Source organism: Serratia sp. LACPHL-BACT-2024-00286 (assembly GCF_043109535.1).
GTDB lineage: Bacteria > Pseudomonadota > Gammaproteobacteria > Enterobacterales > Enterobacteriaceae > Serratia > Serratia sarumanii.
The window spans coordinates 227,551-283,107 of the sequence record NZ_JBICNA010000007.1 but is presented as its reverse complement, the minus strand read 5'-3'; the positions used below and the strand labels follow the sequence as shown (position 1 = coordinate 283,107).

At 59.8% G+C, this 55,557-nt stretch carries 57 protein-coding genes (1 of these 57 only partly in view); 31 read left to right on the top strand and 26 right to left on the bottom strand.

All coding sequences use genetic code 11. The features are described 5' to 3' along the window. Window positions 1-177 precede the first annotated feature (177 nt). From atpI to ACF8MC_RS20960, 19 genes are all read left to right on the top strand, one after another. Window positions 178-561 (top strand): F0F1 ATP synthase subunit I, encoded by a 384-nt coding sequence (gene atpI, locus ACF8MC_RS21050; RefSeq protein ID WP_004933796.1) that lies wholly within the window; start codon window positions 178-180, stop codon window positions 559-561. Window positions 562-583: 22 nt separating this feature from the next. Continuing rightward, window positions 584-1,363 (top strand): F0F1 ATP synthase subunit A, encoded by a 780-nt coding sequence (atpB, locus tag ACF8MC_RS21045; RefSeq protein ID WP_025160299.1) that lies wholly within the window; start codon window positions 584-586, stop codon window positions 1,361-1,363. A gap of 49 nt (window positions 1,364-1,412) precedes the next feature. Then, complete coding sequence (gene atpE / locus ACF8MC_RS21040) at window positions 1,413-1,652, top strand: F0F1 ATP synthase subunit C (protein WP_004093904.1); 240 nt, start codon at window positions 1,413-1,415, stop codon at window positions 1,650-1,652. Window positions 1,653-1,709: 57 nt separating this feature from the next. After that, on the top strand, window positions 1,710-2,180 hold the full coding sequence (atpF, locus tag ACF8MC_RS21035; RefSeq protein ID WP_004933804.1) for a F0F1 ATP synthase subunit B: 471 nt from the start codon (window positions 1,710-1,712) through the stop codon (window positions 2,178-2,180). A gap of 14 nt (window positions 2,181-2,194) precedes the next feature. After that, entirely contained in the window at window positions 2,195-2,728 is a 534-nt protein-coding gene (gene atpH / locus ACF8MC_RS21030; RefSeq protein ID WP_033649565.1) for a F0F1 ATP synthase subunit delta, read from the top strand. 12 nt (window positions 2,729-2,740) lie between these two features. After that, window positions 2,741-4,282, top strand: a complete 1,542-nt coding sequence (gene atpA, locus ACF8MC_RS21025; RefSeq protein ID WP_033636516.1) for a F0F1 ATP synthase subunit alpha — start codon at window positions 2,741-2,743, stop codon at window positions 4,280-4,282. A 59-nt stretch (window positions 4,283-4,341) separates the two neighbouring features. Continuing rightward, window positions 4,342-5,205, top strand: coding sequence for a F0F1 ATP synthase subunit gamma (gene atpG / locus ACF8MC_RS21020; RefSeq protein WP_004933811.1), 864 nt, complete (start codon window positions 4,342-4,344; stop codon window positions 5,203-5,205). Window positions 5,206-5,237: 32 nt separating this feature from the next. Next, window positions 5,238-6,620: a F0F1 ATP synthase subunit beta gene (gene atpD, locus ACF8MC_RS21015; RefSeq protein ID WP_033631385.1), complete on the top strand. Its 1,383-nt coding sequence runs from the start codon at window positions 5,238-5,240 to the stop codon at window positions 6,618-6,620. Between the two features lie 20 nt (window positions 6,621-6,640). Continuing rightward, window positions 6,641-7,060, top strand: a complete 420-nt coding sequence (locus tag ACF8MC_RS21010) for a F0F1 ATP synthase subunit epsilon (protein ID WP_004933814.1) — start codon at window positions 6,641-6,643, stop codon at window positions 7,058-7,060. 290 nt (window positions 7,061-7,350) lie between these two features. After that, window positions 7,351-8,724 carry a bifunctional UDP-N-acetylglucosamine diphosphorylase/glucosamine-1-phosphate N-acetyltransferase GlmU gene (gene glmU / locus ACF8MC_RS21005; RefSeq protein WP_033649564.1) on the top strand — a complete coding sequence of 458 codons (1,374 nt, stop codon included), beginning with the start codon at window positions 7,351-7,353 and terminating at the stop codon, window positions 8,722-8,724. 149 nt (window positions 8,725-8,873) lie between these two features. Then, window positions 8,874-10,703: a glutamine--fructose-6-phosphate transaminase (isomerizing) gene (glmS, locus tag ACF8MC_RS21000; protein WP_033649563.1), complete on the top strand. Its 1,830-nt coding sequence runs from the start codon at window positions 8,874-8,876 to the stop codon at window positions 10,701-10,703. A 335-nt stretch (window positions 10,704-11,038) separates the two neighbouring features. After that, window positions 11,039-12,079, top strand: a complete 1,041-nt coding sequence (gene pstS / locus ACF8MC_RS20995) for a phosphate ABC transporter substrate-binding protein PstS (protein WP_033636519.1) — start codon at window positions 11,039-11,041, stop codon at window positions 12,077-12,079. A 91-nt stretch (window positions 12,080-12,170) separates the two neighbouring features. Next, window positions 12,171-13,127, top strand: coding sequence for a phosphate ABC transporter permease PstC (pstC, locus tag ACF8MC_RS20990; protein ID WP_004933822.1), 957 nt, complete (start codon window positions 12,171-12,173; stop codon window positions 13,125-13,127). A gap of 1 nt (window position 13,128) precedes the next feature. After that, a complete protein-coding gene (gene pstA / locus ACF8MC_RS20985; RefSeq protein WP_033636520.1) occupies window positions 13,129-14,019 on the top strand; it encodes a phosphate ABC transporter permease PstA in 891 nt (296 codons plus the stop codon). Window positions 14,020-14,073: 54 nt separating this feature from the next. Next, window positions 14,074-14,844 (top strand): phosphate ABC transporter ATP-binding protein PstB, encoded by a 771-nt coding sequence (gene pstB, locus ACF8MC_RS20980; RefSeq protein ID WP_016929614.1) that lies wholly within the window; start codon window positions 14,074-14,076, stop codon window positions 14,842-14,844. Window positions 14,845-14,855: 11 nt separating this feature from the next. Then, window positions 14,856-15,590 carry a phosphate signaling complex protein PhoU gene (phoU, locus tag ACF8MC_RS20975; protein ID WP_033636521.1) on the top strand — a complete coding sequence of 245 codons (735 nt, stop codon included), beginning with the start codon at window positions 14,856-14,858 and terminating at the stop codon, window positions 15,588-15,590. A gap of 168 nt (window positions 15,591-15,758) precedes the next feature. After that, window positions 15,759-16,598, top strand: coding sequence for an ABC transporter substrate-binding protein (locus ACF8MC_RS20970; RefSeq protein ID WP_164105525.1), 840 nt, complete (start codon window positions 15,759-15,761; stop codon window positions 16,596-16,598). Window positions 16,599-16,679: 81 nt separating this feature from the next. Then, the gene (locus ACF8MC_RS20965) at window positions 16,680-17,393 is read left to right on the top strand and encodes an amino acid ABC transporter permease (protein ID WP_025304748.1); all 714 of its coding nucleotides are present in this window, start codon (window positions 16,680-16,682) and stop codon (window positions 17,391-17,393) included. 1 nt (window position 17,394) lies between these two features. After that, a complete protein-coding gene (locus ACF8MC_RS20960) occupies window positions 17,395-18,135 on the top strand; it encodes an amino acid ABC transporter permease (protein WP_004933841.1) in 741 nt (246 codons plus the stop codon). Here ACF8MC_RS20960 and yieH read toward each other — a convergent pair. Together yieH and ACF8MC_RS20950 are read right to left on the bottom strand one after the other, a co-directional pair. Continuing rightward, complete coding sequence (gene yieH / locus ACF8MC_RS20955; protein WP_041037333.1) at window positions 18,132-18,800, bottom strand: 6-phosphogluconate phosphatase; 669 nt, start codon at window positions 18,798-18,800, stop codon at window positions 18,132-18,134. The genes ACF8MC_RS20960 and yieH overlap by 4 nt on opposite strands. A gap of 46 nt (window positions 18,801-18,846) precedes the next feature. Further along, window positions 18,847-19,251, bottom strand: a complete 405-nt coding sequence (locus ACF8MC_RS20950) for an NUDIX domain-containing protein (RefSeq protein WP_033636523.1) — start codon at window positions 19,249-19,251, stop codon at window positions 18,847-18,849. A 233-nt stretch (window positions 19,252-19,484) separates the two neighbouring features. Here ACF8MC_RS20950 and ACF8MC_RS20945 point away from each other — a divergent pair, with 233 nt between their 5' ends. Further along, entirely contained in the window at window positions 19,485-20,822 is a 1,338-nt protein-coding gene (locus tag ACF8MC_RS20945; protein ID WP_033636524.1) for an NCS2 family permease, read from the top strand. 34 nt (window positions 20,823-20,856) lie between these two features. Here the strand turns inward: ACF8MC_RS20945 and ACF8MC_RS20940 are convergent, their stop codons facing one another. The 9 genes from ACF8MC_RS20940 to rpmH form a co-directional block, all read right to left on the bottom strand. Next, entirely contained in the window at window positions 20,857-21,909 is a 1,053-nt protein-coding gene (locus tag ACF8MC_RS20940; RefSeq protein ID WP_033649559.1) for a hypothetical protein, read from the bottom strand. 77 nt (window positions 21,910-21,986) lie between these two features. Then, entirely contained in the window at window positions 21,987-22,553 is a 567-nt protein-coding gene (locus tag ACF8MC_RS20935) for an NADPH-dependent FMN reductase (RefSeq protein WP_025304752.1), read from the bottom strand. 161 nt (window positions 22,554-22,714) lie between these two features. After that, window positions 22,715-23,440, bottom strand: a complete 726-nt coding sequence (locus ACF8MC_RS20930; RefSeq protein ID WP_164105523.1) for a 4'-phosphopantetheinyl transferase superfamily protein — start codon at window positions 23,438-23,440, stop codon at window positions 22,715-22,717. A gap of 95 nt (window positions 23,441-23,535) precedes the next feature. Then, a complete protein-coding gene (locus tag ACF8MC_RS20925) occupies window positions 23,536-24,849 on the bottom strand; it encodes a lysine N(6)-hydroxylase/L-ornithine N(5)-oxygenase family protein (protein ID WP_164105521.1) in 1,314 nt (437 codons plus the stop codon). 107 nt (window positions 24,850-24,956) lie between these two features. Continuing rightward, window positions 24,957-26,321, bottom strand: a complete 1,365-nt coding sequence (gene mnmE, locus ACF8MC_RS20920) for a tRNA uridine-5-carboxymethylaminomethyl(34) synthesis GTPase MnmE (RefSeq protein ID WP_016929602.1) — start codon at window positions 26,319-26,321, stop codon at window positions 24,957-24,959. A gap of 96 nt (window positions 26,322-26,417) precedes the next feature. Further along, entirely contained in the window at window positions 26,418-28,055 is a 1,638-nt protein-coding gene (gene yidC, locus ACF8MC_RS20915) for a membrane protein insertase YidC (protein ID WP_016929601.1), read from the bottom strand. A 2-nt stretch (window positions 28,056-28,057) separates the two neighbouring features. Continuing rightward, on the bottom strand, window positions 28,058-28,315 hold the full coding sequence (yidD, locus tag ACF8MC_RS20910) for a membrane protein insertion efficiency factor YidD (protein WP_004933881.1): 258 nt from the start codon (window positions 28,313-28,315) through the stop codon (window positions 28,058-28,060). Beyond that, the gene (gene rnpA, locus ACF8MC_RS20905) at window positions 28,279-28,638 is read right to left on the bottom strand and encodes a ribonuclease P protein component (protein WP_004933883.1); all 360 of its coding nucleotides are present in this window, start codon (window positions 28,636-28,638) and stop codon (window positions 28,279-28,281) included. Before rnpA ends, yidD begins: the two co-directional genes overlap by 37 nt. A 17-nt stretch (window positions 28,639-28,655) precedes the next feature. After that, window positions 28,656-28,796 carry a 50S ribosomal protein L34 gene (gene rpmH, locus ACF8MC_RS20900; RefSeq protein WP_000831330.1) on the bottom strand — a complete coding sequence of 47 codons (141 nt, stop codon included), beginning with the start codon at window positions 28,794-28,796 and terminating at the stop codon, window positions 28,656-28,658. A gap of 682 nt (window positions 28,797-29,478) precedes the next feature. Between rpmH and dnaA the strand changes: the two genes are divergently transcribed. The 5 genes from dnaA to yidA all read left to right on the top strand — a co-directional run bounded on the left by dnaA (window position 29,479) and on the right by yidA (window position 36,482). Continuing rightward, complete coding sequence (dnaA, locus tag ACF8MC_RS20895) at window positions 29,479-30,873, top strand: chromosomal replication initiator protein DnaA (RefSeq protein ID WP_049235245.1); 1,395 nt, start codon at window positions 29,479-29,481, stop codon at window positions 30,871-30,873. 4 nt (window positions 30,874-30,877) lie between these two features. Continuing rightward, a complete protein-coding gene (gene dnaN / locus ACF8MC_RS20890; protein ID WP_004933892.1) occupies window positions 30,878-31,978 on the top strand; it encodes a DNA polymerase III subunit beta in 1,101 nt (366 codons plus the stop codon). Window positions 31,979-32,023: 45 nt separating this feature from the next. After that, window positions 32,024-33,109, top strand: a complete 1,086-nt coding sequence (gene recF, locus ACF8MC_RS20885; protein ID WP_033653950.1) for a DNA replication/repair protein RecF — start codon at window positions 32,024-32,026, stop codon at window positions 33,107-33,109. Window positions 33,110-33,127: 18 nt separating this feature from the next. After that, window positions 33,128-35,542: a DNA topoisomerase (ATP-hydrolyzing) subunit B gene (gene gyrB, locus ACF8MC_RS20880; protein WP_033636532.1), complete on the top strand. Its 2,415-nt coding sequence runs from the start codon at window positions 33,128-33,130 to the stop codon at window positions 35,540-35,542. A gap of 124 nt (window positions 35,543-35,666) precedes the next feature. Next, the gene (gene yidA / locus ACF8MC_RS20875; RefSeq protein ID WP_033649554.1) at window positions 35,667-36,482 is read left to right on the top strand and encodes a sugar-phosphatase; all 816 of its coding nucleotides are present in this window, start codon (window positions 35,667-35,669) and stop codon (window positions 36,480-36,482) included. Window positions 36,483-36,507: 25 nt separating this feature from the next. Here yidA and ACF8MC_RS20870 read toward each other — a convergent pair whose 3' ends face one another. Beyond that, window positions 36,508-37,449: an ornithine cyclodeaminase family protein gene (locus ACF8MC_RS20870; protein WP_164105520.1), complete on the bottom strand. Its 942-nt coding sequence runs from the start codon at window positions 37,447-37,449 to the stop codon at window positions 36,508-36,510. After that, a complete protein-coding gene (locus ACF8MC_RS20865; protein ID WP_164105517.1) occupies window positions 37,436-38,404 on the bottom strand; it encodes a threonine/serine dehydratase in 969 nt (322 codons plus the stop codon). Before ACF8MC_RS20865 ends, ACF8MC_RS20870 begins: the two co-directional genes overlap by 14 nt. Window positions 38,405-38,622: 218 nt before the next feature. Between ACF8MC_RS20865 and ACF8MC_RS20860 the strand changes: the two genes are divergently transcribed. Both ACF8MC_RS20860 and ACF8MC_RS20855 read left to right on the top strand, forming a co-directional pair. Beyond that, the gene (locus ACF8MC_RS20860; protein WP_164105515.1) at window positions 38,623-39,357 is read left to right on the top strand and encodes a phosphatase PAP2 family protein; all 735 of its coding nucleotides are present in this window, start codon (window positions 38,623-38,625) and stop codon (window positions 39,355-39,357) included. A 90-nt stretch (window positions 39,358-39,447) separates the two neighbouring features. After that, window positions 39,448-40,728 carry a DUF3748 domain-containing protein gene (locus tag ACF8MC_RS20855; protein WP_164105514.1) on the top strand — a complete coding sequence of 427 codons (1,281 nt, stop codon included), beginning with the start codon at window positions 39,448-39,450 and terminating at the stop codon, window positions 40,726-40,728. A gap of 30 nt (window positions 40,729-40,758) precedes the next feature. On the opposite strand, the gene ACF8MC_RS20850 is transcribed toward ACF8MC_RS20855, so the two are convergent. Then, on the bottom strand, window positions 40,759-41,106 hold the full coding sequence (locus ACF8MC_RS20850; protein ID WP_033636538.1) for a YceK/YidQ family lipoprotein: 348 nt from the start codon (window positions 41,104-41,106) through the stop codon (window positions 40,759-40,761). Window positions 41,107-41,416: 310 nt separating this feature from the next. Here ACF8MC_RS20850 and ibpA point away from each other — a divergent pair, with 310 nt between their 5' ends. From ibpA to ACF8MC_RS20835, 3 genes are all read left to right on the top strand, one after another. Continuing rightward, a complete protein-coding gene (gene ibpA / locus ACF8MC_RS20845) occupies window positions 41,417-41,830 on the top strand; it encodes a small heat shock chaperone IbpA (protein ID WP_004933919.1) in 414 nt (137 codons plus the stop codon). A gap of 100 nt (window positions 41,831-41,930) precedes the next feature. Next, window positions 41,931-42,359: a small heat shock chaperone IbpB gene (gene ibpB, locus ACF8MC_RS20840; RefSeq protein ID WP_004933922.1), complete on the top strand. Its 429-nt coding sequence runs from the start codon at window positions 41,931-41,933 to the stop codon at window positions 42,357-42,359. A gap of 166 nt (window positions 42,360-42,525) precedes the next feature. Then, on the top strand, window positions 42,526-44,184 hold the full coding sequence (locus ACF8MC_RS20835; protein WP_033649549.1) for a putative transporter: 1,659 nt from the start codon (window positions 42,526-42,528) through the stop codon (window positions 44,182-44,184). A gap of 10 nt (window positions 44,185-44,194) precedes the next feature. Here ACF8MC_RS20835 and ACF8MC_RS20830 read toward each other — a convergent pair whose 3' ends face one another. From ACF8MC_RS20830 to ACF8MC_RS20815, 4 genes are all read right to left on the bottom strand, one after another. Continuing rightward, complete coding sequence (locus ACF8MC_RS20830) at window positions 44,195-44,575, bottom strand: type II toxin-antitoxin system VapC family toxin (RefSeq protein WP_033653957.1); 381 nt, start codon at window positions 44,573-44,575, stop codon at window positions 44,195-44,197. Continuing rightward, the gene (locus ACF8MC_RS20825) at window positions 44,575-44,796 is read right to left on the bottom strand and encodes a ribbon-helix-helix domain-containing protein (protein WP_004933932.1); all 222 of its coding nucleotides are present in this window, start codon (window positions 44,794-44,796) and stop codon (window positions 44,575-44,577) included. Before ACF8MC_RS20825 ends, ACF8MC_RS20830 begins: the two co-directional genes overlap by 1 nt. Before the next feature lie 75 nt (window positions 44,797-44,871). Next, complete coding sequence (locus ACF8MC_RS20820; RefSeq protein WP_164105512.1) at window positions 44,872-46,122, bottom strand: valine--pyruvate transaminase; 1,251 nt, start codon at window positions 46,120-46,122, stop codon at window positions 44,872-44,874. A 135-nt stretch (window positions 46,123-46,257) separates the two neighbouring features. Next, window positions 46,258-48,321 carry an alpha-amylase gene (locus ACF8MC_RS20815; RefSeq protein ID WP_164105510.1) on the bottom strand — a complete coding sequence of 688 codons (2,064 nt, stop codon included), beginning with the start codon at window positions 48,319-48,321 and terminating at the stop codon, window positions 46,258-46,260. A 196-nt stretch (window positions 48,322-48,517) separates the two neighbouring features. Here ACF8MC_RS20815 and ACF8MC_RS20810 point away from each other — a divergent pair, with 196 nt between their 5' ends. Further along, entirely contained in the window at window positions 48,518-48,670 is a 153-nt protein-coding gene (locus tag ACF8MC_RS20810; RefSeq protein WP_019455508.1) for a hypothetical protein, read from the top strand. A gap of 1 nt (window position 48,671) precedes the next feature. Here the strand turns inward: ACF8MC_RS20810 and ghrB are convergent, their stop codons facing one another. From ghrB to ACF8MC_RS20770, 8 genes are all read right to left on the bottom strand, one after another. Further along, complete coding sequence (gene ghrB / locus ACF8MC_RS20805) at window positions 48,672-49,649, bottom strand: glyoxylate/hydroxypyruvate reductase GhrB (RefSeq protein ID WP_016929588.1); 978 nt, start codon at window positions 49,647-49,649, stop codon at window positions 48,672-48,674. 72 nt (window positions 49,650-49,721) lie between these two features. Further along, the gene (locus ACF8MC_RS20800; protein ID WP_033636543.1) at window positions 49,722-50,990 is read right to left on the bottom strand and encodes an MFS transporter; all 1,269 of its coding nucleotides are present in this window, start codon (window positions 50,988-50,990) and stop codon (window positions 49,722-49,724) included. A gap of 139 nt (window positions 50,991-51,129) precedes the next feature. Then, window positions 51,130-52,095: a sugar kinase gene (locus tag ACF8MC_RS20795; RefSeq protein WP_041038167.1), complete on the bottom strand. Its 966-nt coding sequence runs from the start codon at window positions 52,093-52,095 to the stop codon at window positions 51,130-51,132. Window positions 52,096-52,102: 7 nt separating this feature from the next. Continuing rightward, window positions 52,103-52,855 carry a sugar phosphate isomerase/epimerase gene (locus ACF8MC_RS20790; RefSeq protein WP_164105508.1) on the bottom strand — a complete coding sequence of 251 codons (753 nt, stop codon included), beginning with the start codon at window positions 52,853-52,855 and terminating at the stop codon, window positions 52,103-52,105. Window positions 52,856-53,021: 166 nt separating this feature from the next. Then, window positions 53,022-54,056, bottom strand: a complete 1,035-nt coding sequence (locus ACF8MC_RS20785) for a LacI family DNA-binding transcriptional regulator (protein WP_033653960.1) — start codon at window positions 54,054-54,056, stop codon at window positions 53,022-53,024. Window positions 54,057-54,180: 124 nt separating this feature from the next. Then, window positions 54,181-54,843 carry an OmpA family lipoprotein gene (locus ACF8MC_RS20780; RefSeq protein ID WP_033631402.1) on the bottom strand — a complete coding sequence of 221 codons (663 nt, stop codon included), beginning with the start codon at window positions 54,841-54,843 and terminating at the stop codon, window positions 54,181-54,183. A gap of 249 nt (window positions 54,844-55,092) precedes the next feature. Further along, a complete protein-coding gene (locus ACF8MC_RS20775) occupies window positions 55,093-55,545 on the bottom strand; it encodes an N-acetyltransferase (protein WP_041037311.1) in 453 nt (150 codons plus the stop codon). After that, a protein-coding gene (locus tag ACF8MC_RS20770; protein WP_033636547.1) for a DNA-3-methyladenine glycosylase I crosses the window boundary here: on the bottom strand, window positions 55,542-55,557 show its 3' portion. It continues 551 nt past the right edge of the window; only the last 16 of its 567 coding nucleotides appear in the window; its start codon lies off the right edge, out of view — the gene reads right to left on this strand; the stop codon is at window positions 55,542-55,544. The genes ACF8MC_RS20775 and ACF8MC_RS20770 overlap by 4 nt, the downstream gene beginning before the upstream one ends.

Genomic DNA, 55,557 nt, shown 5'->3' with positions numbered 1-55,557 from the left:
AAATAGGCTGGAATAGGGAAATTTAAATAATTGTTCACCTTTTCGCTACTTATCGATTGAATTCGTTGGTATGCCCCGTATAATTTGCTCGTTTTTTGCTGCTTGACTCTGGACAGCAAAAACAGTTGTATACGTCACTCAGCATACCCCCTCTGGGGTACGGAGAGAACAAACGTCATGTCTGTGTCCCTTTACAGCGGGAAAGTCGCACGCAAACTGCTGTTTTTGCAGTTAATGACTTTTGTTCTGATCAGCGTTGCTTTCTGGCTGAAAAGCCCGGAATGGAGCGCTTCGGCGCTGGCAGGCGGTCTCGCCGCCTGGTTGCCGAGTGCAATGTTTATGCTGTTTGCCTTGCGCCATCAGGCGCAAACGCCGGCGCCCGGTAGGGTTGCCTGGTCGTTCGCCATCGGCGAGGGGCTAAAGGTCGTGATCACCATCGTTTTGCTGATCGTGGCGCTGGGGGTGTTCAAGGCGGAGTTTATACCGCTTGGCCTGACCTATTTAGCGGTGTTAGTGGTGCAGATAGTGGCACCGGCCGTGATTAACAGTTACCGAACTTAACTAAATAAGGGTAAGAGGCATCATGTCTGCAGGAGAAGTCTTGACTCCACAGGAGTATATCGGTCACCACCTGACGCAGCTTCAGGTCGGGACTGGGTTTTGGTCGATTAACCTCGACTCGATGTTTTTCTCCGTCGTCCTCGGGGCGCTCTTCCTGGTGATCTTCCGCAAAGTGGCCAAAAACGCCACCAGCGGTGTGCCGGGTAAACTGCAAACCGCCGTGGAGCTGGTGGTCGGTTTCGTCGACAGCAGCGTGCGCGACATGTACCACGGCAAGAGCAAGGTCATTGCGCCGTTGGCGCTGACCGTGTTCGTCTGGGTGTTCCTGATGAACCTGATGGACCTCATCCCGGTTGACTTCCTGCCTTATCTCGGCACCCACGTTCTCGGTCTGCCTGCGCTGCGCGTCGTGCCTACCGCCGACGTGAACGTCACGCTGTCTATGGCGCTGGGCGTGTTTATCCTGATTCTGTTCTATAGCATCAAAATGAAAGGCGTTGGCGGGTTCGTTAAAGAGTTGACCATGCAGCCGTTCAACCACCCTGTATTCATTCCTATCAACCTGATTCTTGAAGGTGTCAGCCTGCTGTCCAAACCTGTTTCACTGGGTCTGCGACTGTTCGGCAACATGTATGCGGGTGAGTTGATCTTCATCCTGATTGCCGGCCTGTTGCCGTGGTGGTCACAGTGGGTCCTGAGCTTGCCTTGGGCTATCTTCCACATCCTGATCATTACGCTTCAAGCCTTTATTTTCATGGTTCTGACGATCGTCTATCTGTCGATGGCGTCTGAAGAGCACTGATTTTCTTAAAACACTTGCACTTTTAAACTGAAACAAACTGGAGACTGTCATGGAAAACCTGAGTATGGATCTGCTGTACATGGCTGCCGCTGTGATGATGGGTTTAGCGGCAATCGGTGCTGCGATCGGTATCGGCATCCTGGGTGGTAAATTCTTGGAAGGCGCTGCTCGTCAGCCTGACCTGATTCCTCTGCTGCGTACACAGTTCTTTATCGTTATGGGTCTGGTCGACGCCATCCCGATGATCGCTGTAGGTCTGGGTCTGTACGTGATGTTCGCCGTCGCGTAAGTAGAGCAACCCTCTACGACGTAACCAAACTATTAACTTTTAAAGAGGCATTGTGCTGTGAATCTTAACGCAACAATCCTCGGCCAGGCCATCGCGTTCGTTCTGTTTGTCTGGTTCTGCATGAAGTACGTATGGCCGCCGATCATGGCTGCCATCGAGAAACGTCAGAAAGAAATCGCTGACGGCCTCGCTTCTGCAGAGCGTGCCAAAAAAGATCTGGACTTAGCGCAAGCCAATGCGACCGACCAGCTGAAAACTGCTAAAGCAGAAGCTCAGGTGATCATCGAGCAAGCGAACAAACGCAAAGCTCAGATCATGGATGAAGCGAAAGCCGAAGCCGAGCAGGAACGTAACAAAATCGTGGCGCAGGCTCAGGCTGAGATCGAAGCCGAACGTAAGCGCGCTCGTGAAGAGTTGCGTAAGCAAGTCGCGATGCTGGCAATTGCCGGCGCCGAGAAGATCATCGAACGTTCCGTGGATGAAGCTGCTAACAGCGACATCGTTGATAAACTGGTCGCTGAACTGTAAGGAGGGAGGGGCTGATGTCTGAATTTGTCACTGTAGCTCGCCCCTACGCCAAAGCAGCTTTTGACTTTGCCGTTGAGCACCAAAGCGTAGAGCGCTGGCAGGAAATGCTGGCGTTTGCGGCTGAAGTCACTCGCAATGAACAGATTTCTGAACTGCTGTCTGGCGCGGTCGCGCCAGAAACGCTGTCCAAGACGTTCATCGCGGTTTGTGGCGATCGGCTCGACGAACATGGCCAGAACTTTATCCGCGTAATGGCCGAAAATGGACGTTTACTGGTTCTTCCTGCCGTGCTGCAGCAGTTCATCGAACTGCGCGCCTCGCTGGAATCCACCGTCGAAGTCGAAGTGCTCTCTGCGAGCGCGCTGAGCGACGAACAGCAGGCGAAAATCGCCGCTGCGATGGAAAAACGTCTGTCACGCAAAGTTAAGCTGAATTGCAAAATTGACAAGTCTGTACTGGCCGGCATCGTTGTTCGCGCCGGCGATATGGTGATTGATGGCAGCGTTCGCGGTCGTCTTGAACGCCTGACAGACGTCTTGCAGTCTTAAGGGGACTGGAGCATGCAACTGAATTCCACCGAAATCAGCGAACTGATCAAGCAGCGCATTGCTCAGTTCAATGTAGTGAGCGAAGCTCACAATGAAGGTACTATCGTTTCCGTCAGCGACGGGATCATCCGCGTACACGGCCTGGCCGACGTTATGCAGGGCGAAATGATCGCGCTGCCTGGCAACCGTTACGCAATCGCATTGAACCTGGAGCGCGACTCCGTCGGTGCCGTGGTTATGGGTCCGTACGCGGATCTGGCCGAAGGCATGAAGGTTAAATGCACCGGCCGTATCCTGGAAGTTCCAGTCGGTCGTGGTCTGCTGGGCCGCGTAGTTAACACCCTGGGCGCGCCAATCGACGGCAAAGGCCCGATTGAGAACGACGGTTTCTCTCCGGTAGAAGCTATCGCGCCAGGCGTTATCGAGCGTCAATCCGTTGATCAGCCGGTTCAGACTGGCTACAAATCCGTTGACGCCATGATTCCAATCGGCCGCGGCCAGCGTGAGCTGGTGATCGGTGACCGTCAGACCGGTAAAACCGCGCTGGCGATCGATGCGATCATCAACCAACGCGACTCCGGCATCAAATGCGTTTACGTGGCTATCGGCCAGAAAGCGTCCACCATCGCTAACGTGGTGCGCAAACTGGAAGAGCACGGCGCACTGGCCAACACCATCGTGGTTGTGGCGACCGCTTCCGAATCCGCTGCACTGCAATACCTGGCGCCATACGCCGGTTGCGCAATGGGCGAATACTTCCGTGACCGCGGTGAAGATGCGCTGATCGTGTACGATGACCTGTCCAAACAGGCCGTTGCTTACCGCCAGATTTCCCTGCTGCTTCGTCGTCCGCCAGGTCGTGAAGCTTACCCAGGCGACGTATTCTACCTGCACTCCCGCTTGCTGGAGCGTGCAGCGCGCGTTAACGCCGAATACGTTGAAGCCTTCACCAAAGGTGAAGTTAAAGGCCAAACCGGTTCACTGACCGCTCTGCCGATCATTGAAACCCAGGCGGGTGACGTTTCCGCGTTCGTTCCGACCAACGTAATCTCGATTACCGATGGTCAGATCTTCCTGGAATCCAACCTGTTCAACTCCGGTATTCGTCCGGCAGTTAACCCGGGTATCTCCGTATCCCGTGTTGGTGGCGCCGCGCAGACCAAGATCATGAAGAAACTGTCCGGCGGTATCCGTACCGCGCTGGCGCAGTATCGTGAACTGGCTGCGTTCTCCCAGTTCGCATCCGATCTGGACGACGCGACCCGCAAACAGCTGAGCCACGGTCAGAAAGTGACCGAGCTGCTGAAACAGAAACAGTATGCGCCGATGTCGGTCGCACAACAGTCTCTGGTGCTGTTTGCCGCAGAACGCGGTTACCTGAACGACGTCGAAGTCGCCAAAGTGGTGAGCTTCGAAGCCGCGCTGGTCGCCTATGCGGACCGCGAGCACGCCGAGCTGCTGAACCACATCAACCAAACTGGCAACTTCAATGATGAGATCGAGGGCAAGTTGAAAGACATCCTCGAGACCTTCAAGAAAACCCAGTCCTGGTAACGCCGAACGGTCCTGCTGTTGAAAGACAGCAGGCCGTCTGGCACTGAGGAGAAGCAGAGATGGCCGGCGCAAAAGAGATACGTAGTAAGATCGCTAGCGTGCAAAACACGCAAAAGATCACTAAAGCGATGGAAATGGTCGCCGCCTCCAAAATGCGTAAATCGCAGGATCGCATGGCGGCCAGCCGTCCTTATGCAGAGACCATGCGCAAAGTGATTGGTCACCTTGCGTTAGGGAATCTGGAGTACAAGCACCCGTACCTGGATGAGCGTGACGTTAAGCGCGTCGGGTATCTGGTGGTGTCTACTGACCGTGGTCTCTGCGGCGGCTTGAACATCAACCTGTTCAAAAAGCTGCTGGCGGAGATGAAAGCCTGGTCCGAAAAAGGCGTCGAAACCGATTTGGCGCTGATTGGCTCTAAAGCAGCCTCTTTCTTTGGTTCCGTGGGCGGCAACGTGGTTGCCCAGGTGACCGGCATGGGGGACAAACCTTCCCTGTCGGATCTGATCGGGCCGGTGAAAGTGATGCTGCAGGCCTACGACGAAGGTCGTTTGGACAAGCTGTACATTGTCAGCAACAAATTTGTTAATACGATGTCCCAAGAGCCGCAGGTGCTTCAGCTGCTGCCGTTACCGCCAGCCGATGACGAAGAGCTGAAGAAAACGCCTTGGGATTACCTGTATGAACCCGATCCAAAAGTGCTGCTTGATACCTTGCTGCGCCGCTATGTGGAGTCGCAGGTTTATCAGGGCGTCGTGGAAAACCTGGCCAGCGAGCAGGCCGCACGAATGGTCGCGATGAAAGCCGCAACCGATAACGGCGGTAGCCTGATCAAAGAGCTGCAGTTGGTATACAACAAGGCGCGTCAGGCCAGCATCACTCAGGAACTCACCGAGATCGTTTCGGGAGCCTCCGCGGTTTAAGCTAGGTTTACGAATTACGTAGAGGATTCAAGATGGCTACTGGAAAGATTATCCAGGTAATCGGCGCCGTGGTGGACGTCGAGTTCCCTCAGGATGCCGTACCAAAAGTGTACGACGCCCTTGAGGTAGAAAACGGCACCGAAAAACTGGTGTTGGAAGTTCAGCAACAGCTGGGCGGTGGCGTGGTTCGCTGTATCGCAATGGGGACCTCCGACGGTCTGCGTCGCGGTCTGAAAGTGAACAACCTGGACCACCCGATTGAAGTGCCGGTGGGTAAAGCTACCCTGGGCCGTATCATGAACGTATTGGGTCAACCGATCGACATGAAAGGCGACATCGGCGAAGAAGAGCGTTGGGCGATTCACCGCGCGGCGCCAAGCTACGAAGAGCTGTCCAACTCCCAGGAACTGCTGGAAACCGGTATCAAGGTAATGGACCTGATTTGTCCATTCGCCAAGGGCGGTAAAGTCGGTCTGTTCGGTGGTGCGGGCGTGGGTAAAACCGTAAACATGATGGAGCTGATCCGTAACATCGCGATCGAGCACTCCGGTTATTCCGTGTTTGCGGGCGTGGGCGAGCGTACTCGTGAGGGTAACGACTTCTACCACGAAATGACCGACTCCAACGTTCTGGACAAAGTATCCCTGGTTTACGGCCAGATGAACGAGCCACCAGGTAACCGTCTGCGCGTTGCGCTGACCGGCCTGACCATGGCGGAGAAATTCCGTGACGAAGGCCGTGACGTTCTGCTGTTCGTTGACAACATCTACCGTTACACCCTGGCCGGTACCGAAGTGTCCGCACTTCTGGGCCGTATGCCATCCGCGGTAGGTTATCAGCCAACGCTGGCGGAAGAGATGGGCGTTCTGCAAGAACGTATCACCTCGACCAAGACCGGTTCCATCACTTCCGTACAGGCCGTTTACGTTCCTGCGGATGACTTGACTGACCCGTCACCAGCCACCACCTTTGCGCACTTGGACGCAACCGTGGTACTGAGCCGTAACATCGCTTCTCTGGGTATCTACCCGGCCGTTGACCCGCTGGATTCCACCAGCCGTCAGCTGGATCCGCTGGTCGTTGGCCAGGAGCACTACGACGTAGCGCGTGGCGTGCAGTCCATTCTGCAACGCTACCAGGAACTGAAAGATATCATCGCGATCCTGGGTATGGACGAGCTGTCTGAAGAAGACAAACTGGTCGTATCCCGTGCGCGTAAGATCCAACGCTTCCTGTCTCAGCCGTTCTTCGTGGCAGAAGTCTTCACCGGTTCTCCGGGCAAGTTCGTATCGCTGAAAGACACCATCCGTGGTTTCAAAGGCATTATGGACGGCGACTATGACCACCTGCCGGAGCAGGCGTTCTACATGGTTGGCACCATTGAAGAAGCAGTGGAAAAAGCCAAGAAACTGTAACGCCTTGAGAGGAGGGTGATATGGCTATGACTTACCATCTGGATGTAGTCAGCGCGGAAAAACAGATGTTTTCCGGCCTGGTGCAGAAGATCCAGGTGACAGGCAGCGAAGGTGAACTGGGGATCTTCCCTGGCCATGCGCCGCTGCTGACTGCCATCAAGCCTGGCATGGTGCGTATTGTTAAGCAGCACGGTGAAGAAGAGTTCATCTACCTGTCCGGCGGCATCCTCGAGGTGCAGCCGAGCGTGGTTACCGTGCTGGCGGACACTGCTATCCGTGGTACTGACCTCGACGAAGCGAGAGCGTTGGAAGCTAAGCGTAAAGCTGAAGAACACATTCGCAGCTCTCATGGCGATGTCGACTATGCTCAGGCATCCGCTGAACTGGCGAAAGCGATCGCGAAACTGCGCGTTATCGAGCTCACCAGAAAAGCGATGTAATGTTTGGGTGCAAAGCACCCAACTTTAAGAAAGCGGCCTATAGGGTCGCTTTTTTTTTACTTTAAAATAAGCATTTCAGCCCGGCGGGCGGTGTGGTGTATAACCCCTGATATCGGGAAATAAACGTCGCCGATCGCCGACAGTTTTTTCGCCCCGGCGCCGAATTGGCCACGATAGCGGCAGGCCAAGGCCCACGCGGCCTGCGCCGGGTTCGTGATGAGAAATATGTAGTAATATCGTCGCTAAACGGTTTTACTTTCGTCTATCAAAATGGAGTTATCAGGTTGCTTATGTCGAACAGCGCAATGAGCGTGGTTATCCTCGCCGCGGGCAAGGGAACACGCATGTATTCCGATCTTCCCAAGGTTTTACATCCGTTGGCCGGTAAGCCGATGGTGCAACACGTCATTGATGCCGCGATGAAACTGGGCGCGCAACATGTTCACCTGGTATACGGCCACGGCGGCGATCTGCTGAAAAGCACGTTGACTGACGGCGCGCTGAACTGGGTGCTGCAGGCCGAGCAATTGGGTACCGGCCATGCAATGCAGCAGGCCGCGCCGCACTTTGCCGACGATGAAGACGTGCTGATGCTGTACGGCGACGTGCCGTTGATCTCTGTGGATACGCTGCAACGCCTGCTGGCGGCCAAACCGCAGGGCGGTATCGGTCTGCTGACGGTCAAGCTGGACGATCCGAGCGGCTACGGCCGCATCGTGCGCGAGCAGGGCAACGTGGTGGGCATCGTCGAACACAAGGATGCCAGCGAGGCGCAGCGCCAGATCAACGAAATCAATACCGGCATCCTGGTGGCGAACGGGCGCGATCTGAAGCGCTGGCTGGGGATGTTGAATAACGACAACGCACAGGGCGAGTTTTACATCACCGATATCATTGCGTTGGCCCATGCCGACGGCAAGAAAATCGAAACAGTGCACCCGTCGCGCCTGAGTGAAGTGGAAGGCGTGAACAACCGCCTGCAGCTGGCGACCCTGGAGCGCGTCTTCCAGTCGGAACAGTCTGAAAAGCTGCTGTTGGCCGGCGTGATGCTGCTGGATCCGGCGCGTTTTGACCTGCGCGGGGAACTTGTTCACGGCCGCGACATCACTATTGATGCGAATGTGATTATCGAAGGTCACGTCAAGCTGGGCGACCGGGTGAAAATCGGCGCCGGCTGCGTGCTGAAAAACTGCGTGATCGGCGATGACTGCGAGATCAGCCCTTACAGCGTGCTGGAAGACAGCGTGCTGGAAGCCGACTGCACCGTGGGGCCGTTCGCCCGCCTGCGCCCTGGCGCGGAGCTGGCGGCAGGGGCCCACGTCGGCAACTTCGTGGAAATGAAAAAGGCGCGTTTGGGCAAAGGCTCCAAGGCCGGCCACCTCAGCTACCTGGGCGATGCCGAAATCGGCGATGACGTGAATATCGGCGCCGGCACCATCACCTGCAACTACGATGGCGCCAACAAGCACAAGACGCTGATCGGCGACGGCGTGTTCGTCGGTTCCGATACTCAGCTGGTGGCGCCGGTGTCGGTCGGCAAAGGCTCCACCATCGCCGCCGGCACCACGGTGACGCGCGATATCGCCGAGAACGAACTGGTGCTGAGCCGCGTCAAGCAGGTGCACATTCAGGGCTGGCAACGCCCGGTGAAGAAGAAATCATAGTGTGTTTTGCGTTGGGCTCCGTTCAGAGCCCAATACAAAACATAATAACCCCCACCATCTACAGGCTCGGGGACGCACGGTAAAACCGGCAAAAATCAGGTCAAGACATCGAAAGCGCCCATGAAGGGCGTTCATTAGGAATACAACTGATGTGTGGAATTGTAGGCGCAGTAGCGCAACGTGATATCGCAGAAATCCTGTTGGAAGGTTTACGCCGTCTCGAGTACCGCGGTTACGACTCCGCCGGTCTGGCGGTGGTCGACGAAAAAGGCAACGTCAGTCGCCTGCGTCGCGTAGGCAAGGTGCAAAAACTGGCCGAAGCGGCGGAGCAGACCGATCTGCACGGCGGTACCGGCATCGCTCACACCCGCTGGGCAACGCACGGTGAACCGACCGAAGCGAACGCGCACCCGCATGTTTCCGACTACATTACCGTGGTGCATAACGGCATCATCGAAAACCACGAACCGCTGCGCGAACTGCTGATCGAACGCGGTTACCGCTTCAGCTCCGAAACCGACACCGAAGTGATCGCGCACCTGGTGCACTGGGAACAACAACAGGGCGGCACGTTGCTGGAAGTGGTTCAGCGCGTGATCCCACAGCTGCGCGGCGCTTACGGCACCGTGGTGATGGACAGCCGCGATCCGAGCGTATTGGTCGCGGCGCGCTCCGGCAGCCCGCTGGTTATCGGCCGCGGCGTCGGGGAAAACTTTATTGCTTCCGATCAGCTGGCGCTGCTGCCGGTCACCCGCCGCTTCATCTTCCTGGAAGAAGGCGACGTGGTGGAAGTGACTCGCCGCACCGTCAACATCTTCGACAAGCAGGGCAACGCCATCGAGCGCCCTGAAATCGAATCCCAGGTGCAGTATGACGCCGGCGACAAGGGCGCTTACCGTCACTACATGCAAAAAGAGATCTACGAACAGCCGCTGGCGCTGAAAAACACCCTGGAAGGGCGTTTCAGCCATGGCCAAATCAACCTGAGCGAGCTGGGCCCGCGCGCCGACGAGCTGCTGGCCAAGGTGCAGCACGTGCAGATCATCGCCTGCGGGACTTCTTACCACTCCGGTATGGTGGCGCGTTACTGGTTTGAAGCGTTGGCCGGCGTGCCGTGCGACGTCGAGATCGCGTCCGAATTCCGTTACCGCAAATCGGCGGTGCGTCCGGGCAGCCTGATCATCACCCTGTCGCAGTCCGGCGAAACTGCCGATACGTTAGCGGCGCTGCGCTTGTCCAAAGAGCTGGGTTATCTCGGTTCGCTGGCCGTTTGTAACGTGGCCGGCTCTTCGCTGGTGCGCGAATCGGATCTGGCGTTGATGACCAAAGCGGGCACGGAAATCGGCGTGGCCTCGACCAAGGCCTTCACCACGCAGCTCACCGTGCTGTTGATGCTGGTGGCGCGTCTGGGCCGCCTGAAAGGCATGGCGGAAAGCGTGGAGCAAGAGATCGTGCATGGCCTGCAGGCGCTGCCGGCGCGTATCGAGCAGATGCTGTCGATGGATAAAGAGATCGAAGCGCTGGCGGAAGGGTTCTCCGACAAGCACCATGCGCTGTTCCTCGGCCGCGGCGATCAGTATCCAATCGCCATGGAAGGGGCGCTGAAGCTGAAAGAGATCTCCTATATTCACGCCGAAGCCTATGCGGCGGGTGAGCTGAAACACGGCCCGCTGGCGCTGATCGACGCCGATATGCCGGTGATCGTGGTGGCACCGAACAATGAACTGCTGGAAAAGCTGAAGTCCAACATTGAAGAAGTGCGCGCGCGCGGCGGCCAGCTGTACGTGTTCGCCGATCAGGACGCCGGTTTCGTCAGCAGCGAAGGCATGACCATCATTCCTCTGCCGCACGTCGAGGAAATCGTGGCGCCGATCTTCTACACCGTGCCGTTGCAGCTGCTGTCTTACCACGTGGCGCTGATCAAAGGCACCGACGTTGACCAGCCGCGCAACCTGGCGAAGTCTGTCACCGTAGAGTAATCTGCCGCAGGTAAACTGCAAAAGCCGGCCTTTGTGCCGGCTTTTTTCATGAGCGACCTTAAAGGTGACAGCGCGACCGATTCGGCGATAAACATTGTCATATTCAAGCGGATAGGCCGCGCCAAACCGTTTTTTTATTGCACGTCAATTGCGCTGTTTTTTGACTAATTAATTGATTTTTAAAGAAACAAACGTCTGTCTGGCACACTGTAATATAACTGTCATATTGCGTACATTTTTCTGTCACCAAACTGTCCTATTTTCCCTCCTGCAGCAATACTTACTCTGATTAAAACGACTCGAAGTCGATTTTAAATATCCCATTAGGAGGGATTATGAAACTGATGCGTACCACCGTCGCCAGTATTGTGGCAGCGACCTTCTCCCTGACCACCGTGTCCGCGTTCGCTGCTGCCAGCCTGACCGGTGCAGGTGCGACATTCCCCGCTCCGGTTTACGCCAAGTGGGCAGATTCTTATCAGAAAGAAACCGGCAACAAAGTTAACTATCAGGGCATCGGCTCCTCTGGCGGCGTGAAGCAAATCGTGGCCAACACCGTTGACTTTGGCGCTTCCGACGCCCCGCTGTCTGACGACAAACTGGCGGCCGACGGCCTGTTCCAGTTCCCGACCGTGATCGGCGGCGTGGTGCTGGCCGTGAATATCCCGGGCATCAAATCCGGCGAATTGACGCTGGACGGCAAAACCCTGGGCGATATCTACCTGGGCAACGTCAAAAAATGGAACGATCCGGCTATCACCAAGCTGAACCCAGGCGTGAAACTGCCTGACCAGAACATCGCCGTGGTGCGCCGCGCCGACGGTTCCGGCACCTCGTTCGTGTTCACCAGCTACCTGTCCAAGGCCAATGCGCAGTGGAAAGAGAAGATCGGCGCCGGTTCTACCGTTAACTGGCCGACCGGTCTGGGCGGTAAAGGCAACGACGGCATCGCCGCCTTCGTTCAGCGTCTGCCTGGCTCTATCGGCTACGTAGAATACGCTTACGCCAAGCAGAACAACCTGGCTTACACCAAGCTGGTATCCGCCGACGGTAAACCGGTCAGCCCGACCGAAGAGAGCTTCAGCAACGCGGCCAAAGGCGTGGATTGGAGCAAGACCTTCGCTCAGGATCTGACTGACCAGAAAGGCGACAACGTGTGGCCAATTACATCCACCACCTTCATCCTGGTGCACAAAGAGCAGAAAAACCCTGCTCAGGGCGCCGAAGTGCTGAAGTTCTTCGACTGGGCTTACAAAACCGGTGCCAAGCAGGCGAACGAGCTGGATTACGCCACCCTGCCGGCAGAAGTGGTTGAGCAGGTGCGCGCGGCCTGGAAAACCAACGTAAAAGACAGTTCAGGCAAAGCGCTGTACTAACAACGCAGGGGCGCGGGTTCGCCGCGCCCCACACAGTTCTTCAGGCTCCGATCCCGGTTGGGGCTGCCAGGGTTCAAACAGAGAGTAATCTATGGCTGAGTACAAGCCGACCATCAAAGCACCGGGCAAAAACGGTGACATCATTTTCAGCGCGCTGGTGAGACTGGCTGCGCTGATTACCCTATTGTTGCTGGGCGGCATCATTGTTTCGCTGATCTTCGCCTCCTGGCCAAGCATGCAGAAATTCGGCTTCGCCTTCCTGTGGACCAAAGAGTGGGACGCGCCGGCGGAGCAGTTCGGCGCGCTGGTGCCGATCTACGGCACCGTGGTCACCTCGCTTATCGCGCTGATCATCGCCGTGCCGGTGAGCTTCGGCATCGCGCTGTTCCTGACCGAGCTGGCGCCGAACTGGCTGAAGCGGCCGCTGGGCATCGCCATTGAGCTGTTGGCAGCCATCCCCAGCATCGTTTACGGCATGTGGGGCCTGTTCGTGTTCGCGCCGCTGTTCGCCGAATACTTCCAGACGCCGGTCGGCGAAGTGCTGTCGGGCATTCCGATCGTCGGCGAGCTGTTCTCCGGCCCGGCCTTCGGCATCGGTATTCTGGCCGCCGGGGTGATCCTGGCGATCATGATCATTCCTTACATCGCGGCAGTCATGCGCGACGTGTTCGAACAGACCCCGGTGATGATGAAAGAGTCGGCCTACGGCATCGGCTGTACCACCTGGGAAGTCATCTGGCGCATCGTGCTGCCGTTCACCAAAAACGGCGTCATCGGCGGCGTGATGTTGGGCCTGGGCCGTGCGCTGGGGGAAACCATGGCGGTGACCTTTATCATCGGCAACACCTACCAGCTCGACAGCGCTTCGCTGTACATGCCGGGCAACAGCATCACCTCGGCGCTGGCCAACGAATTCGCCGAAGCCGAGTCCGGCGTGCACACCGCCGCGTTGATGGAGCTGGGCCTGATTCTGTTTGTTATCACCTTTATCGTGCTGGCGCTGTCGAAACTGATGATCATGCGTCTGGCCAAGAATGAGGGGCGTTAACATGGCGACGATGGATATGCAAAACGCAGTCGTTCTGGCGGAAAGCCGCCGCAAAATGCAGGCCTGGCGCCGGCAGAAAAACCGTCTCGCGCTGTTCCTGTCGATGGCGACCATGGTGTTCGGGCTGTTCTGGCTGATCTGGATCCTGATCGCCACCGTGACCAAAGGCTTCGACGGCATGTCGCTGGCGCTGTTCACTGAAATGACCCCGCCGCCGAACACCGCAGGCGGCGGTCTGGCCAACGCCATCGCCGGCAGCGGCCTGTTGATCCTGTGGGCGACCATCTTCGGCACGCCGCTGGGCATCATGGCCGGCATCTACCTGGCAGAATACGGCCGTAAATCCTGGCTGGCGGAAGTGATCCGCTTTATCAACGACATCCTGCTGTCCGCACCGTCGATCGTGGTGGGCCTGTTCGTTTACACCATCGTGGTGGCGAAGATGGAACACTTTTCCGGCTGGGCCGGCATCGTCGCGCTGGCGCTGCTGCAGGTGCCGATCGTCATTCGCACCACCGAGAACATGCTGAAGCTGGTGCCGGACACGCTGCGCGAGGCCGCTTATGCGCTGGGCACGCCGAAATGGCGCATGATTTCCGCCATCACGCTGAAGGCGTCGGTGTCCGGCATCATCACCGGCGTGCTGCTGGCGATTGCGCGCATCGCGGGGGAAACGGCGCCGCTGCTGTTCACCTCGCTGTCGAACCAGTTCTGGAGCACCGACCTGATGCAGCCGATCGCCAACCTGCCGGTGACCATCTTCAAATTCGCCATGAGCCCGTTCGCCGAATGGCAACAGCTGGCCTGGGCCGGGGTGCTGTTGATCACCCTGTGCGTACTGTTACTGAATATCCTGGCGCGCGTGATTTTCGCCAAGAAAAAGCATTCATAAAATTTTGAGCGCCGCTCTGGCGGCGCTGATGAAAAGAGAGAAGTCTTGATGAGTATGGTTACTGACGCTTCCAGCAGCAAAATTCAGGTACGCGATCTGAACTTCTACTACGGCAAATTCCATGCGCTGAAGAACATCACGCTGGATATCGCCAAGAACAAGGTCACCGCGTTTATCGGCCCGTCCGGCTGCGGCAAATCCACCCTGCTGCGCACCTTCAACAAGATGTACCAGCTGTACCCGGAACAGCGCGCGGAAGGCGGCATCCTGCTGGACGGCCAGAACATCCTGACCGACAACTCGGATATCGCGCTGCTGCGCGCCAAGGTCGGCATGGTGTTCCAGAAGCCGACGCCGTTCCCGATGTCGATTTACGACAACATCGCCTTCGGCGTTCGCCTGTTTGAAAAGCTGTCGCGCGCCGATATGGACGAGCGCGTGCAGTGGGCGCTGACCAAGGCGGCGCTGTGGAACGAAACCAAGGACAAGCTGCACCAGAGCGGCTACAGCCTTTCCGGCGGCCAGCAGCAGCGCCTGTGCATCGCCCGCGGCATCGCCATTCGTCCGGAAGTGCTGTTGCTGGATGAGCCTTGCTCGGCGCTGGATCCGATCTCCACCGGCAAGATTGAAGAGCTGATCAGCGAGCTGAAGGCCGATTACACCGTGGTGATCGTAACCCACAATATGCAGCAGGCGGCGCGCTGCTCCGACTCCACCGCATTTATGTATCTGGGCGAGCTGATCGAGTTCAGTGATACTGATAACCTGTTCACTGCGCCGCAGAAAAAGCAGACTGAAGACTACATCACTGGCCGTTATGGTTGATAGGAAGCATCATGGATAACCTGAATTTAAACAAACACATTTCCGGCCAGTTCAACGCAGAGCTTGAGCATATCCGCACCCAGGTGCTGACCATGGGCGGGCTGGTGGAGCAGCAGCTGACCGACGCCATCACCGCGATGCACAATCAGGATGGCGAGCTGGCCAAGCGAGTTATCGAAGGCGACGCCAAGGTCAACATGATGGAAGTGGCGATCGACGAAGCCTGCGTGCGCATCATCGCCAAGCGCCAGCCGACCGCCAGCGATCTGCGCCTGGTGATGGCGATCATCAAAACCATTTCCGAGCTGGAACGCATCGGCGACGTGGCGGACAAAATCTGCCGCACCGCGCTGGAGAAGTTCTCGCACCAGCACCAGCCGCTGCTGGTCAGCCTGGAATCGCTGGGGCGCCACACCGTGCAAATGCTGCACGACGTGCTGGACGCCTTCGCGCGCATGGATCTGGACGAGGCGATCCGTATTTACCGCGAAGATAAAAAGGTCGACCAGGAATACGAAGGCATCGTGCGTCAGCTGATGACCTATATGATGGAAGACTCACGCACCATTCCGAGCGTGCTGACCGCGCTGTTCTGCGCCCGTTCTATCGAGCGCATCGGCGACCGCTGCCAGAACATCTGCGAATTTATCTTCTATTTCGTCAAAGGACAGGATTTCCGTCATTTGGGCGGCGACGCCCTGGAAAAGCTGCTCTCTCCGGGCGGTAAAGACGACAAAGCCGACTGACCCTTTCCGGGTAATATCCTTCAAAGGCGCGGTTTCCCGCGCCTTTATTCCATCTTAAGTTCTTAAAGATAAAAAGGTTATAAATATAGCTTTTTATATTATTTCCTGACCTATGTGGCGCTTGCTAGCTTATCCGCCAGCAGGACATCAACCACTTAGGAGCTCTCTATGAAACATCGCGCTTTGGCCTTAACGTTGTTAGCCAGTCTGACCGGCCTCGCCGCCGGCGCCGCGCACGCGGACAAACTTGACGATATCAAGCAAGCCGGCGTGGTGCGTATCGCGGTGTTCGACAGCAACCCGCCGTTCGGCTACATCGATCCGCAGAGCAAGAAGCTGGTGGGCTACGATGTGGACGTCGCCGATGCGATCGGCAAAGCGCTGGGGGTAAAAGTGGAGCTGCGCGCCACCAACCCGGCCAACCGCATTCCGCTGCTGGTGTCGAAGAAGGTTGACATGATTGCCGCCAACTTCACCATTACCGACGAGCGCGCCAAGGAAGTGAACTTCAGCGTGCCGTACTTCGCCACCGGCCAGAAATTCATCGCCCGCAAAGGCGTGCTGAAAACCCCGGAAGACATCAAAAAGCTGCGCATCGGCGCGGATAAGGGCACGGTGCAGGAAATCACCCTGCGCGAGCGTTTCCCGACGGCGAAAGTGATCTCTTACGATGACACCCCGCTGGCGTTTGTGGCGCTGCGCAACGGCAACGTGCAGGCGATCACCCAGGACGACGCCAAGCTGGTCGGCCTGCTCGGCAACCTGCCGGCGGCGCAGAAGGCGGAGTTTGAAATTTCGCCGTTCAGCCTGACCAAAGAATACCAGGGCGTCGGCATTCCCAAGGGCGAAGATCGCCTGACCGCCGCGGTGAACGAGACGCTGATCAAGCTGGAAAAAGACGGCGAAGCGGTTAAGATTTACGATCGCTGGTTCGGGCCGGAAACCCAATCCGCCCAACCGCGCGGCGATTTCAAAATCGCGCCTTTGGATCAGCAACCGAAAGCCTGATTTAACCGCTCGCGGTGAGATCGGCACGGAGGGGCGCAGCTTGCTGCGCCCCTGATGCATTCTGCAAGACAAGGATTGAACATGAACCTGGACTGGCTGCTGGCGCCGCAATACCTGAGCTGGCTGTGGCACGGTTTTCTGCTGACGCTGTGGCTTTCCGCCTGCGCGGGCCTGGCGGCCACGCTGCTGGGCTTCGTGCTGGCGGCGATGCGCGACAGCAGCCTGCGGCCGTTGCGCTGGCTGGCGATGGGCTACAGCTCGCTGTTTCGCAATACGCCGCTGCTGGTGCAGCTGTTCTTCTGGTACTTCGCCGCCGGGCAGATCCTGCCGTCCGCCGCCATGCAGTGGCTGAACAGCTCACATCAGGTCGGCCCGCTGGAATGGCCGTCGTTCGAGTTTCTCGCCGGTTTCTTCGGCCTGACGCTCTACTCCACCGCCTTTATCGCCGAAGAGATCCGTTCCGGCATTCGCGGCGTCGCCGGCGGGCAGAAATATGCCGCGCAGGCGCTGGGGCTGACCGGCTGGCAGGCGATGCGCTACGTGGTGCTGCCGCAGGCGCTGAAAATCGCGCTGCCGCCGCTGCTGGGGCAATACATGAACGTGATCAAGAACTCGTCGCTGACCATGGCGATCGGCGTGGCCGAACTCTCTTACGCCTCGCGTCAGGTCGAAACCGAAACCCTGCGCACCTTCCAGGCGTTCGGCGTGGCGACGGTGCTGTATATCGCCATCATCGCGCTGCTGGAAGGCTGGGGCATGTGGCGCCAACAGCGTAAACCGCTGGGAGGGCATTGAGATGGATTTCAGCGTAATTCACGATAACCTGGGCTACCTGCTGTGGGGCACCTGGCCGGATGGTCCATTAGGCGGCGCGGCGCTGACGTTGGCGATCAGCCTGATGGCCGGCGTCGCCTCGGCGGTGCTAGGCACCTTGCTCGGCGTGGCGCTGGCGATGTCGCGCGGCGTCGCTGCCGGATTGCTGGCGGCGGTGCTGGGCTTTTTCCGCGCCATACCGGTCATCATGCTGATCTTCTGGACCTATTTCCTGCTGCCGATGGTGTTTGGCGTCGAGATCCCGGAAATCACCACCGTGGTGTGCGCGCTGGCGCTGATCGCTTCGGCCTATCTGGCCCATGCGGTGAAGGCCGGCATCGCCGCGATCGGCCCCGGCCAGTGGCAGGCCGGGCTTTCCCTGGGGCTGACCCGCTGGCAGACGCTGCGCATGATCGTGCTGCCGCAGGCGCTGCGCATGATGGTGCCGTCGTTCATCAACCAGTGGATATCCCTGATCAAAGACACCTCGCTGGCTTATATCGTCGGCGTTGGCGAACTGACCTTCCTGGCGACCCAGGTCAACAACCGCAGCATGGTCTATCCGATGGAAGTGTTCCTGTTCGTGGCGCTGGTCTATTTCGTGTTCTGCCTGGCGCTCGATCTGCTGGCCAACGCGGTCAACCGCCGCTTCGGCGCGCAAACCCGCGCGCTGAAACGGTCGTGGCGCTGGTGGCGCAACAAGCCGCCGTTGCCGGCCAGTTAATCGGCCGTCAGCCGCCAGCCGCGTTCGCGCCACAGCGCGGGCAGCTGGGCCAGGTCGTTAAACGTCGTCACCAGCGGGTGGTCGATCGGCGGGTTATGCGGATCGGCGCAGAAGTAAAAGACCGGAATGCCGGCATTGATGCCGGCCTGGGCGCCGGCAGGCGAGTCATCCACCAGGATGCAGCGCGTTACCGGCACCTGCATCTGTTCAGCGGCGTGGAACACGATCGCCGGATCCGGCTTCCAGCGCTGAATATCATAGCCGCTGAACAACCGGTCATCAAAATAAGGCAGCATGCCGGTCAGGCCGAGCGAGTGCTGCATCTTGCTGACCGGTCCGTTGGAGACGGTGCAGACAGGCACCGTCACCTGCGCCAGCAGCTCGCGGGCGCCAGCAATCTGCTGTAGCTCGCTGTCGAACAGCCGCGCCACTTCCTGCCGATACAGCGGCTCCAGCGCCTCTTTTGCCAGGTCAGTGCCCTGCTCGGCGTTGACCCGATCGATGATCTCGTACAGCTTCACCCCTTTGTATTTCTTGAACACCTCTTCCAGCGACAGATGAATGCCGTAGCGGGCGAACATGTGCACATAGGCTTTGCTGCACAGCACTTCGCTGTCCACCAGCGTGCCGTCGCAGTCGAACAAAATGCAGTCAATCTGATTCATGCGGGACAGGTTCCTTCGGGTTAACGGCGCGGAGGCCGCTCAGCGATCACTTGATCAGGTTACGCGCCTTGAGATCGTGCAAAATCAGCGCGGCGACGTGTGAGCAGTGCGGTAAATCGCGGCTGTCGCACCACCTCAGCTCGGCGATTTCGGCGGCCGGCTGCAGCTGCCCGGTAACGTCGGCCTGATAGCAGCGAATGCGCACCTGGGTGCCGTCCTGCTTGCCGTCCGCCGGGCCGGCGAACTCGCCGTAAAACGCGATGGAGTTGGGCTGCAGCGCGACGGTCAGCTCTTCGTCGATTTCGCGGCACAGCGCCTGTTCGTCGGTTTCGCCCGCTTCGCGCTTTCCGCCCGGCATATAAAACAGCGTCTTATTGTGTGAACGCACCAGCGCCACTTTGTCATCTTTCAGCGCGATCAACGCGAGCTTATCGATAAAGGTTGAAGACATGCGGATTCCTGTTTTTCGCGGGTAGGGTAAGAGATGCGATAGGTCATTTTATCGGCCGTGTCGGCAAACGGCAACGCAGCGGACGGCAACGCGGGATGAAAGCCTGTAAATACAAGCCGTTGACGCGTTTAGCCGTAAAGATGGCGAAAAAAACCTGTGACCGGCGTCAAAAGCCCCACTTTTTGTTATAGGATAGCCGGCGACTGTCCATTCCCATTTTCGGAATTCTGATAATGACCAAACCAGTATCTGGCCTTGACGCTGAGCAAGGCTTGCTTGGGCGCGTGTTTAAACTCAAGCAACATGGCACGACGGCGCGTACGGAAACGATTGCCGGTATCACCACCTTCCTTACCATGGTGTATATCGTGTTCGTTAACCCGCAAATTTTGGGCGCGGCGGGCATGGATACCCAGGCGGTATTTGTCACCACCTGTTTGATCGCCGCTTTCGGCAGCATCTTTATGGGCCTGCTGGCGAACCTGCCGGTGGCGTTGGCGCCGGCGATGGGCCTGAACGCCTTCTTCGCCTTCGTGGTGGTCGGGGCGATGGGCATCTCCTGGCAGGTGGGCATGGGCGCCATCTTCTGGGGGGCGGTCGGCCTGCTGCTGCTGACCATTTTCCGCATCCGCTACTGGATGATCGCCAACATTCCGGTCAGCCTGCGGGTCGGCATCACCAGCGGCATCGGCCTGTTCATCGGCATGATGGGGCTGAAAAACGCCGGCATCGTGGTGGCCAACCCGGACACGCTGGTGACCATCGGCAGCCTGACCTCGCACAACGTGCTGCTGGGGGCGCTCGGCTTCTTCATCATCGCCGTGCTCTCTTCGCGCAACTTCCACGCGGCGGTGCTGGTGTCGATCGTGGTCACCACCCTGATCGGCTGGATGCTGGGCGACGTGAAATACGGCGGCCTGTTCTCCCTGCCGCCGAGCATCACCTCGGTGGTGGGCCAGGTCGACGTGGCCGGCGCGCTGAACATCGGGCTGGCCGGGATCATCTTCTCGTTTATGCTGGTGAACCTGTTTGACTCTTCGGGCACCTTGATCGGCGTCACCGATAAAGCCGGCCTGACCGACAACCAGGGCAAGTTCCCGCGCATGAAGCAGGCGCTGTACGTCGACAGCATCAGCTCGGTGGCCGGTTCGCTGGCGGGCACCTCTTCCGTGACCGCTTACATCGAAAGTTCGTCCGGCGTCGCCGTCGGCGGCCGCACCGGTTTGACGGCGGTGGTCACCGGCCTGCTGTTCCTGCTGGTGATCTTCCTGTCGCCGCTGGCGGGCATGGTGCCGGCTTACGCCGCCGCCGGCGCGCTGATCTACGTCGGCGTGCTGATGACCTCCAGCCTGGCGCGGGTGAAGTGGGACGATCTGACCGAAGCGGTACCGGCGTTTGTCACCGCGGTGATGATGCCGTTCAGCTTCTCGATCACCGAAGGCATCGCGCTCGGCTTTATCTCCTACTGCGTGATGAAGCTCGGCACCGGCCGCTGGCGTGAAATCAGCCCGTGCGTGGTGGTGGTGGCGCTACTGTTCGTGCTGAAGATCGTCTTCGTCGACGGCCATTGACCGCCAAAGGGCCGACGCCTGTCGGCCCTGAACCCTAGGCGCCCGGCGTCGCATCCGGCGCCTTACCCAACACCCACTGCAACGGCCGCTTGAAGCGCGCCTGCCAACTGCCGGCGGCATCCTCTCCCTGGGCGAAATGCAGCGTTTCTACCTGATTATCCTCTCCGAACAGATTGGCGAAGTGCAACGCCAGCGCCTGCTCGCTGAAATTCTGCCGATCGTAATACGCCATCACGATTTTCTTTTGCGCCGCCAGCGACTGCTGGGCCGGCTTGATCTCGCCGTTGGGGGCGATCAGCAGCGCGCCGGCGTAAAACTGCGGGTACTTCGCGATCAGGTTGGCGGCGTGCAGCGCGCCCTGGCCGCGGGCGCTGAGGTAAATCCGCCGGGGATTCAGCTTTAGCTGCGGAGCCAGCTGTTGCAGCGTACGCTGAATGGCGGTTTGGGTGCTCTCGTCGCTGTAATTCGACCAGCGGAAACTGTTTTCCGACAGCATCTGTGTGCCGTTGAGCTCGATGTAGGCCACGCCCATTTCGCCGAACAGCAGCCGTTCTTCGGGGCTGATGGCGGCGGCTTTGCCGTAGGTATGCAGGAAGATCACCGTTGGCCAGCCTTCGGGCGGCGCTTCGCCGTCCGGCATCGCGTAGCTGGCCTTGCCTTCATAGTGGCGGGCGTGCTGCAGATAGCGCGCTTTGGTGGCGGCCAGGATCGATTGGTAGGTGGCGGAGTGCTGGATGCTGTTGAAGGCGTCGTCCTCCAGCAGGTTGTAGTAGTACCACAGGCCGCGGTCGGCGCTCAGCTGCAGGTAGCGCTCCGCCAGCTCGGTTTGCCCTTTCTCCGCCGATGACACCGCCAGCTGGTAGGGCGCCCAGACGTTGCGGCCGTCTTCGCGCATCAGCGTCAGGTACAGCGACATGGCGCCCAGCTTTTTATCTTCCTGGTTTTGCGCGGATCGCGACAGCTGGGCGTTGAGCGCGCTGTGTGCCGGCAGCTCCAGCGGCTCTTCACCGGCGGGATAACGCATCTCTGCCGCGAAAGCGGGACTGGTGATGGAAACAAAAAATAACGCTAAAATGAAAAAATACATGATGCTATGGCTTTAATTTTCAATGAATTGATGGACTTCATGTCCTGTTGCGGCGCCTAAGGGGCGCCGCGAGACCTTCACTCCACGCGGCGAATAAAATCGCTGAACGCGGACAGCTGGCCGGTCAGAAAATCCAGCGTTCCCTGATCGCTCAGTTCACCGGCCTGTTCGTCGACCTTGCTCTGGATCACGCCGCCCATAAACTCAGGCTTGTTCATTACCATCGCATCGAGGAACACCAGGATCTGGCGCAGATGGTATTGGCAGCGCGCGCCGCCGATCGGCCCCATCGAGCTGGTCTGAATGGCGACCGGCTTGCCGGCCAGCGGCTGATTCGGCAAGCGAGACAGCCAGTCGATGGCGTTCTTCAACCCGCCGGGCACGGAATAGTTATATTCAGGGGTGACGATGATCACGCCGTCGGCCTGGCGGATCTGTTCGGCGATCGCCTCGACCGCGGCAGGGAAGCCTTCACCCTGTTGCATGTCGGCGTCGTACAGCGGGATATCGCGAATGGAGGGCAGCGCTTCAATGGTGACGCCCTGTGGAGCCAGGCCTGGCAGGGCGCGGGCCACCATGGCGTTGTAGGAGCCTTTGCGCAGGCTGCCGAGCAGAGTGACGATTTTCAAGGCTTGGTCTGACATGGTGATTCTCCCTTTCGAATGAGCAGATTCAGCGTACAACATGGGCGAATAGTAGGCTAAAGCGCTGGTCGAGAATAGGCGATTGCTCAACATTTAGCTGTCTTTACAATTTAATCCAGCAACTCGTGCGGTAAAGACAGCGTTATCCGTTTTGCGCTGCGTTAACCGGGCGTCTTCAGGCCCGTCAGTTTAACGAAGCGTGAGGACGCCGCCGGGCTGCGCGGCGAGATTTCCCCGTCTTTGCGCAGTCCGCCGCGCTCTTCGTAGCGCCAGCACAGCAGACGATCCAGGCCGGGGCTGCCGGCGCAGGCCCAGCTCAGGTATTCGTCGGCGTCGCTCATCACCTGAACGTCCGGCGTGGCGCTGGAGCGCAGGTGGCCGGAGAAGGGATGTAGACGCAGCGTAGACTGGCCGCTGTTGCCGAGGCCGGAAATTTTCAGCACGCTTTGCCGAATGCTCCACAGCTGAGTCTCCGCCTCCAGCCGATCGTCCTGCGCGCTGATCCAGGCACTTTCCGCCGGCGTCTGATGCGCGTGTTGCAGCGCGCTTTGCCGGGTGCCGCGCGCCCGCATCACTTCGATATCCAACCCGACTTTGCCCTCGTCGCTGAGCAGCACGCCCACGGTGTTGCTGGCGTAAGCGAGGCTGAAATCGGGCAGCTGATGATCGGCGAAACAGGGGCGGCCGGTCGGCGTGGTGGCGATGGGGGGCAGCGTCGGCAGGCCGTACAGGTAGAACATCATTTCGGCGAGCAGAATGCGCCCTTGCAGGAAGCGCGTGCGGCGTTTAACGGAAAAGGTGCGGGTGGCGGCTATCACTTCGTCGGCGAGTCTCTGGGTATCCAGGACGGCGGAGGCCGGGGTCCATCGGGCAAAATGACACGCCATTGTTCGCTCCATGACAGAGGGTCGCTAAGAACGCAGGGGTGTTAGATTAAGACTAAGTTGAGGATTTATCATCAAAAAACGCTATGCGGATTATCCTATTTATCAGCGGTGGTAGAGATATCGCCCGGCGCGGCATCGCTCCACCATTGGATCATTGATGCGTTCGGTGCCAAATCAAAGCACGGCTTACCCAGCAAGTGATTGAGGATGCGGGCTGAACGCCAGGCCATCAGGCTCAGTCCGCCTTCTGCGCTGCCGTGGCTGTGTATTCCGGCATTAACCGCATAAATTCGATTTTGCTCCGGCCCGAGCCAGTCCAGATTAAAATTCGGCAGTAGCGGCAGATGCTGTTCCGCATCGAGAGGAATGCGCGGCAGCAAGGGTTTCAGGTAAGCGGGCAGCGAAGCGCGATAGCCGGTGGCCAGAATGACGATATCGGCCCTGAAACTTTCCTGGCGATTTTCCAGGCCGTGAAGCGTGCGCAGATGAAAAGCTTCACCCACTGATTCGATGGCCAGTAGGGTGCGATGAGGCAGTAAACGCACATTGCGCGTCTGGCGCATCACGTCAAAACGCATATATAGCTCACGGTACAGGGTTCGCAGCGTATGATTGCTGATGCCGTCTGCCGGCAATTTCTGTGTTTTGATTTCACGCTCGCGGATTTCTGACGGCAGCGTATAGAAATAGTCGACGTATTCGGGAGTGAAATATTCGTTGGTGAAGGGGGACTCATCCAGCGGCTGAAAATTGGGACGGCGCGAGAGCCAGTCCAGCTGCGCCGGTTCGCCCCAGTGCCCCTGCAATGCGTTCAAAAACACATCGGCGCCGCTTTGGCCGCCGCCCACCACCATAACTCGCTTGCCGCTGAAGTCCGGATTGCGCAGGGCTATTTCGGCGGCGTGCAAGCAGTTTTCGCCCAGCGCCGGGTAAAACGCTTTCGGTAACCAAGGGTTATGGCCGGTGCCCAGACAGATATTTTTCGCCCACAGCGTCTGATCATGGGTGGTTACCTTGAACAAACTCTTTTCATCGTCAAAATCAATGCGCTCTACGGACTGTGAAAACTGTAGCCCGTCTAATCTTTCGCAGGCCCAGCGTAGATAGTCGGAAAATTCTTCTCGGCTGATAATTTGCTGCTCGGTGATTAAAAACCGATAAATTTTTTTCTGTTCTACCAAGTAATTAATAAATGAAAATTGGCTGCGTGGGCTGACGGCGGTAACCAAATCCTGCAGCACATATGTCTGCATATAAGCGGAAGGCAGCAGCATGCCGGGGTGCCAGCGGAAGCTCGCGTTACGATCGAGAAAGGTATAGTTGACGGCGCCGCTTTCGGCGGCCAGAGCGGCCAGACTGAGATTGAAAGGCCCCAATCCCACGCCAATCAAGTCTAAAGGTTCGTTCATTTAAGCTTATCTCTCACGCGGAAAAATTGATGAGATAAGCTTAGGTGAGTTTTGGCGCCGGAGACGTAAAATGCGGGCGCCGAAGAGGATATGGCGCCCGCAGGCGATTATTTGCCGATGCAGAAGCTGGAGAAGATGCGGCCCAGCAGATCGTCTGAGGTGAATTCGCCGGTGATTTCGCTCAAGGCCAGCTGCGCCTGGCGCAGTTCCTCGGCCAGCAGCTCGCCCGCGTAAGCGCTCACTAACTGTTCTTTGCCTTGCACCAGGTGCTGTGCCGCCAGCTCCAGCGCCTGCAGGTGACGACGGCGCGCCAGGAAGCCGCCTTCCATGTTGCTGGTGAAGCCCATGCTCTGTTTCAGATGATCGCGCAGCACATCGACGCCTTCGCCGGTGCGGGCCGACAGGCGAATAAGTGAGTGGTTGTTCACTTCCGTCAGACCCAGCGTTTCACCGGTGATGTCGGCCTTGTTGCGCACCACGGTGATCGGCAGCGTGCCCGGCAGGCGCGCCATAAACTCCGGCCAGATCTCCGCCGGCTCGGTGGCGGCGGTGGTGGTGCCGTCGACCATAAACAGCACTCTGTCGGCCTGTTCGATCTCGTTCCACGCACGTTCGATGCCGATGCGCTCCACTTCGTCGCTGGCGTCGCGCAGGCCGGCGGTGTCGATGATGTGCAGCGGCATGCCGTCGATATGGATATGTTCGCGCAGGACGTCGCGGGTGGTGCCGGCGATATCGGTGACGATCGCCGCCTCGCGCCCGGCCAACGCATTGAGCAGGCTGGATTTACCGGCGTTGGGGCGCCCGGCGATCACTACCTTCATCCCTTCGCGCAGCAGGCTGCCCTGGCGCGCTTCGCCGCGTACGCTATCCAGATCCGCCATCACGTCGTTGAGTTGTGCTTCGATTTTACCGTCGGACAGGAAGTCGATTTCCTCGTCCGGGAAGTCGATCGCCGCTTCCACGTAGATCCGCAGGTGAGTGAGCGCTTCCACGAGCTGGTGGATGCGGGTGGAAAATGCCCCCTGCAGCGAGTTCATCGCCGAGCGCGCCGCCTGCTCGGAGCTGGCGTCGATCAGATCGGCGATCGCTTCGGCCTGCGCCAAATCGAGCTTGTCGTTGAGAAACGCGCGTTCGGAGAATTCGCCGGGCCGGGCGATGCGCACGTCGGGCAGCGCCAGCACGCGCTTGAGCAACAGATCGAGGATCACCGGCCCGCCGTGGCCCTGCAGTTCCAGCACGTCTTCGCCGGTAAAGGAGTTCGGCCCCGGGAACCACAGCGCGATACCCTGATCGAGGGTGGCACCCGTGGCGTCGCGGAACGGCAGATAGTCAGCGTAGCGCGGCTTCGGCAGCTTGCCGAGCAACGCCTGGGCGACGTCTTTGGCCTTGCTTCCGGAAATGCGCAGAATGCCGACGCCGCCGCGTCCCGGCGGGGTGGCTTGGGCTACGATGGTATCGGTGGTGCTCATAACGGTTCTCTCTGACGATTAAGATGCAAAAAGGCGGTCTAATGACCGCCTTTGGGGTGACTGCAAGGGTCGGCGCGCCGAACCCCTACAATACGCTTAGCTTTTTTTCTTGTCGCGGCTGTGCAGACCGCGTTTTTCCAGACCACGGTAAATCAGCTGCTGCTGCAGGATGGTCACCAGGTTACTGACGATGTAGTACAGCACCAGACCGGACGGGAACCACAGGAAGAACACTGTGAAGATCACCGGCATGAAGGTCATGATTTTCTGCTGCATCGGGTCAGTCACGGTGGTCGGCGACATCTTCTGAATGAAGAACATCGTCACGCCCATCAGGATTGGCAGGATGTAGTACGGGTCTTGCGCCGACAGGTCATGGATCCACAGGGCGAACGGCGCGTGGCGCAGCTCGACCGAACCCATCAGCATATAGTACAGCGCCAGGAAGATCGGCATCTGAATGATCAGCGGCAGGCAGCCGCCGAGCGGGTTCACTTTCTCCGCCTTGTACAGCGCCATCATCTCTTGGCTCATGCGCTGTTTGTCATCGCCGATGCGCTCGCGCATCGCCTGCAGCTTCGGCTGCAGCATGCGCATTTTCGCCATCGAGGTGTACTGCGCCTTGGTCAGCGGGTACATGATGCCGCGCACGATGAAGGTGATGATGATGATGGAGAAACCCCAGTTACCGATAAAGCCGTGGATGAACTTCAGCAGTTTGAACAGCGGCTGGGAGATGAACCACAGCCAGCCGTAATCCACGGTCAGGTCCAGGTGCGGCGCCAGCTGGGCCATCTGATCCTGCAGCTCCGGGCCGACCCACAGGGTCGCGTTCAGCTGCTGCTGAGCGCCCGGCTGCACCACGACCGGCGTAGATTTGAAGCCGATGGTGGACAGGTTGTCGCCCGGTTTGGCGGTGTAGAAGGTGTTGTCACCCTTGGTCGCCGGTACCCACGCGGTGGCGAAGTACTGTTGCAGCATGGCGACCCAACCGTCTTTGGTGGTGACGCTCAGGTTTTCATCTTTGTCGAACGCGTATTTTTGGTACTTGTCCTCGCTGGACGAGTACGCCGCGCCGCGGAAGGTGTGCAGCGCGAAGTTGCTGCTGCCGGTGTCGCGGTGTTTAGGCAATTCGGTGGTTTGCTTCAGCTGGCCGAACAGGGTCAGCTCCAGCGGCGTCGCGCCTTTGTTGTCGATGCTGTAATCCACGCCGACCGCATAGTGGTTGCGTTTGAGCACGAAGGTCTTGGTGTAGACTGCGCCGTCTTTATCGGTGTAGGTCAGCGGGATGCGCAGCTCGTCCTGGCCTTCCGGCAGGGTGTAGCTGTCTTGCGCCGCCTGATACAGCGGGCGTTCGCCGTTGGCCGGGTTGTCCGGGCCGTTTTTACCGGTCAGGCCGCTTTGCGCCTGATAGACGAACGACGGAGTGGTTTCCAGCAGTTGGAACGGAGTCGATGAACCCAGAGTATCCGGGTAGGCCAACAGTTTAGCCTGCTCGATATCGCCACCACGGGTGTTGATGGTCAGTGACAGCACGTCGGTGTTCACGGTAATCAGCTTACCCTGACCACTGGCTGGCACGGCCTGGCTGGCGGCATCACCGGCTACTGCGTTCGAAGTCTGTTGCGTGGTCTGTGCGGCCGGCTGCGGAGCGTTGTCCGTTTGCCATGCCTGCCAGATCATGAAAGACACGAACAGCAGAGCGATGAGGAGAAGATTGCGTTGCGAATCCATCGTTAGTGTTCTCTGTTATCGTCGGTTTTTGGCGGCACCGGATCATCGCCACCTGGGTTCAAAGGGTGGCATTTTAATACGCGTTTCAATGCTAACCAACTGCCTTTTATCATGCCAAACCTGCTTAATGCCTCAATTGCGTAATGAGAGCATGTCGGCTGGAAGCGACAACGAGGCCCTAGCAGCGGACTGATGACGAGCTGATAGGCCCGCACCAGCCCGATCAGGATGCGGGAGCCTGGCGACAGTGGCGACGCCATAATTTATCCAAAGCTTCCGTCAGCGCGCGGTTATCCAAATCCGCTATCCCCTTTTTGGCCACCACGACAAAATCCATCGCCGGTAATTCGTGCTGGCGCAGGCGGAAGCTTTCGCGGGTTAGGCGTTTGATCCGATTACGCTCGTGCGCGCGTTTGACGTGTTTTTTGGCGACGGTAAGACCGATGCGGGGATGCCCCAGCTGGTTCAGGCGGCCGAGGATGGTAATTTGCGGCGTGCCAGCCCGTTGTGGCTGCTGGAAGACGAAAGTGAAATGAGTGGGAGTTAACAAACGTAACTCCCTGGGAAAAGCGAGCTTAACCACTCAGCGGGTTAGCTTTATTACTTAGAAACAGTCAGACGAGCACGGCCTTTCGCACGACGGCGGGCCAGAACTTGACGACCATTTTTGGTGGCCATACGAGCACGGAAACCGTGGCTACGGTTGCGCTTCAATACGGACGGTTGGAAAGTGCGTTTCATAGCGATTTCTACCTAAACTTAAAATAATTACTGATCAGTAAACGCGTTTGGCTACTCGGCGTGAAGATGACCGACGCCTCAATCGCAATACATAAAGAAGCGGGATTGTAATAATTGTACAGTCCTGAGTCAATTCGCATCGCGCCAGCCTACCTGGTTGTCTGCCAATAACGGAACAAAATCCGGTCTTGGCCCGTGGTCACCGCAGAATCCTGTCTGGCTAATGACGCACCATAAGGAACCAGGTATCACACGTAGGGCGAAGATTATACGGACTCGGGGTGAAATCGCAAGGATCCCCGAGAGATCCTTTGCGCGCGATCGCAGGATCCGGCGTGGATAACAGGGTATAACCGGTTGACAATGTAAAAAATGCGGCGCAGCGGCCGGGATCTGCGCGGTCATCCGGCGCCGACGGTGAAAAGATCGCCGCCGGCCGCGGCCTGTGGATAAAATGGATCTAATCTGTGAGGAAGGGGAGGATCTCTTGCGCGGATTGCGCTATGATCCGTCATTCCGATCGCGATCCCTCATGCCGGGATCGTGAGGGACACAAACCGTGAAAGGCGGTTCGCATCCCCCACAGGCAAACCGCCGATGCCGGGTATGTGTCAAAAATCATGAGTTATAAAAAAGTTGCCCGTTTCTTTTCTTTATTGATCTTGTTCGAGTGGAGTCCGCCGTGTCACTTTCGCTTTGGCAGCAGTGTCTTGCCCGATTGCAGGATGAGTTACCTGCCACAGAATTTAGTATGTGGATACGCCCATTGCAGGCGGAACTGAGTGACAACACCCTGGCGCTGTATGCGCCTAACCGCTTTGTGCTGGATTGGGTTCGCGATAAGTACTTAAACAACATCAATGGTCTGCTGAATGATTTCTGCGGCACGGACGCGCCTTTGCTGCGTTTTGAAGTCGGCAGCAAGCCGATCGCGCAGGTGATCAGCCAGACCGTGACCGCCAGCGTCAGCAGCGCCCCTGCGGCCCCCGCGGCGCGCACGGCCGCGCCTTTGCGCCCGAGCTGGGACAACGCGGCGGCGCAACCCGAGCTCTCTTACCGCTCCAACGTCAACCCCAAACACACCTTCGACAACTTCGTCGAGGGTAAGTCCAACCAATTGGCGCGCGCGGCGGCTCGTCAGGTGGCGGACAACCCGGGCGGCGCCTATAACCCGCTGTTCCTGTATGGCGGCACCGGCCTGGGTAAAACCCACCTGCTGCACGCGGTCGGCAACGGCATCATGGCGCGCAAGGCCAACGCCAAAGTGGTCTACATGCACTCGGAACGCTTCGTGCAGGACATGGTCAAAGCGTTGCAGAACAACGCCATCGAAGAGTTTAAGCGTTACTACCGTTCGGTCGACGCCTTGCTGATCGATGACATCCAATTCTTCGCCAACAAGGAGCGTTCGCAGGAAGAGTTCTTCCATACCTTTAACGCTCTGTTGGAAGGCAATCAGCAGATCATCCTGACCTCGGATCGCTACCCTAAAGAGATCAACGGGGTGGAAGATCGTCTGAAGTCGCGCTTCGGCTGGGGGCTGACGGTGGCGATCGAGCCGCCGGAGCTGGAAACCCGCGTGGCGATCCTGATGAAAAAGGCCGACGAAAACGACATCCGCCTGCCGGGCGAAGTGGCGTTCTTCATCGCCAAGCGCCTGCGTTCCAACGTGCGTGAGCTCGAAGGGGCGCTGAACCGCGTGATCGCCAACGCCAACTTTACCGGCCGGGCCATCACCATCGATTTCGTGCGCGAAGCGCTGCGCGATCTGCTGGCGCTGCAGGAAAAGCTGGTCACCATCGACAATATCCAAAAGACGGTGGCGGAGTATTACAAGATTAAAGTCGCGGATTTGCTGTCCAAGCGGCGTTCGCGATCCGTTGCCCGCCCGCGCCAGATGGCGATGGCGTTGGCGAAGGAACTCACCAACCACAGCCTGCCGGAAATCGGCGATGCGTTTGGTGGCCGCGACCATACCACGGTGTTGCACGCCTGCCGGAAGATCGAGCAGCTGCGTGAGGAAAGTCACGACATCAAAGAAGATTTCTCCAATTTAATCAGAACATTATCTTCATAGCGCTATGAAATTTATCGTTGAACGTGAGCATCTGCTAAAACCGCTGCAACAGGTGAGCAGCCCGCTGGGCGGCCGCCCGACCTTGCCGATCCTGGGCAACCTGCTGCTGCAGGTGACGGAAGGCTCCCTGCTGCTGACCGGCACCGATCTGGAGATGGAGATGGTGGCGCGCGTCGCCCTGTCCCAGCCGCACGAGCCGGGCGCGACCACCGTGCCCGCGCGCAAATTCTTTGATATCTGCCGCGGCCTGCCGGAAGGGGCGGAGATCGCCGTCACGCTGGAAAGCGAGCGCATGCTGGTGCGGTCCGGCCGCAGCCGCTTCTCGCTGTCCACGCTGCCGGCGGCGGACTTCCCGAACCTGGACGACTGGCAGAGCGAGGTGGAGTTCACCTTGCCGCAGGCGACGCTGAAGCGCCTGATCGAAGCCACCCAGTTCTCGATGGCCCATCAGGACGTGCGTTACTACCTGAACGGCATGCTGTTTGAAACCGAAGGCGAAGAGCTGCGCACCGTCGCGACCGACGGCCACCGCCTGGCGGTGTGCTCGATGCCGATCGGCCAACAGCTGCCGTCGCATTCGGTGATCGTGCCGCGTAAAGGGGTGATGGAGCTGGTGCGCCTGCTGGACGGCGGCGATTCGCTGCTGCAGCTGCAGATCGGCAGCAACAACATTCGCGCCCACGTCGGCGATTTCATCTTCACCTCCAAGCTGGTTGACGGCCGTTTCCCGGACTATCGCCGCGTCTTGCCGAAGAACCCGGATAAAACGCTGGAAGCCGGCTGCGATCTGCTCAAGCAGGCGTTTGCCCGCGCGGCCATTCTCTCGAACGAGAAATTCCGCGGCGTGCGGCTGTACGTCAGCCAGAACCAGCTGAAGATCACCGCCAACAACCCGGAGCAGGAAGAGGCGGAAGAGATCCTCGACGTCAGCTACGACGGCGCGGAGATGGAGATCGGCTTCAACGTCAGCTACGTGCTGGACGTGTTGAACGCGCTCAAGTGTGAAGACGTGCGCCTGCTGTTGACCGATTCGGTCTCCAGCGTGCAGATCGAAGACGGCGCCAGCCAGGCGGCGGCCTACGTTGTCATGCCAATGCGGTTGTAGTCTCGTTACCTTGAATTACAGCACCGTCATCGGTAAAGAGATTGCATGGCTCTGACGCGTTTATTGATTAAAGACTTCCGCAATATCGAGGCGGCGGATTTGGCGCTGGCGCCGGGATTCAACTTCCTGGTCGGGGCCAACGGCAGCGGCAAGACCAGCGTGCTGGAAGCGGTGTATACGCTCGGCCACGGCCGTGCCTTTCGCAGCCTGCAGGCCGGTCGGGTCATTCGCCACGACCAGCCGGAGTTCGTGCTGCACGGCCGCATCGAAGGCGCGGAGCGCGAGCTGTCGGTAGGATTGAGCAAGAGCCGTCAGGGTGACAGCAAAGTACGCATCGATGGCAGCGATGGCCACAAGGTGGCCGAGCTGGCGCAGCTGCTGCCCATGCAGCTGATCACCCCCGAAGGTTTTACCCTGCTGAACGGCGGGCCGAAATTCCGGCGCGCCTTCCTGGACTGGGGCTGTTTTCATAACGAACCCGGTTTTTTCACCGCCTGGAGCAACCTGAAACGGTTACTGAAGCAGCGCAATGCCGCGCTGCGCCAGGTGAGTCGCTATGCGCAGATCCGCGCCTGGGATCAGGAACTGATCCCGCTCGCGGAGCGCATCAGCGAATGGCGGGCGGAATACAGCGACGCGATCGCCGCGGATATCACCGCGACCTGCGCGCAGTTTCTGCCTGAATTCGCCCTGACCTTCTCCTTCCAGCGCGGCTGGGACAAAGAGAGCGACTACGGCGAGCTGCTGGAGCGCCAGTTCGAGCGCGACAGGGCGTTGACCTATACCGCGGTGGGGCCGCATAAAGCGGACTTCCGCATTCGTGCCGACGGCACGCCGGTAGAGGATTTGTTATCGCGCGGTCAGCTTAAGCTGCTGATGTGCGCGTTGCGCTTGGCGCAGGGTGAGTTTCTCACCCGGCAGAGCGGGCGGCGTTGCCTGTATCTGATTGATGATTTTGCCTCCGAGCTGGACACCGGCCGTCGCCGGTTGCTGGCCGATCGCCTGAAAGCCACCCAGGCCCAGGTTTTTGTCAGCGCGGTGAGCGCTGAACAAGTGACCGACATGGCTGGTGAAAAGGGCAAGATGTTCCGCGTGGAACAGGGTAAAATAGAGGTTCAACCACAGGACTAAAATGAGCGAGAAACGTTGATGTCGAATTCTTATGACTCCTCAAGTATCAAGGTATTAAAAGGGCTGGATGCGGTGCGCAAGCGCCCGGGCATGTATATCGGCGATACCGATGACGGCACCGGTCTGCACCACATGGTATTCGAGGTTGTGGACAACGCTATCGACGAAGCGCTCGCGGGCCACTGTAGTGACATTCAGGTCACCATCCATGCCGACAACTCGGTATCGGTACAGGATGACGGCCGCGGCATTCCGACCGGCATTCACCCGGAAGAAGGGGTTTCAGCCGCAGAGGTCATCATGACCGTGCTGCACGCCGGCGGTAAATTCGACGACAACTCCTATAAGGTTTCCGGCGGCCTGCACGGCGTGGGCGTCTCGGTGGTTAACGCCCTGTCGGAGAAACTGGAGCTGGTGATCCGCCGCGAAGGCAAAGTGCACGAACAGACTTACAGCCACGGCGAGCCGCAGGCGCCGCTGACCGTGGTGGGCGAAACCGAACAGACGGGCACCATGGTGCGCTTCTGGCCGAGCCACCAGACCTTCACCAATGTGACCGATTTCGAGTACGACATTCTGGCCAAGCGTCTGCGCGAGCTGTCCTTCCTCAACTCCGGCGTGTCTATCCGCCTGAAGGACAAGCGCACCGACCGTGAAGACCACTTCCATTACGAAGGCGGCATCAAGGCGTTTGTCGAGTACCTGAACAAGAACAAAACCCCGATCCACCCGAACGTGTTCTACTTCTCGACCGTGAAAGACGACATCGGCGTGGAAGTGGCGCTGCAGTGGAACGACGGTTTCCAGGAAAACATCTACTGCTTCACCAACAACATTCCGCAGCGCGACGGCGGCACGCACCTGGTCGGTTTCCGTACCGCGATGACCCGTACGCTGAACAGCTACATGGAGAAGGAAGGCTACAGCAAGAAGGCCAAGGTCAGCGCCACCGGCGATGACGCGCGTGAAGGTCTGATCGCCGTGGTGTCGGTGAAGGTGCCGGATCCCAAGTTCTCTTCTCAGACCAAGGACAAGCTGGTCTCTTCCGAGGTGAAAACCGCGGTTGAAACGCTGATGAACGAGAAGCTGGTGGATTACCTGATGGAGAATCCGGGCGACGCGAAAATCGTGGTCGGCAAAATCATCGACGCGGCGCGCGCGCGCGAAGCGGCGCGTAAAGCGCGTGAGATGACCCGCCGCAAAGGCGCGCTGGATCTGGCCGGCCTGCCGGGCAAGCTGGCGGACTGCCAGGAACGCGATCCGGCGCTGTCCGAACTGTACCTGGTGGAAGGGGACTCCGCGGGCGGCTCTGCCAAGCAGGGGCGCAACCGCAAGAACCAGGCTATCTTGCCGCTGAAGGGGAAAATCCTCAACGTCGAGAAAGCGCGTTTCGACAAAATGCTCTCCTCGCAGGAAGTGGCGACGCTGATCACCGCGCTGGGTTGTGGCATCGGCCGCGACGAGTACAGCCCGGACAAGCTGCGTTACCACAGCATCATCATCATGACCGATGCCGACGTCGACGGTTCGCACATCCGTACGCTGCTGTTGACCTTCTTCTACCGCCAGATGCCGGAAATCATCGAGCGTGGCCACGTGTTTATCGCACAGCCGCCGCTGTACAAGGTGAAGAAAGGCAAGCAGGAGCAGTACATCAAAGATGACGAGGCGATGGATCAGTACCAGATCGCCATCGCGATGGACGGCGCTACGCTGCATACCAATGCCAGCGCACCGGCGCTCGGCGGCGAGCAGCTGGAAAAACTGGTGGCAGAACACTATGCCGTGCAGAAGCTGATCGGCCGCATGGAGCGCCGCTATCCGCGCGCGCTGCTGAACAACCTGATCTATCAGCCGACGCTGAACGAAGGCGATCTCAGCGATGAAGCCAAGGTGAAAACCTGGATCGCTTCGCTGGTGCAGGCGCTGAACGACAAAGAGCAGCACGGCAGCAGCTATGACTTCGTGATCTTCGAGAACCGCGAACGCCAGATGTTCGAACCGGCGCTGCGCATCCGCACCCACGGCGTGGATACCGACTATAAGCTGGACTTCGACTTCATCCACGGCGGCGAATACCGCAAGATCTGCCAGCTGGGCGAACAGCTGCGCGGGCTGATCGAAGACGGCGCGTTCATCGAGCGCGGCGAACGTCGTCAGCCGGTGGACAGCTTCGAGCAGGCGCTGGAGTGGCTGGTGAAAGAGTCGCGCCGCGGCCTGTCGGTGCAGCGCTATAAAGGCCTGGGCGAAATGAACCCGGAGCAGCTGTGGGAAACCACCATGGATCCGGAAAGCCGCCGCATGCTGCGCGTGACCGTCAAGGACGCCATCGCTGCCGATCAGCTGTTCACCACGCTGATGGGCGATGCGGTTGAGCCGCGCCGCGCCTTTATCGAAGAAAACGCCCTGAAAGCGGCGAACATCGATATCTGATGCGTTAATGGCTGTGAAAATCCGCGCCGGGCGACCCGCGCGGATTTTTTTACGCCTTTTTTGGCGCTGACAGCCAAGGCTGAAACGCGTTAGCATGGGAAAAAACCACTGGGAGAAGCGTTGAATGGCTATTGAACTGATTGCGATCGACATGGACGGCACGTTGCTGGATCCGCAGCACCAAATCACGCCGGCGGTAAAGCAGGCTATCGCGGCGGCGCGGCGCAAAGGGGTGCACGTGGTGCTGGCCACCGGGCGGCCTTATGTCGGCGTGCAGGACTATCTGCGCCAGTTGGACATTCAGGGCCCCGGCGATTTTTGCATAACCTACAACGGCGCGCTGGTGCTGCGCGCGGCCGACGGCGCCTGTATTCTGCAGGAAACCCTGGGCTTCGAGGACTATCTGCACTTCGAGCAGATGGCGCGCGAGCTCGGCGTTCACTACCAGGCGTTTGACTTTGACACCCTGTATACCCCGAACAAAGACATCGGCAAATACACCATACACGAGGCGGAAATGACCGGTATTCCGTTGAAATACCGCAGCGTGGAGGAGATGGATCGCCAGATGCGTTTCCCGAAAGTGATGATGATCGACGAGCCGGCGCTGCTGGACAACGCGATTGCGCGCATCCCGGCGGAAACGCGCGAGCGTTACACCATTCTGAAAAGCGCGCCTTACTACCTCGAAATCCTGCATAAGAACGTCGATAAGGGTGCCGGGGTGAGAATGCTGGCCGAGCACCTCGGCGTGGCGCGGGAAAACATCATGACGCTGGGGGATCAGGCCAACGATACGGCGATGATCGAGTATGCCGGCGTCGGCGTGGCGATGGGCAATGCCATTCCCGAGCTGAAAGCGGTGGCGCAGTTTGTCACCGGCGCCAATACCGAAGACGGCGTGGCGCGCGCCATCGAGAAGTTCGTGCTCAACGCCTGATCAAGTGGGGCGCTGCGGCGCCCCTTTATATTGCCGCCAACACCCCTTTGGCGATCTGCAGATCCTGAATCGCCAGCCCGGTAAGATCGGCGATGGTGATGTGCTGCGGCTCGCTTCGCAACCGCCCTCCCTGCGCCAAGAGGGCGCCCATTTCGACGATTGGCGTTGAAATCAGTCTATTTTGCCGATAAGCCGTCGCGATCTCGCCATAGTCAGCGCACTGCGCCAGCGCATCGACCAGCAGTGCGTCCGCGCGAGCCACCAGATCGGTCGCCAGCTCCTGCTTGCCGGGCGCGTCGGCGCCCACGGCGGTGATGTGCGTGCCGGGCCGAATATCCGCCGCCTGTAAAATCGGTTCGCGGCTGGGCGTGGTAGTGACGATCAGCTGACAGTGTGCCGCCAGTTCTGCCGCATCCTGCGTAACCCGCACCCGAAAACCTTCGGCCTCGGCTTCGCGCCGATACGCCGCCAGCGCCTGATCGTTGCGGCCCCACACCCACACTTCGCGGCAATCGGTCACCGGTTTCAGACATTGCAGCTGCAGCCGGGCCTGCAGGCCGGTACCGACCATGCCGATCGCCTGAATATGCGGCGGCGCGCACAGTTCGGCGGCGATGCGGCCGGCCAGTGCGGTGCGCAGCGCGGTCAGCCATCCCTCATCCTGCAGCAGCGCCCGAGGTTCGCCGGTCTGGGCGGAGAACGCCATCACCAACCCCTGATTGCTGGCCAAACCGCGTTCGGCGTTGCGATAGAAACCGGCGGAGACCTTGACCACGAACATCTCTTCGCCTTCCAGCCAGGCGGATTTGATGCAGCAATCGCCGGCGGCCTGTTCGAACAGGAAATGCTGCACCGGCGGCTGTTGCACCCGCCGCTGCGAATAGGCGATAAAACCCTGCTTCAACAGCGGGGTTATAGCCTCGGCGTCGAACGCGGCGAGGATTTGCTGCCGTTTAAGGATGTGCATCGGCGATGGCCTTGAGGTACTTCTCCAGCACGATGTTTTTACCGCACAGCACCACCGCCACTTTTTTTCCCTGGTATTCCGGCGCCAGCTTGATCGCCGCCGCCAGCGCCACGCCGGCCGCGCCTTCGATAATCCACCGATCGCTGGCGGCGATCCGGCGCATAGCGTGTTTGATCTCTGTCTCGCTGACCAGCACTTTGCGGTCGATCAGCTGTTGGCACAGCGGGAAGGTCACGGCGCCCGGTTCGACGCCGCCGGCGGTGCCGTCGGACAGGGTGTCTTGCTCTTCCACCGGGAAGATATGGCCCGCTTCCAGCGCGCTGTACATGCTGGTGGCGTTTTCCGGCCAGCAGGCGATAAGCTGCGTGTTCGGCGACAATTGCTGCAGAACGGTGCCGATACCGGCGATATAGCCACCGCCGCCGACTGCCACGAACACGGCGTCCAGACCGGTGAGCTGTTCAACCAGCTCCATGCCGCAGGTGCCCTGGCCGGCGATCACCTGCTCGTCGTTATACGGCGAGATATAGGTTTTTCCCTGTTCGCGTGCGGCCTGTTCCCCCGCCAGTTCGGCGTTCAGCGCATCGCCCGGCATTAGTTCCACGGTGCCGCCCAGCGCGCGGATGGTGTCTAGCTTGATGCTCGCCGCCGTCTCTGGCGCATAAACCGTGACGCCAACGCCCATCAGCTGCCCCGCCAAAGCGACCGCCTGGCCGTGGTTGCCGGTAGAGGCGGCGATCACGCCGCGCCGGCGTTGCTCGCTATCCAGTAACCTTAGCTTGTTGCTGGCGCCGCGAAATTTAAAGGAGCCGGTGTGCTGCAGATGGTCGCATTTCAGATACAGCTCGCAGCCCAGCTGCTGCGAAAGCAGCACGCTGCGCTCCAATGGCGTGACCCGTACCTGAGGGCGCAGCTGTTGATGGGCAGAAACAATGGCATCGAAGAGGGGGTTCATACCGGCTCCAGAATGTTTGGACTTAAAAATCCAGTTTGTACTTTTTTGTATTAATTGTAAACCCCGTCGCCCGGCCGCCGGGCAAAAGCGGGCACGGCGTAATGTGATCGCACTGGCGGCGAAAAATAATCATTAACGTATAGTTTAGCGGCACGATTTTTTATTTATTTGCGTTAAGGAAGTCGCAACCGCTCAATTATTTTAATAAGGGAACGACAATGAAAAAAATATTACTCGCCTCATTAACCTACGCCACGCTGACACCGTTTGGTTTCGCCGCCAAAGATGTGACCACCCAACCGGAGGTTTATTTTCTGCAAGAGTCGCAATCGATAGACAGCCTGGCGTTATTGCCGCCGCCGCCCGCCGTTGACAGCATCGATTTTATGAATGACAAGGCGCAATATGATGCCGGGAAATTATTGCGTAATACCGAACGGGGCAAACAGGCTTATCACGACGCACACGTAACGGGGGATGGCGTCGCCGCCGCATTATCCGGCGCTTTCGGTACGGAAATCACCCAGGATAATACGCCGGAGCTGTTCAAACTGGTGATGAAAATGCGTGAAGACGCCGGCGATCTGGCTACCCGCAGCGCCAAAAATCACTATATGCGCATTCGGCCGTTCGCTTTTTACCATGAGCCCACTTGCCGACCGGATGAAGAGAGCACGCTATCGACGAACGGCTCTTATCCTTCCGGGCACACCGCCATCGGTTGGGCGACCGCGCTGGTGCTGGCGGAGATTAACCCTCCCAGGCAGGGGACGATACTGCAGCGCGGCTATGAGATGGGCCAGAGCCGGGTGATTTGCGGTTATCACTGGCAAAGCGACGTGACCGCCGCGCGCTTGGTCGCCTCGGCCATCGTCGCCCGACTGCACGCGGAGCCCACCTTCGCCGCGCAGTTGCAAAGGGCCAAAACGGAATTCAACGCCCTGAAAAAATAACCTTGCTTCACGCGGCAGCGCGCCATATGAAACGCTGCCGCCGATCCGGTAAGATGGCGACTCAGTGCCGGCATGCGCAGGAGAACCGCCATGAGCCATCGGGAAAAACAGCTGACTTTCGACCCTCGCGGGCATCAGTTAACCAATATCAACGTCTGGACGCCGGACAGCCAATGGCTGGCTTATGACGTGCGCCCGCGCGGCGCCTCTTTCACCGGTCTGAGCATCGAGCGGGTCAACGTCACCAGCGGCGCGGTGGAGGTGGTTTATCGCGCTCAGCACGGCGCCCACGTCGGCGTGGTCACGGTCAGCCCCGATGCGCCGGCGCGCTATGCCTTTATCCATGGCCCAGAGCACCCGGACAGCGCCTGGCAATATGATTTTCACCACCGCCGCGGGGTGATCGTCAGCGAACCGGATCGCGAGTTGGCCATCACCCTCGACGCGCTGGATATCACCGCCCCCTACACCCCCGGCGCGCTGCGCGGCGGCAGCCATGTGCACGTTTTCAGCCCGGACGGCAGCCGCCTCAGCTTTACCTATAACGATCACGTCATGCACGAGTGCGATCCGGCGCGCGATCTGCGCAACGTTGGGGTGGCCGTGCCGCTGCACGGGGTCAATCCGCCGAAACAGCATCCGCGCGAGTATGACGGCAGCCACTATTGCGTGCTGGTCAGCGAGACCGTGCCGCAGCCGCAGCCGGGCAGCGATCAGATCAATCGTGCTTACGAAGAAGGCTGGATTGGCCGCGAAGGTTACCGTAAGGCCGACGGCAGCCGGCAGCGCTGGGCGCTGGCGTTCATCGGCGATACGCTGTCCGCTGCCGGTGAAAAGCTGCCGGAGGTGTTTATCGTCGATCTGCCGGAGAACGATGCCGATTACGCCAGGGCGGGCGCTCTGCCGCTGCAGGGAACGGAAAGCGAGCTGCCGGCGCCGCCGCAGGGCGTCAGGCAGCGGCGGGTGACCTTTACCGGCGATCGTCGTTTTCCGGGCGTGGCCGGTGCGCCGCGCCACTGGCTGCGCAGCTCGCCGGACGGCAGCCAGATCGCGTTTTTGATGAAGGATGACGGCGGCGTGGTGCAGCTGTGGACGGTGTCGCCGAACGGCGGGGAGCCGCGCCAGGTGAGCCACAGCGAGCATGATATCCAGTCTGCCTTCAGCTGGCACCCGCAGGGCGGGGCGATTGCCTTGGTGTGTGACAACAGCGTGATGCTGTGCGAGGTCGCCGGCGGCCGTCTGCAGCGTTTAACGCAGCGTAGCGTGCAGCCGCCGTCGGGGGACGCCGTGGTGTTTTCACCGGACGGCAAGAAAGTGGCGTTTATGCGCGAGATAGCGGGATTCAACCAGATCTTTGTGGTTGAGGTGTAAGGCGGGCCTGATGGCCCGCTGCGTGTGTGATTAGTGTGTGGCGGCGCTGTCGTTGCCTTCGCCGGGATTGCCGGTTGCCGCCAGATTCTGCTGCTCGCTGCGCAGGATGCGCGCTTTTGGCGAGTCTGCGGTGGCGTCGTTGCCGGAACGCAGATAGTCGTAAGGCAGCAGTACGGTGTCCATCACCGCAGAGAACGGCAGATCCAGCGCCACCAGCGGCATCATCGCCCAGCTGGTGTTGTCGTCCTTCAGCATGTCCACGCTGGCGCGGGTGCCGGGATAGTAACCCTGATTCGGGCCGGTATGGCTCATCACGCTGGAGCAACCGCTGGTCGCCAACAACATGCAGCCCGTCGCTATCGCTTTCATCGTCGTCATTAATCCATCCTGCAGGGTTGCTGTGCCCCTAAAATTAAGCTGAGTTATAACATCCTGTCGCTGCTTTAAAAGAAGCAAAATCCCGCTCTGTGGCGGCTCTCTCACTTTAGTGTAAGTGGTAAAAAAACTTTCGCCTAATCGGTACGAAGTTTTTTTGATCCTCGCCTGTTGAATTGATGAAATCAACCCCCATTTTATCATCAGAGCCGAATTGAGAATTCGCCGTAAGGGAATTCTGGCTTAATTAGCCTGTCCAGAGTGGAAGGCGTATTTATTTCAACCTCGCTGAAGTGCCTTAGGAGGCTGTTTTATGCGTAATTTTGATCTTTCCCCGCTATACCGTTCCGCCATTGGTTTCGATCGCCTGTTCAACGCGCTGGAAGCCGGCCAGAGTCAGGGCAACGGCGGTTATCCGCCTTATAATGTCGAGCTGGTGGACGAAAATCATTATCGCATCGCCATCGCGGTAGCCGGGTTTGCCGAGCAGGAGCTGGAGATCACCACGCAAGATAATCTGCTGATCGTGCGCGGGGCGCACAATAACGAACCGGCAGAAAAAACCTATTTATATCAGGGCATCGCCGAGCGTAATTTCGAGCGTAAATTCCAGCTGGCCGAACATATTCAAATTAAAGGCGCCAAACTGGAGAATGGCCTGTTGTATATCGACATGCAACGCATCGTGCCGGAAACATTAAAACCGCGCCGCATCGAAATTAAATAAATTTCCGTTTCGCCGGCAGGTACGCTGCCGGCAAATAATACCTAGCCTGCCGTCAGGGGGCTGAATAAACACATCTCGCTTAATGAAAGGAGTTGTTCCTATGCGTAATTACGATTTATCCCCGCTTCTGCGTCAGTGGATTGGTTTTGATAAATTGGCCAGCTCAATGGGCGGCCAGGAACCCCAGGGGTTCCCGCCGTATAACATCGAGAAAAGCGATGACAATCACTACCGCATTTCTCTGGCGCTGGCCGGTTTCCGGCAGAGCGAACTGAATATCGAAGTGGAAGGGCCGCGGCTGACCGTCAGCGGTAAACCCACGCCGCCGGAAAAACAGGTCGAATACCTGCATCAGGGCCTGGTGTGCAAAGAGTTCCAGTTGACCTTCACCCTGGCGGAGCATCTGCAGGTGTCCGAGGCCAAATTTGAAAACGGCCTGCTGCACATCGATCTGGTGCGTCAGGTGCCGGAAGCCTTGCAGCCGCAGCGCATCGCCATCGGGGCGACGCCGGAGCTGGAAGCCAAATAACCGACTGAAAAACGGTCATCATCATGCGGGGGAGATCCAGACGGGTCTCCCCCGCTGCGTTATGTGGCGCATGCCACAGTCCCCCCGTTTGTCCGATGTCATAATCCTTGTTAGTTGTGTGTCTTTGGCCGCAAATTCCTTTTCAACTTTGGCAAGGATGTGACCTATGAGCGATATCGCCCTGACCGTCAGCATGTTGGCGCTGGCGGCCGTCATTGGGCTGTGGATGGGGAACTGGAAGCTGTACGGCGTTGGGCTGGGCATCGGCGGCGTGCTGTTCGGCGGCATCCTGGTCGGCCACTTCGCCCAGAGCGGGCAAATCAACCTGAACGGGGACATGCTGCACTTTATCCAGGAGTTTGGCCTGATCCTGTTCGTGTACACCATCGGCATTCAGGTCGGCCCCGGCTTCTTCTCTTCGCTGCGCGTCTCCGGGCTGCGCCTCAACGCCTTCGCGGTGCTACTGGTGCTGACCGGCGGCGTCGTGGCGGCGGCGGTACACAAGCTGTTCGACGTGCCGCTGCCGATCATCCTCGGCGTGTTCTCCGGCGCGGTCACCAACACCCCGGCGCTGGGCGCCGGTCAGCAAATCCTGACCGATCTCGGTTCCGATCCGGCGCTGGTGGACGGCATGGGGATGGGTTACGCCATGGCCTATCCGTTCGGCATATGCGGCATCCTGCTGGTGATGTGGTTGATTCGGCTGTTTTTTCGCATCAACATCGAGCGCGAAGCGCAGGCGTTTGAAAGCAGCCTGGGCAATCAGCGTGAGCTACTGCACGCCATCAACGTGGCGGTGCGCAACCCCAATCTGCAGGGCATGGCGATTAAGCAGGTGCCGCTGCTCAATGGTGAAGCGATCGTCTGTTCGCGCCTCAAACGCGGGGAGCTGTTGATGGTGCCGGCGCCGCACGAGCGGCTGGAGCTGGGCGACTACCTGCATCTGGTGGGCAAACGCGAAGATCTGGAGAACGCCCGACTGGTGATCGGCGAAGAGGTGGACGCCTCGCTGTCCACGCGCGGCACCGCGCTGCAGGTGGTGAGGGCGGTGGTGACCAACGAGCAGGTGCTGGGCAAGAAAATCCGCGATCTGAACCTGAAGCAAAAGTATGACGTGGTAATTTCACGCCTCAACCGCGCCGGCGTGGAGCTGGTGGCCGGCAGCAACGTGACGCTGCAGTTCGGCGACATTCTGAACCTGGTCGGCCGGCCGGAGGCCATCGACGCGGTGACGGCAATCGTCGGCAACGCCCAACAAAAACTGCAGCAGGTGCAGATGCTGCCGGTGTTTATCGGCATCGGCCTTGGGGTGCTGCTCGGCTCCATTCCGCTGTTCGTGCCTGGCTTCCCGGCGGCATTGCGGCTGGGGCTGGCCGGTGGGCCGCTGGTGGCGGCGCTGATCCTGGGGCGCATCGGCAGCATTGGCAAGCTGTACTGGTTTATGCCGCCGAGCGCCAACCTGGCGCTGCGCGAACTGGGCATCGTGCTGTTTCTGGCGGTGGTTGGATTGAAATCGGGTGGCAACTTCATCGATACCTTGCTGCACGGCGAGGGGCTGACGTGGGTCGGGTACGGCGCGTTGATCACCGCCATTCCGCTGCTGAGCGTCGGTATTCTGGCGCGCACGGTGGGCAAGATGAACTACCTGACGCTGTCCGGCATGTTGGCGGGATCGATGACCGATCCGCCGGCGCTGGCCTTCGCCAACGGTCTGCATCCTACCAGCGGCGCCGCCGCGCTGTCTTACGCCACCGTGTATCCGCTGGCGATGTTCCTGCGCATCATGTCGCCGCAGCTGCTGGCGGTGCTGTTCTGGACGCTGTAACACTGCCCGACTACAGCCGGTAAGGTATTAACACGCCGTTGTCAGTGCCAAAATCTTTGGGGTTGCGGGAGATGAGCGTTCGGAACCCCACCTGTGCGGTGGCCCAGACAATGGCGTCCGGCAGCTTCACATGCTGTGAGTGGCGCAGTTCTACGGCGCGTTCGGCAACTTCATCGGTAATAGGCAGCAGCAGGAATTGCCCTAAAAACTGGCGCGTTTTCAACTCCAGCGCCGGCCCCTGTTTTTTGGCACCCACCATCACTTCCATCCAGGTGATGGCGCTAATAGCCGGGTTGATGTGGTATTCGGTCAGAACGTCTTTGGCTTGAGGAATGCCGTTGAGATAATCGATCAGGATATTGGTGTCGAATAACGCCCGTTGAGCCACCATTATTCCCACTCCTCGCGCTGACGATTTTCGTAGTCTACGCCATCGCCCATCGCCCCGGACCAGAGCCCGAAAGCATTGCTGGGATCTTCAACGTGGTTCTCCGTCAGATAACGGGAGACGGCCTGACGGATGATTTCGGCCCGGGGAACGTGGCGGATATTTTTCAGATTGTCGAGCTGCCGCAGGTCTTCTTCAGGTAAATCGATCACGATGCGAGTCATCACTAGCCCTCCAAAAAAAAGATATACGATATATGCATCGTATATCTTTATCGGTCGATTTTCAATCAGCTGGCGTTAGCCTTCCTGATGCGCGCGTTCGATCTCTTCCGCCAGGATCGCCACGCCGCGCTCGATTTTCTCCGGATCGGGCACGTAGTTCATGCGCATGCACTGGTGGGTGTGCGGCCAGTCGTGCTCCAGCCCCGGGAAGAAGTAGTGGCCCGGTACCATCAGCACGCCGCGCTTTTTCAGGCGCTGATACAGCACTTCGGTGGTGATCGGCAGATCCTTGAACCACAGCCAGAGGAAGATAGCCCCTTCCGGTTTGTGGATCAGGCAGCGCTCCGGCGACAGGTAACGGCGGATAATCTCGATGGTGTGCTCGACGCGCTGTTTGTAGAACGGGCGAACCACCTCGTTCGACAGGCGCAGCAGATCGCCGCGTGCGATCATTTCCGTCGCCATCGCCGGCCCCATGCTGCCCGGCGACAGGCTGATGATGCCGTTCATGTTGGTCAGCGCGGTGATCACCTTCTCGTCGGCGATCACGATGCCGCAGCGCGAGCCCGGCAGGCCGAGCTTGGACAGGCTCATGCACAGGATGGTGTTCGGGTTCCACAGCGGCGTGGCGTCGCTGAAGATGATGCCGGGGAACGGCACGCCGTAGGCGTTGTCGATCACCAGCGGAATATCGCGCTGCTGCGCCAGCAGGTCGAGCTTCATCAGCTCTTCGTCGGTGATCACGTTGCCGGTCGGGTTGGTTGGCCGTGAAACGCAGATCATGCCGATGTCGTCGCCGATGGTGAGGTGTTCGAAATCAACGTGATACTTGAACTGGCCGTCCGGCAGCAGCTCGATGTTCGGTTTGGCGGAGACGAACAGCCCTTCGTCCAGCCCGGCGTCGGCATAGCCGATGTATTCCGGTGCCAGCGGGAACAGCACGCGGCGGCGCGAACCGTCGGCGTAGCGGCCGGCGAACAGGTTGAACAAGTAGAAAAACGCGCTTTGGCTGCCGTTCGTCAGTGCAATATTCTGTGGCGAAATCTCCCAGCCGAGCTCGTCGCGCAGCAGATTGGCCAGCGCTTTCAGCAGCGCGTCCTTGCCTTGCGGGCCGTCGTAGTTGCACAGCGCTTCGGTCAGTTTGCCCTGGTCGAGCATCTCCTGGCACAGCTGTTTGAAGTAGGCTTCCATCTCTGGGATCTGCGCCGGGTTGCCGCCGCCGAGCATGATGGCACCGGGGGTGCGCAGGCCTTCGTTCAGGTCGTCCATCAAACGGGTAATGCCCGCATAACGGGTAAATTTTTCGCCGAAAAGTGAGAAAGTCATAGGTGCAGCAGTACTGTTTCTTAGCAGGTAATCCCCCACCATACCGCCAGACAAATCCCGCTGCAACGCGGCCGATAAATCGACCAATGGGCACAAACTTCGTCCATTGGCCGATTGGTAGCATATTACGCTGGATTATTGTGACCGTTCGCCGGCCCACACCACCATCACCTTATCGTCGCCGAGCCGGCGGCTGAAGGCGTAGTAGGCGGCGTGTGGCTGCGGGGTTTGCACGCCGCCGCCGATCGCCGGATGGCGAGCGCGGAACTGCCCCAACCGTTGCCAGTGGGCCAGCATCGGGGCTTTTTCCCCCAGCAGCTCACGCCAGTTCATGTCGGAGCGGGTGCCCTGCAGCGGATCGGAACCGGTGGGGCCGAGCGGGCGGCCGCTTTCATCGCCGTAGTAAATCTGCACCGCGCCCGGCGCCAGCAACAGCAGGTTCGCCGCCCGCTGTTGCAGCGGCAGCGAGCCTTTGGCGTCGCTGGCGAAGAACAACCGGGTGTCGTGTGAAGAGAGGTAGCTCAGCACGTTGAAATCCTGCAGCCGCTCGGCCATCTGCCGGTAGGTGGCGTCGATGTCGGCAAAGCAGCCCAATGCCTGCGCCGCCTGGTCCTGGAAGTCGAAGTTGATCATCGCGTCGAAGCCGTTTTGGTAATAGTCGCTTTTCATCACCCCGTGGCCCCAGGCCTCGCCGGTCATCCAAAACGGCGCGTCATCCAGCGCCTGCTGCGGATGATCCGCTTTCCACGCCGCCAATGCCGCCGTGGCGCGCTGCTTCAACAGCGCCAGCGTCGGTTTTTCCACGTGCTTGGCGGTATCGACGCGAAAACCGTCGATGCCGTAATCGCGCACCCACTGGCTGAGCCAGACGGTCAGGTAATCGCGGGTGGTGGCGCTGGGAATGTCGCGCGCGGCGGTGTCGGGCTTGTGGCGGTAGAACAGCGGCAGGCCGCTGGCGCCGGGCGCTTCGGTTTTGATGTCCGGCAGGAAGGCCAGCGACATCGTCAGATCGTCATAGCCCGGTGAGTCATAGTCGCCGATGTCGGTGCGGATCCAGTTTTTCCCCCACCATTGGCGCCAGCCCGCCTTGTCGCTGAAGTTGATGTAGTCGTTGAAACTGTGCCAGTTTTGCCCTGGCCCGGGGCGCCAGTCGCCCCAATTTTTCCCCAGGGTTTTCTCCACCTCCGCGCCTTGCAGATACAGCGAGCCGAAGTGAAACGTCTGCATATCCGCCAGCGTGGCGTAACCGACATGGTTCACCACCACGTCGAACAGAATGCGAATGCCGCGCCGATGCGCTTGCTCGACCAGCGTGCGCAGCTCCTGTTCGGTGCCCATGTTGGCGTCGAGGCGAGTCCAGTCCAGGGCGTAATAGCCGTGATAGGCGTAATGCGGGAAATCGCCTTTGGTGCCGCCGCCGACCCAGCCGTGGATCTGCTCCAGCGGCGAGCTGATCCACAAGGCGTTGACGCCGAGCTGCTGCAGATAATCCAGTTTTTGCGTCAGGCCGGCCAGATCGCCGCCGTGAAAGGTGCCTATTTCCTGCAGGCCGTCGCTGCGGCGCCCGTAGCTGTGGTCATTGGCCGGATTGCCGTTCTCAAAGCGATCGGTCAGCACGAAGTAGACCGTGGCGTTATGCCAGCTGAACGCCGCCGGTTTCGCCGTGGTGGCGGACTCCAGCAGCAACAGGCCGCCGCTGGCGGCGGCGGGCTGCAGCGTGATTTTCCCCTGGCTCACCTGCGCCGTTTGGCCGGAATAGAAATCGCGCAGCGTTTCGCCTTCGGCGAAGGTGGAGGCGACGTCGACCGTGACCGGCTTGCCGTCCCAGCGCGGGCAGCTGCGGGCAACAACGGCGGCGCTTTCCGGCGCGCTGCGCAGGCTGAGCTGCAGCGTCGGCGTGCCGCTGCGGGTGTCGATGCGCACCTGATAGTCGCCGGCGCGGAACTGCCGCCAGCTGGCCGGCGGATGGGCGCCGCAGGGCTGCAGCGACAGCGTCTGGTTAAGCTTCACCGCCTCGGCCGGCTGCCAACAGTGGTTATCCTGATACAGGCGCAGCGGCAGCTGGCCTTTGGGCAGCGCGGCCTGGCTGGTAAACAGCCCGGCGGCAGTTTCGTCGAAGGCCGGGAAACCCGGCAGCGTCCAGCCGGCCAGCGCCGAAGGCGACAGCAGCATCAACAAGGGCAGGGGTAACAGTTTCATGGCTCTCCTTACGCGCGGCAGGAAGCGTTTTTCTCGCAGGGTAGCGCCCAGTGTGGCAAACGGCGGAAAAATAGCCTCCTCCCTGCGAGGGTTTTTCGGGGAGGAGAGAAAGGGCGGAGCGTTTTCGGATTGATTCGGCTTGGCTTTGCGCGCGCGCTGCGGCAGATTAAACGATGAACATCAAAGGAGGTTAGCGATGACGGACAAAAACTGGCGAGAAGAGATCGTTCAGGCAATTCAGGATGCCGAATTGCAGCACTTCGCCGAAGAACATCAGCTGCAGGCGCTGTTCGCGCCGCAGCAGGAAGAGCAACACGGCCGGTTATCCGCAGACCACCGGCCGCGCTGAGTTATTTCCGCAACAGCTGCGGGTTGACGCAGTTTTCTTTCACCGTGCCGGTCAACGCGGCGATCAAATTATCCACCGCGCAGGCGGCCATGCCGTAGCGCGTTTCATGGGTGGCGGAGCCGATGTGCGGCAACGCCACCACGTTCGGCATGCTGAGCAGCGGCGAGTTGGCCGGCAGCGGTTCTTTCTCGAACACGTCCAACCCGGCGGCGTGGATCACGCCGTTTTGCAGCGCTTCGATCAGCGCCTGCTCATCCACCACCGGCCCGCGGCCGGCGTTGATCAGAATGCCGCTTTTCTTCATCTTCGCCAACTGATCGCGGCCGATCATGTGGAAGGTTTGTTCGGTCAGCGGCAGCGTGATGCAAACGAAATCCGACTCGGCCAGCAGGGTATCCAGATCGCAGCGGCGCGCGTTAAAGCGCTGCTCCGCCTCTTCGTGCGTGCGGCGGGCGTTGTACAGCACCGGCATGCCGAAGCCGAAGTGCGCGCGCTGCGCCAGCGCCAGGCCGATGCGCCCCATGCCGAGGATGCCGATGGTTTTATGGTGCACGTCGACGCCGAACCAGTCCGGCCCGATGCTGCCGCGCCATTCGCCGGCCTTCACCCGCTCCGCCACTTCCACCACCCGGCGCGCGGTCGCCAGCACCAGGCTCATGATGGTGTCGGCGACGGTTTCGGTCAGCACCGTCGGGGTGTGCATCAGCAGCACGTTATGGGCGTTGAGCGCCTCGACGTCGAAGTTGTCGTAGCCGACGGAAACGGTCGAGGCCGCGCGCAGTTTGGGCGCCTGCTGCAGGAAGGCTTCGTCAATTTTACCGCCGGAACCGATGATCCCTTCGGCCTGCTGCAGCGCCTGGCGCAGTTCGTCGCGGTTCTCCGGCTGCAGGCCGTTGAAGGCGTGCACGGTGAAGTGCTGTTCCAGACGTTCACGCAGATCGGCGGGCAGGCTTTTGTACAATACGATAGAAGGCTTCATCACGAACTCCAGCTGGGCCAAAGGGGGCATGGCGCCCCCCGGTTGGGTTAACAGATAAAAAGTATAACCGGATCAAGCCAATTGCGGCTGGATCTCGTTGCGGGCGGGTTTGACGATCAGCGTCAACACCACCGCCACCACCAGTGCGATGGCCATAAACATGTAAGAGGCCGCCGGGCTGCCGGTGGCGCCATTCAGATAGCCGACGAACCACGAACCGAAGAACGACCCCAGCGCGCCCATGCTGTTGATCAGCGCCATGGCGCCCCCGGCGACGTTTTTCGGCAGCATTTCCGGAATGATGGCGAAGAACGGCCCGTAGGGGGCGTACATCGCGGCGCCGGCGACCACCAGCAGGCCGTAGGAGATCCAGAAGTGGTTGGCGCCGACGGCGTAAGAGCCGAAGAACGCCAGCGCGCCGATCAGCAGCAGCGGCCAGACGAACAGCTTGCGGTTTTGCATTTTGTCCGACGCCCAGGAGACCACGATCATGGCGATGGTCGCCGCCAGGTAAGGCACCGCCGACAGCCAGCCGGCTTCCACCATGCCCATCTGCATGCCGCTGCGCAGGATGGAAGGCAGCCACAGCACGAAGCCGTACACGCCGATGCTCCAGGCGAAGTACTGCACGCACAGCAGGATCACGTTGCGCGAACGGAAGGCTTCGCCGTAGTTGCGCACGGCCTTGATGCCTTTCTGCTCTTCGTCCAGCTGCTGCTGCAGCGCCTGTTTCTCATCGGCACTCAACCAGCCGGCCTGCGCCGGTTTGTCTTTCGCCAGCACCCACCAGCAGAACGCCCAGATAACCGCCGGAATGCCCTCGATGATGAACATTTCACGCCAGCCGAAGGCGTGGATCAGGTAGCCGGACACCACCGACATCCACAGCACCGTCACCGGGTTGCCGAGGATCAGGAAGGTGTTGGCGCGTGAGCGCTCCGATTTGGTGAACCAGTTGCTGATGTAGATCAGCATCGCCGGCATTACCGCCGCTTCCACCACGCCGAGGATAAAGCGGATGGCGGCCAGCATCGGAATATTGCTCACCACGCCGGTCAGCGAGGCGCAGCCGCCCCACAGGATCAGGCACCAGAAGATCAGTTTTTTGACGCTGCGGCGTTCGGCGTAGATGGCGCCGGGAATTTGGAAGAAGAAATAACCGAGGAAAAACAGCGCGCCCAGCAGCGAGGACATGCCTTTGGTGATGCCGAGATCTTCATTGATGCCGGCGGCAGAGGCGAAGCTGAAGTTGGCGCGATCGAGATAGGCCAGGCTGTAGGTGATAAACACGATGGGCATGATGTACCACCAGCGTTTGGCCGCGACAGTCGCTTTGTTCATGTTCAGTATCCTTCAGTGGTGTTGCGTCCCCTTCGCCCGGCACGCTGGGCATGCAAGAGGAAGGGGCAGATGCTCTCCCGACGCGTCCCGGTTGTAGGGCCAGAGGCTGACGTCATGCGGAGAAGTCGTTTTTTTATTGTTATTCGGCCAGCGCCGCGCGGGTCGGCAGGCCCTCGCTGTCGCCGATGGCCTGGATCGCCAGCGAACCGATTTTGTTGCCGCGCTGCACCGCCTGTATCAGCGTTTTGCCTTCCAGCAGGGCGCTGAGGGTGCCGACGGCAAAGCCGTCACCGGCGCCGACGGTATCCACCACGTTGTCGACCTTGACCGCGGCCACCGCCGCCTTGTCGCCGGCGGCGGTTTTAAACCAGGCGCCGTCCGGGCCGGTTTTGATGATCACCGCCTGCACGCCGCGTTCCAGATAGAAATCGGCGATGCCTTCCGGCGTCGATTGGCCGGTGAGGATCTGCCCTTCTTTCAGCCCCGGCAGCACCCAGTCGGCGGCGAACGCCAGCTGGTTCAGCTGCTCGATCATCACCTCGCGGCTGGGCCACAGCACCGGGCGCAGATTGGGATCGAATGAAATGGTTTTGCCCATGGCGCGCATCTCGCGCGCCGCATGGTGGCACAGCGCCAGCGATTCGCTGGACAGCGCCGCCGCCACGCCGCTCAGGTGCAGGTGGCGCGCGGAACCGAAATACTCAGGGTTGAAATCGGTGACCGACAGGTGGCTGGCCGCCGAGCCTTTGCGGAAGTATTCCACGCTGGGATCGGTACCATCGGCGGTTTTGGATTTCACCTGAAAGCCGGTGGGATAGTGGCCGTCGACCGTCACCTGCCGGTAGTTGATGCCTTCTTTTTTCAGCTGCTGCAGGGTGAAGCGGCCGAACGAATCGTTGCCGACGCGGCTGACCCAGCCGACATTCATGCCCAGGCGCGCCAGGCCGATCGCCACGTTCAGCTCGGCGCCGGCGATGCGTTTGGTGAAGGTTTCCACCTCCGCCAAATCGCCGGTTTGCGCCGCCACGAACATCGCCATGGCTTCGCCCAGCGTGACCACATCCAGGGGCGCCTGCTGCGCCGTCGTTGCCGTTAACGTTGTCATCATGGGGTTACTCCGCACGCAAAATATTGACGTAATGGCGGGTGACGGCTTCCAGATCATCGCCCTGCAACGGGAATTCGATGCCGCGCGGCGCATCGTGCGGCAGGCGGGCCAGCAGATCGCGCCAGCTGCCGTCGGTATCGTCCAGCGCGACGGCGCGCCAGCCGCGCGGGCCTTGGGTGGCGGCTTTGACGTGCACGTAACCGACGTGGCGGGCCAGGCGTTCGGCGGCGGCGAAAGCGTCTTGCCCCAACCATAGCCAGTTGGCCATATCGAAGGTCATGCTGACCGGCAGGTGGCTATCTTCCGCGGCGTGGAAAAAGGCGTTCAGCATCGACAAAATGCCGCAGTCCGGTGTCTGATCGTTTTCGACCACCAGTTTGACCGGGTGCTGCTCCAGCGCCACTTTCAGCTCGGTAAAATCAAAACCCGGGCGGAAATGGCCGAGGGATAACTTCAGCTGGCGCGCGTTCAGCGCCTGCGCTTCCGCCAGCAGCGCCGCCAGGTTGGGGTTCAGCGTATGTTGCGGGGTGAACAGCGCCTCAGGGGCGGAGTAGACGGCGAACAGCTGTTGGCGTTCGATTTCTTGCGCCAGGGCCGGCAGGCTGTCCAATTCGCCGGCGGCGAACAGTTCGCGGCGGATCTCCACCCCGTCGGCGCCCGCGCCGGCGATGATGGGCAACAGCGCGCGCTGGCCGCCGTATTGTTTGACGGTATCGGTGCCGTAGGCGCCGGTGACCACGATGATTTCTGTTTTCATTTTGACTCCTGAGGCGGCATTGTCGCCGCCGCTGCTGTTACCGGTACGTTAAATGGAACCGGTTCCAGCGAAAAGCGACAGAGTGTAAAAATATGATCGCAATCACGAAGCTGAGCAAAAAACAGCCGATGAGGGCGGGGCGGGCAACGGCCCCGAAGAAGGCGGGTTAGCGGGTGGTGGAGCCGCGGACGATCAGCTCGCCGGAGAACATCTGCTCGCCGCTGGGGGCGGCCAGGCCCTGAATGCGCTGCACCAGCCGCTCCAGTGCCGCGTGCCCCATTTGGTAGGTGGGCTGTTTCAGCGTGGTGATGCCGACGCCCGCCAGCTCCGCCCACTCCAGCTCGTCGAAGCCCAGCAGGCCGATGTCGTTGCCCCACTGGATGCCGAGCCGGCGCATGGCGCGCGCCACCTGCAGCGTCAAGGCGCCGTTGGCGGAGATCACCGCCTTGCGCATGCCGCGATGGCGGCCGCTGAAATCGCTCAGCACCTGCTCCAGCTTCTGCCGATCGTTGAGCGGCGTTTCGGCCTGCTCCGCTGACAGCGTGGGGTGCTGCGCCATGGTATGTCTGAAAGCGTGCAGGCGCTCGAGACGGGTATTGACCGTACCGAGCGGCTCGCTGAGGAACAAAATCGCTTCGAAACCTTGTTGCAGCAGGTGTTCGGTGGCGACGGTGGCGGCTTCGCGGTTGTTCAGGCCCACCACGTCGCAGGCGAAATCGGGGATTTTGCGGTCGATCAGCACCATCGGCAGCATCGACTGCTGCAGCGTGGATAACGCTTCCTCGCGCATGCCGACCGCGTTGACCACGATGCCCTCCACCCGGTAACTGCTGAGCAGCTGCAGGTAGTGCTGTTCCTGATTGACTTCGTTGTTGGTGTTACACACCAGCAGGGTAAAGCCGTGCTGGCGGCAGGCGGCCTCGATGCCGCGCATCACGTCCACCGAATAGGGGTTGGTGATATCGGCGAGGATCAGGCCGATCAGGCGGGTCTGGCCGCCCTTCAGGCTGCGCGCCATCTGGCTTGGCCGGTAGTCGAGCTGCTGGATCGCCTGTTCGATGCGCTGTTTGAGATCGTCAGAAAGCAGGTGCTGTTCACCATTCAGATAGCGCGACACGCTGGTCTTGCCGGTTTTGGCGATGCTGGCCACATCGCTGATGGTGGCGCGCCCTGAGGCGCGCGTTGCCTTGCCTGTGCTCACAGCCGATCCCTCCTGCGGTTAATTGCCAAGGAGACTACCATACCCGATGTGCGGGCGGGAGTGTTGAAGGGTAAGGCGAAAATCGCAGGGAGGCGGCGGGGCGCCGGTGGCGCCCCGCACGGGATTACTGCAGCGGGCTGAGGGTGATCTCGACACGGCGGTTTTGCGCCTTGCCTTCCGCGGTGCTGTTGGAGGCGATCGGGTTGTCCGGACCGGCACCGGTGGTGCGGATACGGTTCGCCGCCACGCCCTGGGTGATCAGCGCGCTGGCTACGCCGTCGGCGCGCTGCTGCGACAGGTTCATGTTGAGCGAGCGGGAGCCGGTGCTGTCGGTGTAGCCGACAACGTTGACTGCGGTTTTCGGATACTCTTTCAGCACCATGGCGACGCCGGTCAGGGTGTTGGCGCCCGCCGGTTTCAGCGTGGCGCTGCTGCTGTCGAAGGTCACGTTGTTCGGCATGTTCAGCACGATGTTGTCGCCCTGGCGGGTGACGCTGACGCCGGTGCCTTTCATCTTGTCGCGCAGTTTGGCTTCCTGCACGTCCATGTAATAGCCAGCGCCGCCGCCGAGGGCTGCACCGGCCGCTGCGCCGATCAGCGCGCCCTTGCCGCGATCTTTCTTGGAAGAGGACAGCACGCCGACGCCGGCGCCCAGTGCGGCCCCGAGGCCCGCGCCGATGCCGGATTTACCGGCTTCGGATTCGCCGGTGTAAGGGTTGGTGGTACAGGCCGACAGCGCGAGCGTGAGGCTCACGGCGCCGGCAATAATTGCAATGCGTTTTTTCATGTTCTTGTCCTTAATGGCATCAGAATCTGTACGCGCCGGCCCAAAGCGGGGACGCAAAAAAAAGTGGGTGACGCAGGGAGCCCGCGTCGCCGCGCTACCTATGACGCGCGGTTTCGCCGGCAGTTCCGGAGAAAAACGTGACAAATGATGAGCGCGGGTAAGTGCTGGGGGAGTTATGCGGTAAAACGCCGGGCGGCGCTATGCAGCGGATTCTTAATTGTGCGCATCCGGAGTGCGGATGCGCCTTTTTTAAGCATAACAGGTTGAATTTTCGACTGCCGGCCAGTTCATGATCAGCGTATAGGCCTGGGTTTCATCATTGAACAGGCGCTGCGTCACCTGAAAACCGTGCCTGTGGTAGAACGCGCAGGCGCGCAGGTTCTGCTGGTACACCTCCAGGCTGAGCCGGCGGTAGCGCTGCTGCACGTGCGTCATCAGCGCCTGGGCGACGCCGCGGCCGTGAAACGCCCGCTCGACAAACAGCGCGCCGATGAACTGTTCGTCCAGCACGCTGATAAAGCCGACGATCTCGTCGTCATGCCAGCAGGCCCAGCTTTGCGCGCGCGGCAGGTAGTTTTCACGCACCAGCGCGGCGCTCTCACGCCAGTATTTTTCCGCCACGAACGGATGAGCGGCGATGGTGCTGGGCAGCCACAGCGCCATCAGCCGGTCGATATCCTCCGGGCCACAGGGGCGGATCACCGTGGCTTTGGG

Excerpts from the sequence above, each read along its gene's own strand:
- ACF8MC_RS20930 (WP_164105523.1), bottom strand. The coding sequence starts at position 23,440 with ATGGCGTGTCATTTTGCCCGATGGACCCCGGCCTCCGCCGTCCTGGAT.
- yidD (WP_004933881.1), bottom strand. The coding sequence starts at position 28,315 with ATGGCGTCGCCACTGTCGCCAGGCTCCCGCATCCTGATCGGGCTGGTG.
- ACF8MC_RS20850 (WP_033636538.1), bottom strand. The coding sequence starts at position 41,106 with ATGACGACGATGAAAGCGATAGCGACGGGCTGCATGTTGTTGGCGACC.
- gyrB (WP_033636532.1), top strand. The coding sequence starts at position 33,128 with ATGTCGAATTCTTATGACTCCTCAAGTATCAAGGTATTAAAAGGGCTG.
- ACF8MC_RS20870 (WP_164105520.1), bottom strand. The coding sequence starts at position 37,449 with ATGCACATCCTTAAACGGCAGCAAATCCTCGCCGCGTTCGACGCCGAG.
- ACF8MC_RS20815 (WP_164105510.1), bottom strand. The coding sequence starts at position 48,321 with ATGAAACTGTTACCCCTGCCCTTGTTGATGCTGCTGTCGCCTTCGGCG.
- yidA (WP_033649554.1), top strand. The coding sequence starts at position 35,667 with ATGGCTATTGAACTGATTGCGATCGACATGGACGGCACGTTGCTGGAT.
- ACF8MC_RS20925 (WP_164105521.1), bottom strand. The coding sequence starts at position 24,849 with ATGAACGAACCTTTAGACTTGATTGGCGTGGGATTGGGGCCTTTCAAT.
- atpA (WP_033636516.1), top strand. The coding sequence starts at position 2,741 with ATGCAACTGAATTCCACCGAAATCAGCGAACTGATCAAGCAGCGCATT.
- yieH (WP_041037333.1), bottom strand. The coding sequence starts at position 18,800 with ATGAATCAGATTGACTGCATTTTGTTCGACTGCGACGGCACGCTGGTG.
- ACF8MC_RS20960 (WP_004933841.1), top strand. The coding sequence starts at position 17,395 with ATGGATTTCAGCGTAATTCACGATAACCTGGGCTACCTGCTGTGGGGC.
- ACF8MC_RS20950 (WP_033636523.1), bottom strand. The coding sequence starts at position 19,251 with ATGTCTTCAACCTTTATCGATAAGCTCGCGTTGATCGCGCTGAAAGAT.
- ACF8MC_RS20945 (WP_033636524.1), top strand. The coding sequence starts at position 19,485 with ATGACCAAACCAGTATCTGGCCTTGACGCTGAGCAAGGCTTGCTTGGG.
- ACF8MC_RS20780 (WP_033631402.1), bottom strand. The coding sequence starts at position 54,843 with ATGAAAAAACGCATTGCAATTATTGCCGGCGCCGTGAGCCTCACGCTC.
- ACF8MC_RS20800 (WP_033636543.1), bottom strand. The coding sequence starts at position 50,990 with ATGAACAAAGCGACTGTCGCGGCCAAACGCTGGTGGTACATCATGCCC.
- atpB (WP_025160299.1), top strand. The coding sequence starts at position 584 with ATGTCTGCAGGAGAAGTCTTGACTCCACAGGAGTATATCGGTCACCAC.
- atpE (WP_004093904.1), top strand. The coding sequence starts at position 1,413 with ATGGAAAACCTGAGTATGGATCTGCTGTACATGGCTGCCGCTGTGATG.
- ACF8MC_RS20790 (WP_164105508.1), bottom strand. The coding sequence starts at position 52,855 with ATGAAAACAGAAATCATCGTGGTCACCGGCGCCTACGGCACCGATACC.
- yidC (WP_016929601.1), bottom strand. The coding sequence starts at position 28,055 with ATGGATTCGCAACGCAATCTTCTCCTCATCGCTCTGCTGTTCGTGTCT.
- glmU (WP_033649564.1), top strand. The coding sequence starts at position 7,351 with ATGTCGAACAGCGCAATGAGCGTGGTTATCCTCGCCGCGGGCAAGGGA.
- ACF8MC_RS20820 (WP_164105512.1), bottom strand. The coding sequence starts at position 46,122 with ATGACTTTCTCACTTTTCGGCGAAAAATTTACCCGTTATGCGGGCATT.
- atpG (WP_004933811.1), top strand. The coding sequence starts at position 4,342 with ATGGCCGGCGCAAAAGAGATACGTAGTAAGATCGCTAGCGTGCAAAAC.
- ibpA (WP_004933919.1), top strand. The coding sequence starts at position 41,417 with ATGCGTAATTTTGATCTTTCCCCGCTATACCGTTCCGCCATTGGTTTC.
- dnaN (WP_004933892.1), top strand. The coding sequence starts at position 30,878 with ATGAAATTTATCGTTGAACGTGAGCATCTGCTAAAACCGCTGCAACAG.
- ACF8MC_RS20970 (WP_164105525.1), top strand. The coding sequence starts at position 15,759 with ATGAAACATCGCGCTTTGGCCTTAACGTTGTTAGCCAGTCTGACCGGC.
- rpmH (WP_000831330.1), bottom strand. The coding sequence starts at position 28,796 with ATGAAACGCACTTTCCAACCGTCCGTATTGAAGCGCAACCGTAGCCAC.
- ACF8MC_RS20810 (WP_019455508.1), top strand. The coding sequence starts at position 48,518 with ATGACGGACAAAAACTGGCGAGAAGAGATCGTTCAGGCAATTCAGGAT.
- ACF8MC_RS20865 (WP_164105517.1), bottom strand. The coding sequence starts at position 38,404 with ATGAACCCCCTCTTCGATGCCATTGTTTCTGCCCATCAACAGCTGCGC.
- ACF8MC_RS20940 (WP_033649559.1), bottom strand. The coding sequence starts at position 21,909 with ATGTATTTTTTCATTTTAGCGTTATTTTTTGTTTCCATCACCAGTCCC.
- ACF8MC_RS20795 (WP_041038167.1), bottom strand. The coding sequence starts at position 52,095 with ATGACAACGTTAACGGCAACGACGGCGCAGCAGGCGCCCCTGGATGTG.
- mnmE (WP_016929602.1), bottom strand. The coding sequence starts at position 26,321 with ATGAGCACCACCGATACCATCGTAGCCCAAGCCACCCCGCCGGGACGC.
- phoU (WP_033636521.1), top strand. The coding sequence starts at position 14,856 with ATGGATAACCTGAATTTAAACAAACACATTTCCGGCCAGTTCAACGCA.
- ACF8MC_RS20935 (WP_025304752.1), bottom strand. The coding sequence starts at position 22,553 with ATGTCAGACCAAGCCTTGAAAATCGTCACTCTGCTCGGCAGCCTGCGC.
- recF (WP_033653950.1), top strand. The coding sequence starts at position 32,024 with ATGGCTCTGACGCGTTTATTGATTAAAGACTTCCGCAATATCGAGGCG.
- ACF8MC_RS20835 (WP_033649549.1), top strand. The coding sequence starts at position 42,526 with ATGAGCGATATCGCCCTGACCGTCAGCATGTTGGCGCTGGCGGCCGTC.
- ACF8MC_RS20855 (WP_164105514.1), top strand. The coding sequence starts at position 39,448 with ATGAGCCATCGGGAAAAACAGCTGACTTTCGACCCTCGCGGGCATCAG.
- glmS (WP_033649563.1), top strand. The coding sequence starts at position 8,874 with ATGTGTGGAATTGTAGGCGCAGTAGCGCAACGTGATATCGCAGAAATC.
- ACF8MC_RS20965 (WP_025304748.1), top strand. The coding sequence starts at position 16,680 with ATGAACCTGGACTGGCTGCTGGCGCCGCAATACCTGAGCTGGCTGTGG.
- atpH (WP_033649565.1), top strand. The coding sequence starts at position 2,195 with ATGTCTGAATTTGTCACTGTAGCTCGCCCCTACGCCAAAGCAGCTTTT.
- atpD (WP_033631385.1), top strand. The coding sequence starts at position 5,238 with ATGGCTACTGGAAAGATTATCCAGGTAATCGGCGCCGTGGTGGACGTC.
- ACF8MC_RS20825 (WP_004933932.1), bottom strand. The coding sequence starts at position 44,796 with ATGACTCGCATCGTGATCGATTTACCTGAAGAAGACCTGCGGCAGCTC.
- pstC (WP_004933822.1), top strand. The coding sequence starts at position 12,171 with ATGGCTGAGTACAAGCCGACCATCAAAGCACCGGGCAAAAACGGTGAC.
- ACF8MC_RS20830 (WP_033653957.1), bottom strand. The coding sequence starts at position 44,575 with ATGGTGGCTCAACGGGCGTTATTCGACACCAATATCCTGATCGATTAT.
- pstA (WP_033636520.1), top strand. The coding sequence starts at position 13,129 with ATGGCGACGATGGATATGCAAAACGCAGTCGTTCTGGCGGAAAGCCGC.
- atpI (WP_004933796.1), top strand. The coding sequence starts at position 178 with ATGTCTGTGTCCCTTTACAGCGGGAAAGTCGCACGCAAACTGCTGTTT.
- ACF8MC_RS21010 (WP_004933814.1), top strand. The coding sequence starts at position 6,641 with ATGGCTATGACTTACCATCTGGATGTAGTCAGCGCGGAAAAACAGATG.
- pstB (WP_016929614.1), top strand. The coding sequence starts at position 14,074 with ATGGTTACTGACGCTTCCAGCAGCAAAATTCAGGTACGCGATCTGAAC.
- ghrB (WP_016929588.1), bottom strand. The coding sequence starts at position 49,649 with ATGAAGCCTTCTATCGTATTGTACAAAAGCCTGCCCGCCGATCTGCGT.
- pstS (WP_033636519.1), top strand. The coding sequence starts at position 11,039 with ATGAAACTGATGCGTACCACCGTCGCCAGTATTGTGGCAGCGACCTTC.
- ACF8MC_RS20860 (WP_164105515.1), top strand. The coding sequence starts at position 38,623 with ATGAAAAAAATATTACTCGCCTCATTAACCTACGCCACGCTGACACCG.
- ibpB (WP_004933922.1), top strand. The coding sequence starts at position 41,931 with ATGCGTAATTACGATTTATCCCCGCTTCTGCGTCAGTGGATTGGTTTT.